57 protein-coding genes (1 of these 57 cut by a window edge) are annotated in these 57,514 nt (G+C 47.3%); 33 read left to right on the forward strand and 24 right to left on the reverse strand.

The annotated features are described in order from the left end of the window. Nucleotides 1-76: 76 nt before the first annotated feature. The 8 genes from LSG34_RS10180 to LSG34_RS10215 form a co-directional block, all read right to left on the reverse strand. Nucleotides 77-940, reverse strand: a complete 864-nt coding sequence (locus tag LSG34_RS10180; protein WP_233008990.1) for a toll/interleukin-1 receptor domain-containing protein — start codon at nt 938-940, stop codon at nt 77-79. A gap of 144 nt (nt 941-1,084) precedes the next feature. Beyond that, nucleotides 1,085-1,483: a GNAT family N-acetyltransferase gene (locus LSG34_RS10185; RefSeq protein WP_233008991.1), complete on the reverse strand. Its 399-nt coding sequence runs from the start codon at nt 1,481-1,483 to the stop codon at nt 1,085-1,087. 158 nt (nt 1,484-1,641) lie between these two features. Continuing rightward, on the reverse strand, nt 1,642-2,115 hold the full coding sequence (locus tag LSG34_RS10190; RefSeq protein WP_233008992.1) for a hypothetical protein: 474 nt from the start codon (nt 2,113-2,115) through the stop codon (nt 1,642-1,644). A 91-nt stretch (nt 2,116-2,206) separates the two neighbouring features. Next, nucleotides 2,207-3,163, reverse strand: a complete 957-nt coding sequence (locus LSG34_RS10195; protein WP_233008993.1) for a tetratricopeptide repeat protein — start codon at nt 3,161-3,163, stop codon at nt 2,207-2,209. Nucleotides 3,164-3,246: 83 nt separating this feature from the next. Further along, nucleotides 3,247-3,912 carry a hypothetical protein gene (locus LSG34_RS10200; RefSeq protein WP_233008994.1) on the reverse strand — a complete coding sequence of 222 codons (666 nt, stop codon included), beginning with the start codon at nt 3,910-3,912 and terminating at the stop codon, nt 3,247-3,249. Nucleotides 3,913-4,201: 289 nt separating this feature from the next. Continuing rightward, complete coding sequence (locus LSG34_RS10205) at nt 4,202-5,329, reverse strand: endo-1,4-beta-xylanase (protein ID WP_233008995.1); 1,128 nt, start codon at nt 5,327-5,329, stop codon at nt 4,202-4,204. Between the two features lie 44 nt (nt 5,330-5,373). Next, nucleotides 5,374-6,306 (reverse strand): aldose epimerase family protein, encoded by a 933-nt coding sequence (locus LSG34_RS10210; RefSeq protein WP_233008996.1) that lies wholly within the window; start codon nt 6,304-6,306, stop codon nt 5,374-5,376. Between the two features lie 253 nt (nt 6,307-6,559). After that, nucleotides 6,560-7,975, reverse strand: coding sequence for a sugar porter family MFS transporter (locus tag LSG34_RS10215; protein WP_233008997.1), 1,416 nt, complete (start codon nt 7,973-7,975; stop codon nt 6,560-6,562). Between the two features lie 340 nt (nt 7,976-8,315). Here LSG34_RS10215 and LSG34_RS10220 point away from each other — a divergent pair, with 340 nt between their 5' ends. The 5 genes from LSG34_RS10220 (at nt 8,316) to LSG34_RS10240 (ending at nt 17,940) form a co-directional block, all read left to right on the forward strand. Then, nucleotides 8,316-9,803, forward strand: coding sequence for an MFS transporter (locus LSG34_RS10220; protein ID WP_233008998.1), 1,488 nt, complete (start codon nt 8,316-8,318; stop codon nt 9,801-9,803). 5 nt (nt 9,804-9,808) lie between these two features. Then, nucleotides 9,809-10,810 (forward strand): glycoside hydrolase family 43 protein, encoded by a 1,002-nt coding sequence (locus LSG34_RS10225; RefSeq protein WP_233008999.1) that lies wholly within the window; start codon nt 9,809-9,811, stop codon nt 10,808-10,810. Nucleotides 10,811-10,834: 24 nt separating this feature from the next. Continuing rightward, entirely contained in the window at nt 10,835-13,291 is a 2,457-nt protein-coding gene (locus LSG34_RS10230) for a glycoside hydrolase family 3 N-terminal domain-containing protein (protein ID WP_233009000.1), read from the forward strand. A gap of 57 nt (nt 13,292-13,348) precedes the next feature. Then, the gene (locus tag LSG34_RS10235; RefSeq protein WP_233009001.1) at nt 13,349-15,949 is read left to right on the forward strand and encodes a glycoside hydrolase family 3 protein; all 2,601 of its coding nucleotides are present in this window, start codon (nt 13,349-13,351) and stop codon (nt 15,947-15,949) included. Between the two features lie 71 nt (nt 15,950-16,020). Beyond that, a complete protein-coding gene (locus tag LSG34_RS10240; RefSeq protein ID WP_233009002.1) occupies nt 16,021-17,940 on the forward strand; it encodes a sialate O-acetylesterase in 1,920 nt (639 codons plus the stop codon). Nucleotides 17,941-18,027: 87 nt separating this feature from the next. Here the strand turns inward: LSG34_RS10240 and LSG34_RS10245 are convergent, their stop codons facing one another. From LSG34_RS10245 to LSG34_RS10270, 6 genes are all read right to left on the reverse strand, one after another. Continuing rightward, a complete protein-coding gene (locus LSG34_RS10245) occupies nt 18,028-18,705 on the reverse strand; it encodes a DUF6445 family protein (RefSeq protein WP_233009003.1) in 678 nt (225 codons plus the stop codon). An 8-nt stretch (nt 18,706-18,713) separates the two neighbouring features. Next, nucleotides 18,714-20,195, reverse strand: coding sequence for a tryptophan halogenase family protein (locus LSG34_RS10250; RefSeq protein WP_233009004.1), 1,482 nt, complete (start codon nt 20,193-20,195; stop codon nt 18,714-18,716). Nucleotides 20,196-20,225: 30 nt separating this feature from the next. After that, the gene (locus LSG34_RS10255) at nt 20,226-21,272 is read right to left on the reverse strand and encodes a cupin-like domain-containing protein (protein WP_233009005.1); all 1,047 of its coding nucleotides are present in this window, start codon (nt 21,270-21,272) and stop codon (nt 20,226-20,228) included. A 13-nt stretch (nt 21,273-21,285) separates the two neighbouring features. After that, nucleotides 21,286-22,035: a SapC family protein gene (locus tag LSG34_RS10260; RefSeq protein WP_233009006.1), complete on the reverse strand. Its 750-nt coding sequence runs from the start codon at nt 22,033-22,035 to the stop codon at nt 21,286-21,288. A 161-nt stretch (nt 22,036-22,196) separates the two neighbouring features. Further along, nucleotides 22,197-25,283, reverse strand: a complete 3,087-nt coding sequence (locus LSG34_RS10265) for a TonB-dependent receptor (RefSeq protein ID WP_233009007.1) — start codon at nt 25,281-25,283, stop codon at nt 22,197-22,199. 427 nt (nt 25,284-25,710) lie between these two features. After that, a complete protein-coding gene (locus LSG34_RS10270) occupies nt 25,711-26,130 on the reverse strand; it encodes an organic hydroperoxide resistance protein (RefSeq protein ID WP_233009008.1) in 420 nt (139 codons plus the stop codon). 304 nt (nt 26,131-26,434) lie between these two features. On the opposite strand from LSG34_RS10270, the gene LSG34_RS10275 reads away from it, so the two are divergent. The 3 genes from LSG34_RS10275 (at nt 26,435) to LSG34_RS10285 (ending at nt 28,561) form a co-directional block, all read left to right on the forward strand. Then, nucleotides 26,435-26,896, forward strand: a complete 462-nt coding sequence (locus tag LSG34_RS10275) for an HvfA family oxazolone/thioamide-modified RiPP metallophore (protein ID WP_233009009.1) — start codon at nt 26,435-26,437, stop codon at nt 26,894-26,896. Between the two features lie 77 nt (nt 26,897-26,973). Beyond that, on the forward strand, nt 26,974-27,807 hold the full coding sequence (locus LSG34_RS10280; RefSeq protein ID WP_233009010.1) for an HvfB family MNIO-type RiPP peptide maturase: 834 nt from the start codon (nt 26,974-26,976) through the stop codon (nt 27,805-27,807). Further along, a complete protein-coding gene (locus LSG34_RS10285) occupies nt 27,800-28,561 on the forward strand; it encodes an HvfC family RiPP maturation protein (RefSeq protein ID WP_233009011.1) in 762 nt (253 codons plus the stop codon). The genes LSG34_RS10280 and LSG34_RS10285 overlap by 8 nt, the downstream gene beginning before the upstream one ends. A gap of 48 nt (nt 28,562-28,609) precedes the next feature. Here the strand turns inward: LSG34_RS10285 and LSG34_RS10290 are convergent, their stop codons facing one another. The 4 genes from LSG34_RS10290 to LSG34_RS10305 all read right to left on the reverse strand — a co-directional run bounded on the left by LSG34_RS10290 (nt 28,610) and on the right by LSG34_RS10305 (nt 31,912). Further along, nucleotides 28,610-29,107, reverse strand: a complete 498-nt coding sequence (locus LSG34_RS10290) for an HvfX family Cu-binding RiPP maturation protein (protein ID WP_233009012.1) — start codon at nt 29,105-29,107, stop codon at nt 28,610-28,612. Beyond that, entirely contained in the window at nt 29,107-29,739 is a 633-nt protein-coding gene (locus LSG34_RS10295; RefSeq protein WP_233009013.1) for a ferric reductase-like transmembrane domain-containing protein, read from the reverse strand. Before LSG34_RS10295 ends, LSG34_RS10290 begins: the two co-directional genes overlap by 1 nt. A gap of 134 nt (nt 29,740-29,873) precedes the next feature. Continuing rightward, nucleotides 29,874-31,169, reverse strand: coding sequence for an ATP-binding protein (locus tag LSG34_RS10300; protein WP_233009014.1), 1,296 nt, complete (start codon nt 31,167-31,169; stop codon nt 29,874-29,876). Nucleotides 31,170-31,171: 2 nt separating this feature from the next. Beyond that, on the reverse strand, nt 31,172-31,912 hold the full coding sequence (locus tag LSG34_RS10305; RefSeq protein ID WP_233009015.1) for a response regulator: 741 nt from the start codon (nt 31,910-31,912) through the stop codon (nt 31,172-31,174). Nucleotides 31,913-32,098: 186 nt separating this feature from the next. On the opposite strand from LSG34_RS10305, the gene LSG34_RS10310 reads away from it, so the two are divergent. Beyond that, on the forward strand, nt 32,099-33,100 hold the full coding sequence (locus LSG34_RS10310) for an alpha/beta fold hydrolase (RefSeq protein ID WP_233009016.1): 1,002 nt from the start codon (nt 32,099-32,101) through the stop codon (nt 33,098-33,100). Here the strand turns inward: LSG34_RS10310 and LSG34_RS10315 are convergent. Together LSG34_RS10315 and LSG34_RS10320 are read right to left on the reverse strand one after the other, a co-directional pair. After that, nucleotides 33,093-33,572: a DMT family transporter gene (locus tag LSG34_RS10315; RefSeq protein ID WP_233009017.1), complete on the reverse strand. Its 480-nt coding sequence runs from the start codon at nt 33,570-33,572 to the stop codon at nt 33,093-33,095. The genes LSG34_RS10310 and LSG34_RS10315 overlap by 8 nt on opposite strands. A 9-nt stretch (nt 33,573-33,581) precedes the next feature. Next, nucleotides 33,582-34,016 (reverse strand): DMT family transporter, encoded by a 435-nt coding sequence (locus LSG34_RS10320; protein WP_233009018.1) that lies wholly within the window; start codon nt 34,014-34,016, stop codon nt 33,582-33,584. A gap of 107 nt (nt 34,017-34,123) precedes the next feature. On the opposite strand from LSG34_RS10320, the gene LSG34_RS10325 reads away from it, so the two are divergent. Both LSG34_RS10325 and LSG34_RS10330 read left to right on the forward strand, forming a co-directional pair. Then, the gene (locus LSG34_RS10325) at nt 34,124-35,059 is read left to right on the forward strand and encodes a LysR family transcriptional regulator (protein WP_233009019.1); all 936 of its coding nucleotides are present in this window, start codon (nt 34,124-34,126) and stop codon (nt 35,057-35,059) included. 133 nt (nt 35,060-35,192) lie between these two features. After that, nucleotides 35,193-36,500, forward strand: coding sequence for a short-chain fatty acid transporter (locus tag LSG34_RS10330; protein ID WP_233009020.1), 1,308 nt, complete (start codon nt 35,193-35,195; stop codon nt 36,498-36,500). Here LSG34_RS10330 and LSG34_RS10335 read toward each other — a convergent pair. Further along, on the reverse strand, nt 36,475-37,491 hold the full coding sequence (locus LSG34_RS10335) for a LytR/AlgR family response regulator transcription factor (protein ID WP_233009021.1): 1,017 nt from the start codon (nt 37,489-37,491) through the stop codon (nt 36,475-36,477). The genes LSG34_RS10330 and LSG34_RS10335 overlap by 26 nt on opposite strands. Nucleotides 37,492-37,633: 142 nt before the next feature. On the opposite strand from LSG34_RS10335, the gene LSG34_RS10340 reads away from it, so the two are divergent. Continuing rightward, nucleotides 37,634-38,833, forward strand: a complete 1,200-nt coding sequence (locus LSG34_RS10340; protein ID WP_233009022.1) for an acyltransferase family protein — start codon at nt 37,634-37,636, stop codon at nt 38,831-38,833. Here LSG34_RS10340 and flgN read toward each other — a convergent pair. From flgN to flgA, 3 genes are all read right to left on the reverse strand, one after another. Then, nucleotides 38,830-39,264 (reverse strand): flagellar export chaperone FlgN, encoded by a 435-nt coding sequence (gene flgN, locus LSG34_RS10345; protein WP_233009023.1) that lies wholly within the window; start codon nt 39,262-39,264, stop codon nt 38,830-38,832. The two genes, LSG34_RS10340 and flgN, sit on opposite strands and share 4 nt — an antisense overlap. Then, complete coding sequence (gene flgM, locus LSG34_RS10350; RefSeq protein WP_233009024.1) at nt 39,261-39,548, reverse strand: flagellar biosynthesis anti-sigma factor FlgM; 288 nt, start codon at nt 39,546-39,548, stop codon at nt 39,261-39,263. The genes flgN and flgM overlap by 4 nt, the downstream gene beginning before the upstream one ends. Before the next feature lie 78 nt (nt 39,549-39,626). Continuing rightward, entirely contained in the window at nt 39,627-40,391 is a 765-nt protein-coding gene (gene flgA, locus LSG34_RS10355; protein WP_233009025.1) for a flagellar basal body P-ring formation chaperone FlgA, read from the reverse strand. A gap of 78 nt (nt 40,392-40,469) precedes the next feature. Between flgA and flgB the strand changes: the two genes are divergently transcribed. From flgB to LSG34_RS10460, 21 genes are all read left to right on the forward strand, one after another. Continuing rightward, nucleotides 40,470-40,844 (forward strand): flagellar basal body rod protein FlgB, encoded by a 375-nt coding sequence (flgB, locus tag LSG34_RS10360; protein WP_233009026.1) that lies wholly within the window; start codon nt 40,470-40,472, stop codon nt 40,842-40,844. 2 nt (nt 40,845-40,846) lie between these two features. Then, nucleotides 40,847-41,263: a flagellar basal body rod protein FlgC gene (gene flgC, locus LSG34_RS10365; protein ID WP_233009027.1), complete on the forward strand. Its 417-nt coding sequence runs from the start codon at nt 40,847-40,849 to the stop codon at nt 41,261-41,263. 10 nt (nt 41,264-41,273) lie between these two features. After that, entirely contained in the window at nt 41,274-41,945 is a 672-nt protein-coding gene (locus LSG34_RS10370) for a flagellar hook assembly protein FlgD (protein WP_233009028.1), read from the forward strand. Between the two features lie 11 nt (nt 41,946-41,956). Next, nucleotides 41,957-43,303 (forward strand): flagellar hook protein FlgE, encoded by a 1,347-nt coding sequence (locus tag LSG34_RS10375; protein ID WP_269822865.1) that lies wholly within the window; start codon nt 41,957-41,959, stop codon nt 43,301-43,303. Nucleotides 43,304-43,327: 24 nt separating this feature from the next. Continuing rightward, nucleotides 43,328-44,056 carry a flagellar basal body rod protein FlgF gene (locus LSG34_RS10380; RefSeq protein ID WP_233009029.1) on the forward strand — a complete coding sequence of 243 codons (729 nt, stop codon included), beginning with the start codon at nt 43,328-43,330 and terminating at the stop codon, nt 44,054-44,056. A 13-nt stretch (nt 44,057-44,069) separates the two neighbouring features. After that, complete coding sequence (gene flgG / locus LSG34_RS10385) at nt 44,070-44,855, forward strand: flagellar basal-body rod protein FlgG (protein ID WP_233009030.1); 786 nt, start codon at nt 44,070-44,072, stop codon at nt 44,853-44,855. A 10-nt stretch (nt 44,856-44,865) separates the two neighbouring features. Next, nucleotides 44,866-45,537, forward strand: a complete 672-nt coding sequence (gene flgH / locus LSG34_RS10390) for a flagellar basal body L-ring protein FlgH (RefSeq protein ID WP_233009031.1) — start codon at nt 44,866-44,868, stop codon at nt 45,535-45,537. 11 nt (nt 45,538-45,548) lie between these two features. Further along, nucleotides 45,549-46,652: a flagellar basal body P-ring protein FlgI gene (locus LSG34_RS10395; RefSeq protein WP_053422889.1), complete on the forward strand. Its 1,104-nt coding sequence runs from the start codon at nt 45,549-45,551 to the stop codon at nt 46,650-46,652. Then, complete coding sequence (locus LSG34_RS10400; protein WP_233009032.1) at nt 46,652-47,092, forward strand: rod-binding protein; 441 nt, start codon at nt 46,652-46,654, stop codon at nt 47,090-47,092. Before LSG34_RS10395 ends, LSG34_RS10400 begins: the two co-directional genes overlap by 1 nt. After that, a complete protein-coding gene (flgK, locus tag LSG34_RS10405; RefSeq protein WP_233009033.1) occupies nt 47,089-48,423 on the forward strand; it encodes a flagellar hook-associated protein FlgK in 1,335 nt (444 codons plus the stop codon). Before LSG34_RS10400 ends, flgK begins: the two co-directional genes overlap by 4 nt. A gap of 10 nt (nt 48,424-48,433) precedes the next feature. Beyond that, nucleotides 48,434-49,330, forward strand: coding sequence for a flagellar hook-associated protein FlgL (gene flgL, locus LSG34_RS10410; protein WP_233009034.1), 897 nt, complete (start codon nt 48,434-48,436; stop codon nt 49,328-49,330). A gap of 15 nt (nt 49,331-49,345) precedes the next feature. Continuing rightward, nucleotides 49,346-50,359 carry a hypothetical protein gene (locus tag LSG34_RS10415; RefSeq protein WP_233009035.1) on the forward strand — a complete coding sequence of 338 codons (1,014 nt, stop codon included), beginning with the start codon at nt 49,346-49,348 and terminating at the stop codon, nt 50,357-50,359. Between the two features lie 157 nt (nt 50,360-50,516). Then, on the forward strand, nt 50,517-51,353 hold the full coding sequence (locus tag LSG34_RS10420; RefSeq protein ID WP_233009036.1) for a flagellin N-terminal helical domain-containing protein: 837 nt from the start codon (nt 50,517-50,519) through the stop codon (nt 51,351-51,353). 92 nt (nt 51,354-51,445) lie between these two features. Further along, the gene (gene fliD, locus LSG34_RS10425; protein ID WP_233009037.1) at nt 51,446-52,741 is read left to right on the forward strand and encodes a flagellar filament capping protein FliD; all 1,296 of its coding nucleotides are present in this window, start codon (nt 51,446-51,448) and stop codon (nt 52,739-52,741) included. A gap of 11 nt (nt 52,742-52,752) precedes the next feature. Then, nucleotides 52,753-53,142 (forward strand): flagellar export chaperone FliS, encoded by a 390-nt coding sequence (gene fliS, locus LSG34_RS10430; protein ID WP_233009038.1) that lies wholly within the window; start codon nt 52,753-52,755, stop codon nt 53,140-53,142. Between the two features lie 178 nt (nt 53,143-53,320). After that, the gene (locus tag LSG34_RS10435; RefSeq protein WP_233009039.1) at nt 53,321-53,707 is read left to right on the forward strand and encodes a hypothetical protein; all 387 of its coding nucleotides are present in this window, start codon (nt 53,321-53,323) and stop codon (nt 53,705-53,707) included. Further along, the gene (locus LSG34_RS10440) at nt 53,707-54,936 is read left to right on the forward strand and encodes a flagellar hook-length control protein FliK (protein WP_233009040.1); all 1,230 of its coding nucleotides are present in this window, start codon (nt 53,707-53,709) and stop codon (nt 54,934-54,936) included. Before LSG34_RS10435 ends, LSG34_RS10440 begins: the two co-directional genes overlap by 1 nt. A gap of 24 nt (nt 54,937-54,960) precedes the next feature. Next, on the forward strand, nt 54,961-55,392 hold the full coding sequence (locus tag LSG34_RS10445) for a flagellar basal body-associated FliL family protein (RefSeq protein WP_233009041.1): 432 nt from the start codon (nt 54,961-54,963) through the stop codon (nt 55,390-55,392). An 8-nt stretch (nt 55,393-55,400) separates the two neighbouring features. Continuing rightward, nucleotides 55,401-56,120, forward strand: coding sequence for a FliA/WhiG family RNA polymerase sigma factor (locus tag LSG34_RS10450; protein WP_233009042.1), 720 nt, complete (start codon nt 55,401-55,403; stop codon nt 56,118-56,120). A gap of 18 nt (nt 56,121-56,138) precedes the next feature. Then, the gene (gene motA, locus LSG34_RS10455) at nt 56,139-56,996 is read left to right on the forward strand and encodes a flagellar motor stator protein MotA (protein ID WP_233009043.1); all 858 of its coding nucleotides are present in this window, start codon (nt 56,139-56,141) and stop codon (nt 56,994-56,996) included. Continuing rightward, nucleotides 56,996-57,514: the 5' portion of a flagellar motor protein MotB gene (locus LSG34_RS10460; RefSeq protein ID WP_233009044.1), read on the forward strand. It continues 471 nt past the right edge of the window; the window shows 519 of its 990 coding nt (coding positions 1-519); it begins with the start codon at nt 56,996-56,998; its stop codon lies beyond the right edge, outside the window. The genes motA and LSG34_RS10460 overlap by 1 nt, the downstream gene beginning before the upstream one ends.

Here is a 57,514-nt window from a genome sequence, read left to right on the forward strand (position 1 = left end):
ATAGTTGGATTGTGGGCCGCAAAGAGCAAAAAACGGAAATGACGGACACCGAAAGACCTGACACTTGAACGCCGTTTTATGCCTTACTTGGTTGCTTTAGCACGGCTCTCATGTGTTCATATGACTGCGAAATAAGTTTAGTAGTATTCACCAATATATCTCGGCCGGTATCTTCTCCCAGCCTACGTACACCAATTCTAAGACGATATTCTTCGCCTTGCTCACTCCCACGCACTAGCACCCTCGCAACCTTTTCTCTTTCGGTTACGAGTAAAGGACGAAAATCTGGGCGCTCTTTGAAATATTCGTGTATTACCTGAACAATATAAGCTCTCGCATGCTCCTCACCCAGAGCTGCTTTTTTTAATTCGTATTTGTGGGTTGCCTCCGGAGAGCATAGAACTTCTATATTCGTGAGGCAGGTGTATGGCTGGTTCTGTGCTTGTTCAACAAAGTTCAAGATTATCGCGAATAATCCATTTACATCACCCCAGTCTATAGACCAGTCTACATGATATTCAGGTTCTTTTGCTCTTGCGAGAAAAGGGCTGGTAACTTTAGCTATACCCTCAACCACTGTTTTTAACCCATCATCGAAATTGGTTCGAAAGTCAGCATATAGTTTACCCCTTGCAAAGAGAGGTATTTCGCAGTCTTCAAGTAGTACAGGCATCACAACAACACGCTTTTCTTCTAACTCTCTGAGGAAGCCCGAAGATAGCTCTCTTTTACACCACTCTGATGCTATGGAAGCCTTTGACAAAATTACAAGTAGGGCACTAGCGCCATCTACAGCATCCTGAACTTTATCAATAATCGAGTCACCAATACTCAACTCCCAGCGATCAAGCCATACGCTTACATTCCTATTGACTAATTGCATGGCAAGCTGGTCTACGAAGTCTTTGTTCTCATGTGAATAGCTTATAAAAATCGGCATGTTTTCTGGTTCTCTTGATATAGCAGGTCGGTAACTCGAGTATTTTTCGCCTGCTTTTATGACATTTAATTATACAAAAAGTATAGATCTGGTGTCAGTTCTTGCCCTTTGCCCTGACACCATATTGATTCTGGATAGGTATTTTTATGTAATTGATTTTGACATGCGCTCAGACTTATTAGAAAGTCTCACATAACCTTTATCTGAGTACCAAGAATACAACGACACCTTATCAATAGTACGATCAAATGCATGTACATCAAGTTCTAAGCGACTACAACCAAGGTTAATGGCGACCTCTTCAGCACGAGCAAGAAGTGCACTCCCTAAGTGCTCATTTCTGAACTCAGGAAGCACATATATTTCATAAATAAACCCAAGTGATTTATCACTCCAATCCTCAAATGATAAGAATGCTGCTTCTGATTCACCAGACGTCGCTATAAACTCGAGAGTTCGCCCACTTTGTGCTCTCTCAGCACGATTACGAAGTAAATTATTTTTTATTATGTTTAGATCATAAACCTGATAAATTTCTATCACCTGCTCCCCCAATTGTAATTGATATCTAATGCCGCATTCAGCGGCTTGTCCGCTGCAATGCCTTGTTAGCAGCGGCATTATTCAAGGGAAGCAACTGAAACCCCCATAAAAAATCCTTTCCGTATTTAATGCTGACACCAGATTCCTTCGCAGATTCGTTATAAGTTTCCCCGGACGAACTGCTCAACACTGAGGTGCGGCCCTTTTCTTTGATAATGTCTATCTAAGACGTAAGCCATCTTTTCCAGCGGGGCGGCATTGTATCCAAACTTTTGGATCTCGCAGATATATCGCTCTATAAAACCTCGAGGGCTAAGCTCCCGCCATTGAACTACATGAACCAATTCATGGAAGTGAATCCCCAAATGTTTGGCGGCCTCTTCTGTAATGTAATAAGTGTCGTTGTAAGTGATACCGTCAACTTTCATATCGATGAAATTTCCCAAACCCGCTTCTCGTAATTCGGGAAAATCAGGTTTGGGGATTTCGTTGGTAACAACAAAAAATGCTGTATTGAGGAAGTCGGGCGAATAGAATCCATTAAAGTGATCCTTAAAGACGGCACACGACCGACGAGCTAATTGATGTTCAGAATTTACTTGGCTTATCCATTGCTCGATTTTGTCGATCACAACTTCCCCTATTTATAATTTCTGTGGATTTAACCTGCCCAGCTGAATTCTAGGGCAAGATGCAAAACTTGACGCCAGATTCCCCGGTTTTCTATTCTTTTCCACGATCAATCATAAGTCCCTTTGGTTTTGATACATCACAAAATTCTTCTGCCGTATACCTCATGATTAGAGCAGATATACCACTTGCCAATAATGGTATTCCAATTTTGAAATCGCTCATTGTGGTAACTACGGCAGCAGAAAAATAACCCTCATTGAATAATTTTGGAACGCGGTTTTTCCAGAGCTTGTATATTGTGCTATCGGGGTTACAAAAGGTTTTCCAAGCTATTCGCTTTATTACAGCGAAAGTGGCCTTACCAACCTTTTTGGGCTCCTCGACTTTCTCTGGCGATGGAAGCAGCTTTCTGTCTGGGGCTGGGAGCTGGTTTAGGGCATAAGTTCTTACATCTCGCAAAAGATCAATGCTTGCCGTTGGCACTGAGTTTCCAATAAGTTTAAATATTTCATCATCGGAACTTCTCTGTATCAACAATATCGCTTTTGCTTGGATTTCCTCAATATCCATATTTAGGTCATTAGACCCAATTAGCTCAGTAAGTATGCACTCTTCTTCAACTCGCTCAATCAGTCGCTTTTGGAACTGATGCTTAGTTTTTTCTGAGGAAATATTATTGATTTTTTCTATAACTTCTTTAATAAGCTTTTTTGCCGAAGACGTATCTTTAGATCTTAAGTGGCAAACTGCAAGCAGACTAGATGCCTCAAGGTATAGCCGAGTGTTGCTCGCGGATAGCTTTCTTATTCCAATAAAACCTCTTTGAGCATATGAAATCCTGTTGGCATCTAAACAAGATTCAAACGCCCAAAGTTTTGCCCTTAATAATCGGTGATGTGTTCTCCACTCATTAGGAAACAGCGCTTGAATTTGTTTTGCAACTTCGATCGCTTTATCGGTATCGCCAGAAAGCACCGCATGCTTAAGTTCCACTTCTAGTGGTTGGAGCTTTTTTAACTGATCGTCAGTAAGTTTTGTTGAGCTCATGATCCCTTCTGTAACCTAACGCTTTAAACCGCGGCAAACGCGAGCGAAGTGAACGATTTTTCAATGATTGAACTTGTTAAGTGTTATGTATTAGTTCGGCTGATAAAGTCTGAAACTGCGGCAATCATAAATTTCACCTGATTCGTATCATACTGTTCGAATTCACCATGAGCTGCGTTATTGCGAATACCTAGTAAATGAGTAACATTTTTTTGATCGATCTTTGTATAAACACCTGCTTTGCAAAGATCTGCATTTACTACATCTGCTTTTTTGGGAATTCTTTTTCCATCTTTTTCAAATGTAGTATCAACATCGTTCGTCTCACACAAACTCCTTAAGTGCTGCTCTAAAGCAGTACCAGCAAGAATAGCCGCAGGATCTTTGTAACCTTCGCTTAATTGATGTTCTGCCATTTCCAGTAAGTCAGCGAATATGTCTGCTGAGATAAGTCCTCTTGTTGTTGTCAACCAGCCTTGCACAATTTCGCCCTTCACAGCGGCTAACATACCTATTCCGCGCTTCGTTGTTGAAGGCTGAGCATCGTTTACTTTCTCTGAAAAGTCGATGAAATATGGGTGTGACGAACCAAAGAGTTTGAGAATAAATGATATTGAAGCTGATCTGAATTCGTAAAATAAAACAAGATCAACTCTTATAAATTGCCCATTTTTAGTTTCCGTCTTGAGGACAGCCTCACCCATAGTGATTAGCTCCTCAACTCGCGCTATTAACGAAGTTAAATTCATACATCCTCCATGATACTTAACATTCCATTTTCAAAGGCGGTCCGCCCGCAAGTCGGACATTTTTGCTTTTTTATGATATTTACTGATACCAAACTAACGCTGATGTACCTCTATTTCAACAGATTTTTCTGAAATCACTAAAATTGTGGCCGACCTAATCTATACAGCCTGTACGCTAGTTATAGTGGCATTTTTAGCGGAATTAGTGACGAGCTCAATTTGCAATTAATGGAGTTTGAAATGCAAAAAAAGGCCGGAACAAGCCCAGCCTTTTGAGGATTGAATAGGGTTATTTACCAGCTTTTTCCGCCAGTTTGATCAGCTGCGGCACCACTTCTTTTGGCTGGTTTTTTCGGTCAAATAATAAGGGGTAGTCTGTTCTGCCTTTCATTGGCCAATTGTTGCGCCAGGTTTGGTTGTCGTTCACGCCCCATAAAGTGACCCGTTCTATGCTGTCGCTGTGGCGTAAAAATAACTCAAAAAATTGCAGGTATTTCTCTGTCAGCTGGTCGCTGACTGCTTTTGGCAACCCATCAGCATAAGGGTTAAATTCTTGTTTTAACTTCATATTTAATGAGATATCCGCGCCTACATTATCTGGATCAGGGAACGGCAGCACTGAGATATCCAGTTCGGTAATCATCACCTTCAGGCCTGTGTTTTTAAAAGCCACAATAGAGTCTTCCACTTCCTGCAGCTTAGGGTAATCCAGGCTGTAATGGCCTTGTTCACCAATGCCGTAGATAGGTGCATTTTTCGCTTTTAAAGCCGCAACCAGCTTTAACACTCCGGCGCGTTTTTCAGGTTTAAATAAATTGAAGTCGTTGTAATAAAGTTGGGCTTTAGGATCGGCCTGATGGGCCAGTTCAAAGACTGTCGCTATATAGTCTTCGCCTAAGGCTTTATACCAGTTGGATTGGCGCAGAGTGCCATCTTCATTTAAGGCTTCGTTCACCGCATCCCAGCCTTGAATACGGCCTTTGTAGCGGCCCATCACGGCATTGATATGGTTTTTCAGTCTGGATAACACCAGTTCTTTTGAGGCGGGTTGACCTTTAGCGTCCTGAAATACCCAGGCTGGTGTTTGTTCATGCCATAACAACACATGACCTATTACGTTGATATTGTTGGCTTCGGCGTATTCAATCATGGCGTCGGCGGCAGCAAAGTTGAACTGGCCTTCTACAGGTTCAATGATTTCCCATTTCATCACGTTTTCTGCGGTCACCGCATTAAACTGCTGCTTGACCAAGTCCAGTGTGCCCGGCTCTTTGCCTTCTATTTGCGTTGCACTTAATGCAGTTCCAATACTGAAGTGTTTGCTGTAGGCCTGTTTTAAAGAGGAGCTTTGATCTTGTGCATAAGCACTGCCTATCAGCAGGCTGCTTAACAAGATACAAAAGGGAATAGGTTTCATCGGGTTACTCCAAAAGTAATTAAAAATAAGTAGAACGGCCGCTGTTATCCGGCCTTGTCCAACTGATAGCGGATATGCGCCTTAAAAGGTTGGCCTGGACGGGTAAAATGAAATGGAAAACCTTTTTGGTTCGGTGAGTCGGGGAAAAACTGTGGCTCAAGGCAAATGCCCTGACGTGATTTAAAGGGGCCGGCTAAATGCTCTCCGGTATACACCTGCAAGCCCGGATAGTCGGAATACACGCTCAGGCGAACTAAGCCGTCCGGGCTTATCAGTTCTGCAGCCGCCTGATGCAGATCGCCATTGACCACAAAGTTATAATCCATACGGATGCCGGTCAGCGTTTTGGCCGTGCTGAAATCCAGCGGGCTACCCTGCACCTTAGGCAACTCACCTGTAGGAATATTCTGCTCATCGGTCAGGGTGTAATGTGCCGCATGCAGGCAAAGTTTATGCTGATCAATCGGAGCCTGATCAGGCGCCAGATTAAAATACGGATGCAAAGTTGGACCCACTAGCGTAGTGACGCTGCTGCTGGCTTCAAGTTCAACATCCAAGGCACTTTGTTCAGACAACTGATAGGTGACACGAAAGGACACTGGGCCAGGATAGCCCCCCTGACCATCAGCCATTTCGCAGCCCAAAACCAGCCTGGATTCCTGCTGTTCCAGCACTTGCCAGTTCATTTGGTGTAAACCTGCAGCGCCACCATGCAGCTGATTTTGTCCTTCATTTTGTTCCAGTTGATAAAACTGCTGACCAATCAGCAAGCGGCCTTTACCAATACGGTTGGCGTAAGGTCCAACTAAAGCGCCGAGGTAAAAAGGATCTTGTGCATAAGCATCCGGCTCGGCATAACTTAAGATCAGTTCACGTTTGCTATTACCCACGGCCGTAGTCCAGCGCTGCATAGCCGCACCACGTTCCAGTATGGACAACTGGTCGCCTGCTTTATTGGTCAAATGAAAGACGTTCATACATTTGCTCTCTTTTCTAATACTGTAGGGGCGGGGTTTATCCCCGTCTGTTTTACGTTCAAATCGAATGCCGAGAGGTCTTGAACACACCCGATAAAACAACACCGCGGTATAGATGGAAGGGCTGGGGCAAGCCCAGCCCCTACACCCGCCTGTCCGGGGCTGTAACATCAATACTTTGGATATATACCATCCTGTAGGGGCGGGGTTTATCCCCGCCAGTCTCACATTCAAATCAAATGCCGGAAAGGGTTTAACCTTGCATATCTTCTAATTCTGTCCCCTTGGTCTCATGCACCATAATGATCACAAAGAGGATAGAGAAAGCGGCGCCCAGGGTATAAAGACCATAAGTTCCGGCCAGGCCAATACCGGCCAGCAGCAAAGGGAATGTCATAGTGATCAGGAAGTTACAGCTCCATTGTGCTAAGCCACTGACCGCAAGGCCTAAACCACGAATTTGATTCGGGAACATTTCGCCTAACATCACCCACATTACAGGGCCCCAGGACAGGTTAAAAAAGAACACATAAGCGTTAGCGCTGATCAGAGCTACTGTGCCCCAGTCGCCAAGCAGCAGATTGCCACTTTCGTCCTGGCCAGCATTGGCAAAACAAAGCACCATCAAACCCAAAGTCAAAGCCATGCCCACTGAACCCCATTTCAGCAGAGGTTTACGGCCCACTTTGTCGATAATCAGCAGCGTAATAACACAAGCCGCAATACTTAAACCGCCGCTAATGACGTTAATCAGCAAGGCGTCGGATTCAGAAAAGCCAACGGCTTGCCAGAGTACAGCACCGTAATAAAACACCACGTTAATGCCGACCAATTGCTGGAAGCTGGCGAGGCCAATACCTACCCAAACAATTTTGCGCACTTTGCCGGTTTGGCTGCTTAATAAATCAGTTAATCGGGGTTGATGGTCAGCCGTCAGTGATTGCTGAATTTCAGCGAGTTTGCGGGTCGCTGCATCGCTGCCATACAAGCGGGTCAGTACTGCAGCTGCTGCATCGTTGCTGCCTTTTAACACCAGAAAACGTGGGCTTTCAGGAATAAAAAATAACATCAGCAGGAAAAGCAGGGCCGGGAAGAGTTCCATCCAGAACATCCAGCGCCAGGCCGCAAATTCAAACCAAAGCGCCGCAGTAGAAGCGCCTGCATATTCGGCTAACAGGTAATTGCTGACAAAAGCCATAAACAAACCAAAGATGATGGCGATTTGCTGCAAAGTGGTCAGCATGCCGCGGTAGCGGGCTGGAGCCACTTCACAAATATAAGCTGGCGTAATGACAGAGGCTGCACCTACAGCTAAGCCACCTAAAATGCGGTAAATAACAAACTCAAAGGAGCCATCGGCAACACCTGAACCCCAGGCACTGACAATAAAAAATACGGCTGAGATCAGTAAGATTGTTTTACGGCCACTGATATCAGCCAGTCGCCCGGCAAAAAAAGCACCTACTGCGCAGCCCAGCAGCATGCTGGCGACATTAAAGCCAGTACCAACACTCTCTGAATTAAAGGCTTGTTGCAGGCCGTCGACAGTGCCGTTGATCACACCACTGTCAAAACCAAATAAAAAGCCGCCTATGGTGGCGACTAAGCTGATAAACAAAATAAAGACTTTATTGTCCTCTGAAACGGCTGGCTCGTTGCTGTGCTGCAAAATAATAACTCCTGTCGGTTCGCGCAAAGACTTAGCGCATAGCCTGAGCATAAGTTCTGTTTGACGGAAATACAGCCAGCTTGTTAAAAATCATAATTCTTTCAGTACATTCCGTTAGTCCACTTTAGCAACTGTCGATGTATGTTAAGGTCAGAAAATACCTGTCGTACTTAAAGCTGCAGCTTTGTTGACTACGCCATTTCGCCCCAGTCACATAGGTTTACTATGCTCCTGGGGTCTCACTGGCTTGTCGCCTCGCCGCAACTTCAAGATACTTGGGTATAAAGCTAAAAAAACAGCCGGCTTGCAGCGGGCGTAAAACAGCAACAGGCGAATTGATATGCAAACAGAAGTACAAAAATTATCGGTCACCGAAAAAATCGGTTATAGCCTCGGGGATTTGGCGGCCAATTTGATTTTCCAAACCCTGATGACCTTTTTGGCTTTTTTCTACACAGATGTTTACCAGATCCCACCGGGCGCCGCGGCTACTATTATTTTTACCGGCGGCTTAATTGGCGCCTGTTTTAACCCCATTATGGGCATTATCGCCGACCGGACTCAGACCCGTTGGGGCAAGTTCAGACCCTGGATTCTCTGGACCTCAATTCCTTTTGGCATCATTGCGCTATTAGCTTTCAGCACACCGGATTTCAGCCCTGAAGGCAAAATTGCTTACGCTTTTATTACTTATGTGGTGCTGGTGCTGGTGTATTCAGCCAATAACCTGCCGTATTCAGCCTTAAGTGGTGTGCTGACTGGCAATATGGCCGACCGTAACAGCTTGTCGGCCTACCGTTTTGTTGCTGTGATGGTGGCGCAATTTATTATTCAGGCTTTGTTGTTACCGCTGGTACTGATTCTGGGCGATGGCGATAAAGCTGTAGGTTTTGAAAACACCATGACGCTGTTTGCTTGCGTCGGCATTGTGTTTTTCCTTATTACTTTTATCACCACCAAAGAGCGGGTTTTGACCTGCAGCGCACAAAGCTCAACTATTCGTCAGGACATCGGCGACCTGCTGAAAAACCGGCCCTGGGTCATTATGCTGGTGCTGACTGTGCTGGTGTTTATTACCCTGGCGCTGAAAGGTGGCATGTATATTTTTTACTTCGAAAACTATCTGAATGAACAAGAAGTTGCTGTATTTCTGGAAGATATTGGCTTTAACGCTTTTATTGTTGGTTTAAATTCTATGTTGACTGGCATGGGGCTGACCGAATTCCTTTGGCCTAAAGATGCGGCCACTTCAGGTTTTAGTTTGTTTAATGCAGGCGGCATTATCTGCATGATTATCGGCATAGGTTTTTCTAAACCTCTGGCCGATCGTTTTGGTAAAAGGGATGTGTTTGCTGTAGCGCTTTTTATCTCTACTTTGTTTGTGATGGTGTTTTATCTGTTCCCTGCTGATGCCATAGGTCTGGTGTTTTCCTCTCAGCTGTTGCATGGCTTTTTCTACGGCATCACTATTCCGTTGCTGTGGGCGATGATTGCTGATGTGGCTGATTATTCCGAGTGGAAAAACCATCGTCGTGCGACCGCTATTATTTTCTCTGCGATGATTTTTGGTCTGAAACTGGGCCTGAGCATAGGTGGTGCTTTGGTGGCAGGTATTCTGGCTCACTTTGGTTACGACGCTCAGTTGGCAGCTCAGGCACCTGACACTATTAACGGCATTAAATTATCGGTCAGCCTGTTTGCGTCAATACCTTTCCTGTTAGGTGTGGCTATTGTCTGCCTCTATGAAATTAACAAACACAAAGAAAGCCAGATTGAGCAGGAGCTGAACGAACGTCGCGCTGCTGCTGGTTTAGCACAAGCGGAGTAACAGTTATGTCAGACGATTTAAAAGTGCTGAAAGCCAAAGCTATTTCTCAGCCCTTAGTGGAGCACATTTATACAGCCGACCCTTCGGCCCATGTGTTTGATGGTCGAATTTATATTTATCCGTCACACGATATCGAGGCTGGTATCCCCTTTAACGACAATGGCGATCACTTTGGTATGCAGGATTACCATGTATTGTCGCTGGATGGCCCCGACAGCCCTACTGTGGATCATGGTGTAGCTTTGCATATTAAAGATGTGCCATGGGCTGAACGTCAGATGTGGGCGCCGGATGCGGCCAGAAAAGATGGCAAGTACTACTTTTATTTTCCTGCCAAAAAGCCAGACGGCATCTTTCAGATTGGTGTGGCTGTGGCCGACTCGCCTGTTGGGCCTTTTAAAGCTCAGCCAAAAGCTATGGAAGGTAGTTATTCAATAGACCCGGCCGTATTTGAAGACGATGACGGCAGTTTTTACATGTATTTTGGCGGTATTTGGGGCGGTCAGTTACAAAACTACCGCAACAACCAATACAAGGCTGATAATGCAGAACCCACAGCAGCTGAGCCGGCTTTAGGGCCCAAAGTGGCGAAACTACGCGACGATATGCTGGAATTTGCAGAAGCGCCACGTGAAGTGCTGATCCTGGATGAACAAGGCCAGGTGTTATTGGCGGGCGACACAGACAGACGCTTTTTTGAAGCCTCCTGGCTGCACAAATATCAGGGCAAATACTACTTCTCTTATTCCACAGGCGATACGCACTTTTTATGTTATGCCACAGGCGATAACCCGTACGGACCTTTTACTTATCAGGGCCGGATTTTAGAACCTGTAGTCGGCTGGACCACTCACCACTCCATCTGTGAATTTGAAGGTAAATGGTATCTGTTTTACCACGACTCCATATTGTCCGAAGGCGTCACTCATTTACGTTCAGTCAAAATGGCGGAAATTCAGTATGACGCCGATGGCAAAATCCAAACCTTAAAGCCCTACCGGGATTAATCAGGTATTTCACAGGAGGCTCTAGTGGGCAAACAACTTCTCTCTGCGGTGCTGGGTTTAGGAGTCGCTTTTGCGGCTTCAGCTCAGCAGCCTTATCAAAATGCCAGTTTGCCAACAGAGCAGCGTGTGGATGATTTATTGTCCCGCATGACGCTGGAAGAAAAAGTGGCTCAGCTACAAACCGTCTGGCAAAAACGTCGCACTCTGGAAGATAAAGAGCTGCAGTTTTTACCGGAAAAAGCCAAAGAATTAATACCACTGGGTATTGGTCATATAGGCCGCCCCAGCGAGTTTAAAACCCCGCAGCAAACGGCAGAGTTTAATAATGCGCTGCAGCGCTGGTTAAAGGAAAACACCCGATTGGGTATTCCGGCCATGATGCACGAAGAAGCCTTGCATGGTTATGCTGCTTTTGATGCCACCAGTTTTCCACAGGCGATAGCTCTTGCCAGCAGTTGGTCGCCACAAGATATGCATGATGTCTATGCGCTTTCAGCTCGTGAAATGCGCGCTACAGGTTCGCACTGGGCCTTAACTCCTATTCTGGATATAGCCCGTGACCCACGTTGGGGCCGGATAGAAGAAACAATGGGCGAAGACCCTTACCTGATGTCGGCCATGGGTGTGGCCGCAGTGGAAGGTTTTCAGGGAAAAACAGGGAAAGCAGGCCCTTTTGCCGCAGATAAAGTAGTAGCCACCTTAAAGCATCTGACGGGCCATGGTCAGCCAGCAGCAGGGGTGAATATAGCGCCGGCTTTTATTGGCGAGCGTGAACTCCATGAAGTGTTTTTACCGCCTTTTGAAGCTGCAGTAAAACTGGCGCATGCCAGCAGTATTATGGCGTCCTACAACGAAATCGACGGTATTCCGTCTCACGTTAATAAGCCTTTGCTCGAAGATATAGTGCGCCAGCAATGGGGTTTTAACGGCGTGATTGTCAGTGACTATTTCGCCATTGAAGAGCTCAGCAGCAGACATGGTTTATACGGCAGCGAAGCCGCAGCTGGCAAAGCAGCTTTGTTAGCTGGCGTGGATATGGAAACTCCTGATCCAAAAACCTTCCCCCATTTAACGGCCTTAGTGAAATCAGGCCAGTTGGATGAAGCGGCAATCGACAAAGCAGTACGGCGGGTATTAGCGCTGAAATTCCGCTTAGGTTTGTTTGAACAGCCTTATGTGGATGCAACAAAAGCCAATGGAATTGTTGGTGCTGATTCAGACCGTGTGTTTGCCCGTCAGGTCGCTGAAAAGTCGATGGTACTGCTGAAAAATGACGGTACTTTGCCGCTAAAAGCAGACAAGATCAAACAATTGGCCGTTATTGGCCCTCATGCCGATGAAGTCTTATTAGGTGGCTACAGCAGTATTCCGCGCCAGACTGTCAGTATTGTCGATGGCTTACGGCAAAAGCTGCAAGGCAAAGCCAAAGTGGAATTTGCTCCTGGTACATTGCTCACTAAAGCTTTAACCCAAACGCCAGCTAAACAAGCTGCTTTTGTTACCAGTGATGTGGCTGAGCGCAGTAAAGCAGCCGGTACTTATTCGATGCAGCGCTGGAATTATGACGATATAGCTTTAACCGACGACAATGATCGCAAAGGTTTATTGGATCAAGCTGTGGCTTTGGCGAAAAAATCTGATGCTGTGGTGTTAGTGTTGGGCGAAAACGAAGGCTTGTCGCGTGAAGCCTGGGCCGATACCCATTTAGGTGATCGCAGCAGTTTAGATTTAGTCGGTAATCAGCTGGAGTTGGCTAAAGCTATTTTGGCGACAGGTAAACCGCTAGTGCTGGTGCTGACTAATGGCCGGCCTTTGGCTTTGGGCGAACTGGCGGTGTCTATGCCTGCTATTGTCGAAGCCTGGTATCTGGGGCAGGAAACCGGCTCAGCTTTAGCTAATGTGTTGTTTGGCGATGTAAGCCCTTCCGGCAAATTACCTCTGACTTTTCCTCGTAGTGCCGGTCATATTCCGAGTTATTACAACCATAAAATTTCCGCCAAACGGGGTTATCTGTTTGACGATATCAGCCCTTTATATCCTTTTGGTCATGGCCTGAGTTACAGCAGCTTTGATTACAGCGCCTTGAAGATTGATGAAAGCCAGGCCAAAGCCAATGGCGAAGTGACTGTCCGTATGACGATTCGCAACAGCGGTCAATTTGATGCGACTGAAGTGGTGCAGCTGTATATTCAGGACCCTGCGGCCAGCGTAACCCGTCCTGTAAAACAGTTAAAAGGCTTTTTACGTGTACCACTCAAAGCAGGCCAACAGGCAAAGGTTGAATTTAACTTGCCGGTGAACCTGTTGGCATTTTTTGATCAACAGATGAACTGGGTGGTTGAACCCGGTGAAATCAAACTGATGCTTGGCAGCTCTTCAGCAGATATCCGCCTGAATGGCAGTTTTAACATCAAAGGTGACATCACAGAGGTCGGTGCCAATAAGGCTTATTTAAGCCAGGCACGGATCATCCCAGAGTAGCAGCCGTAGGGCTGACTTCGAGTAAAAGGTTTGGAGGGCGTTTGAATGGCGAAGGCAATGGCAAAAGCGGTGGCAAAGAAAAGTAAGCGTAAAGAGTTGAGTAAGGGGCTGTTAGTTCTGGCTGGTGGTCTGGTGTTAACGGGTTGTGGTCAGCCCGCAGTTCAGGTGCCTGAACCTATTCCGGAGCAAGCGGCCAGCCAAAGCGTTGCTGAAACTCCTGTGATCACGCCAACCAACTGGCCTTTGCAACAGCCTCCTATAGCGCGCACTCAAGCGATAGAAGACAAAATCAAAGCTTTGCTCGCACAGATGAGCCCTGAACAAAAAGTAGGGCAAATTATTCAGGCTGATATTGCCGCAGTCACACCAAAACAGGTGCGGGATTATTATCTGGGCTCTGTACTGAATGGCGGTAATTCAGCACCTGGCCGTGACAACAGAGCGGGCGCTGCAGCCTGGCTGGAACTGGCAGATGCGTTTTGGCAAGCCAGTACTGATACCAGTGATGGCCGGCCTTATATCCCTGTGATGTGGGGCACAGACGCTGTGCATGGTCACAGCAATGTCAAAGGAGCCACTATTTTCCCGCATAACATAGGTTTGGGCGCTATGCGTGAACCAGAGCTGATGCGTGAAATTGGCCGTGTTACTGCAGCTGAAATGCAGGTGACAGGCCTGGACTGGACCTTTGCTCCCACTATTGCCGTAGTGCGGGACGACCGCTGGGGCCGCACTTATGAATCTTATGGCGAAGACCCACAACTGGTGGCTTCTTATGCGCCACATATTCTGCAAGGTATTCAGGGTGTTCCTGGCACTGCAGACTTCTTAAAAGGCCAGCATATGCTGGCAACGGTGAAACACTTTTTAGGCGATGGTGGCACTGTTGATGGAAAAGATCAGGGTGACAACCAACATACCGAAGCAGAGTTGCGCGATATCCACGGTACGCCTTATTACAGTGCTATAGCAGCGGGCGCCCGGGTGGTGATGGCGTCTTACAACAGTTGGTTTGGCGAAAAGATGCACGGCTACCGTCCTATGCTGAACGATGTGCTGGTGAACCGTATGGGCTTTGACGGTTTTGTCGTAGGTGACTGGAATGGTCATGGTCAGGTGAAGGGATGTACACCTACAGATTGCGCTAATTCATTGTTGGGTGGCCTGGATATGTTTATGGCACCGGACAGCTGGGAAAAGTTGTATCAAAATACGTTGGCTCAGGTGAAAGACGGCCGTATTTCTACAGAACGACTGGATGAAGCCGTTGCCCGGGTGCTGCGGATTAAAGCCGAAATGGGTTTGTTTGAGCAGGTGAAACCTTCAGAGCGGCCTTTGGCTGGGCGTTATGAATTGCTGGGCAGTACTGAACACAAAGCTATTGCCCGTCAGGCGGCTCGTAAGTCATTGGTATTACTGAAAAACAACCAGCAACTGCTGCCACTCAAAACCAGCAGCAAGGTGTTAGTGGCCGGTGATGGTGCCGACCACATCGGCAAACAAAGCGGTGGTTGGACTTTAAGCTGGCAGGGTTCTGGCAATAAAAACACCGATTTCCCGAATGGTGAATCCATTTATGCAGGTATTAAACAGGCGGTAGAAACTGGTGGTGGCAAAGTAGAGCTGAGCGAAAACGGCCGCTTTACTGACAAACCTGATGTCGCCGTTGTGGTTTTTGGTGAAGAACCTTATGCCGAATTTGTCGGTGATCGCAGTCATCTGGCCTTTGATGATGGTCGTGCTTTGCAAATTCTGACCGAATTAAAAGCGCTGGGTATTCCAACGGTTTCGGTGTTTTTGTCAGGTCGGCCTTTGTGGGTCAATCCTGAGCTGAATCAATCCGATGCTTTTGTTGCCGCCTTTTTACCTGGCAGTGAAGGTGGTGCAGTGGCTGATCTACTGATCCGTTCGCCTGAAGGTGAAATCCGTCATGATTTCCAAGGCAAGTTATCTTTCTCCTGGCCAGCCAAAGCGACAGGTGAGCTGCTGAATCTGGGCGACAAAAATTATCAGCCGCAGTTTGCTTATGGTTATGGCCTGACGTATAGCGACAAAACGGAACTGGCGAAGCTCAGCGAAGAGTCTGGCATCAGTGCCGATCAGGTGCTGAACTTCAGCCGTTATCTGCATGCCGGCAAAGCGGTTAATCCATGGCAGTTGCAATTGTTGGATAAGGGTCAGGTGACAGTGGTGACTGAACCGCTGCAAAAATCTGCTGGCGGTGCTTTGGAAGCTGCGGCTACAGACAGATTACAACAGGAAGACTCAGTGCTCTTGAGCTTCCACAAAGACGCAGCTGTGGCTTTAAATCATGCTCAGGGTGTGGCTTTGGATCTAAGCCGTCAGGCCAATGGCGATATGACGCTGGAGCTGGAATATCAGGTGGTTGCTATGACGCAGGGTAAAGTCAGTGTGGCGATGCAATGTGGTGATAACTGCAAATCCACTCTGGATTTCAGTGGTTATTTTGCCAGTATGAGTGATAAAGGCTGGAACAGTGTGAAGATACCACTTCGCTGTTTCACTGAAGCCAACAGCGCTTTTGATCTGACTAAAATCAGCCAGCCTTTGGTGTTGGAAGCAACAGCAGGCTTAAAGCTGCAATTGGCTAAAGTACGTCTGGCAGAAAATGAAGGCCAGGGCCAATGCGGTAACTAACTAAAATTGGGGTCAGATCACATTGTTAACCGTTAACAATGTGATCTGACCCCATTTTCAAGGATGTTTTTATGTTCAGAATTTTACTGACAGCAGCTTTGTTGCTGAGCCCTTTGGCCCATGCCGATATTCGCCTGCCTAAATTGATTGGCGATGGCATGGTGTTACAGCGCGATACTACTATTCCGCTGTGGGGTTGGGCCGATGCGGATGAAGCTGTTGAAGTGCGTTTTAATGGCCAGTTAGTAGGGCAGGTCAAAACAAAAGATGGTCGCTGGATGCTGCAATTGCCTGCTCAGCAGGCCGGTGGGCCACATCAATTAAGTTTTAAAAGCCGAAATCTAATTGAGCTGAAAGATATTTATTTTGGTGATGTTTGGGTGGCGTCTGGCCAGTCCAATATGGAACTGGAAATGATACGGGTGGCTGAGGCTTATCCAGAGGATTTAACCAGCGCCAACTACCCGTTAATCCGTCAGTTTAAGGTGCCACAAGAGTACAATTTTAAAGCACCACAGCAGGATTTCAGCGGCGGTGAATGGGTTTCGGCCAACCCAAAAAGTATCGACAACTTCTCTGCTTTGGCCTTTTATTTTGGCCGTGAATTGTTTCAGCATAACGCTGTGCCGATCGGCATTTTAAATAATGCTCTGGGTGGCTCGCCTGTCGAAGCCTGGATGAGTGAAGAGGCATTGCAGCCTTTTCCTGAAGCTTTAGCCGAAGGCATTAAATTTCGTGATGACCAGTTAATTCAATCCATCACAGCGGCCGATAAAAGCAAAAACGATCAATGGTATGGTGATTTGCAACGCCGTGATCCGGGTTTAACCAGTAAAACGCCCTGGTATAGCGAAACTTTAGATGACAGCAACTGGCAAAAATTTAGCGTGCCCGGCTTCCGACCAAAGCCTTTTACCGGTGTCTGGTGGCTACGTAAAACAATAGATCTGACAGCAGCACAAGCACAAGAGGCCAAGATTTTACGTTTGGGCTCGATAGTGGATGCCGACGAGGTCTATATCAATGGCAAACAAGTGGGCAATACCACTTATATGTATCCGCCACGCCGTTACGAATTACCTGCCGGAGCGCTGAAAGCCGGCACTAACCTGATTGCAGTACGTGTCACCTCGGCCAATGGTAAAACCGGTCTGATACCGGATAAGCCTTATTGGATAGGCACTGACGCCAACCCGCTACCACTCACTGGCCAATGGAAAATGCAAACCGCAGCTGCGGCTCAAAATTTGCCGGGCGATACTTTTATCCGCTGGAAACCTTTGGGTTTATACAATGGTTTATTGGCCCCTTTAACCTCCTTGCCTATTAAAGGTGTGATTTGGTATCAAGGCGAATCTAATGTCGGTGCTTATAAGGACTATCAGCCACGTTTTACTGCCATGATCCGTGACTGGCGAGCCAAGTGGGCGCAAGGCACTGGCCAGCAAAATCAGTTCCCGTTTTTATTTGTGCAGTTGGCGAATTATCTGGAAAAAACTAAAGATCCTGTAGAAAGTTCCTGGGCAGGTTTACGCGAAGCGCAGCGTCAAAGCTTATCTGAAGCCAATACAGCTATGGTAGTGGCCATCGATAAAGGCGAATGGAATGATATTCACCCTGTCGATAAAAAGACCTTAGGTCAGCGGCTGGCATTAGCAGCCCGTGCCGTGGCTTTGGGTGAAAAGGTCGGGTATCAGGGGCCTGAATTGGAGTCTGTGATGGCTGAAGGCTCGCAGCTCAAACTCAACTTTAATCACAGCGGCGAAAGTTTAGTGTTGAAAGGCACAGGCAACAGCTTTGCTATAGCTGGCGCAGATGGCCAGTATCGTTGGGCCAAAGTGCAGCTCAAAGAGCAGCAACTGTTGTTATCGCACCCTGATATCAAAACTCCGGTCAAAGTGCGTTATGCCTGGGCTGATAATCCAGAGGCGGTACTTTTTAATAGCGAGGGTTTACCTGCAGGACCTTTTGAGGCAAAAATAATGAAATGAATCCGTAGGGGCGGGTCTTGTACCCGTCCGTCTAATGATACCGCGGTACGGATGGAAAGGGCCGGGACAAGCCACGGCCCCTACAAGTTACGACGGGTCAATAAAACTACTGATGGTTAGCCGACCTAGTCTCGGGTCGGCTGATAGGCTGGTGTCTTTAGTAATCACGCCGCTGTGCAGCAAATGACGGCGATACACAATAAGCCGGTTAAATACGCCGGGTTGCTGTGTTATTTGTTCAAACAAGGGTGTATCACCCTGAATATAACCATCAGTCGTTTTAGGCAGATGGGGGCCGTTATTTTCGCTTTCCAGTGAGCGGTAATACTCCAGAGTGCGGCTTTCATCTATGCATTCAAAACCTGTTTTTCGATGCCGATAAAAGGCCGTCCCGCCCTGATCACCCTGATATAAATAATGCACAGCCGCCAGTGCGTGTTTTTCCGTGGTATCAAAATGTGGGATACGTTGCAGCAGTTTTAATTGCTCTGGCGGCGTAGTCACCATTGAAAAATGACAGACTGAAAAACCAAGTTTTGTCGCTGGCAGTTCAAAACAATCAATCAAAGTTTGTTGCAGGCTTTGCAGCATAAATTGCCGATAGGCAGCAGGTGCCGCAGCACGAACACCTGGGTAATAGGGCGAATTGGCCAGAAATGTCTGACTCGCTGCATAATCCACCAGGCTTTCAGGCTGTGGAATAAAGTTATCCACCACTAAAAGTGGGGATTGTTCATTGCCTACCGTAAGCCTGGTGATCTGCATTGATTGTGTCAGTTCAGAGTAGAAGGGCAATACTGACGCAAGAAATCACGGTGCGATGGCAATCTGTCGACCGCAGCGTTAATGGTCTCGCGGATACTTTGCAGATGACGGCTTAATTCGCCCTGACCTAAACCAGCGACCAACTGGTGATAACTTTGCGGCTGCAGCCGTTGCCCCAACATCACATGGCTCCAGGATTCCAACCTGAACATTTCATCGCCGGTCTGGAAGGCATGAGCACTTTCTTTAAATAATTCCATCCGATGCGCGAGCGTGTCTGGTATGGACATGGTGCGGCAATAATCCCAGAATGGGCTGTCGTTACGTTCTGTCTGGTGGTAATGCAGAATAATAAAGTCGCGGATTTTTTCCACTTCGGTAATGGACTGCTGATTGTATTCTTCAGTTAAAGCCGGAGTGACGCCATTAAAGGGGAATAGTCTTAATAAACGGATAATGCCACTCATAAAGAGGAAAATACTGGTCGATTCCAAGGGTTCGATAAAACCACTGGATAAGCCAATAGCGACACAGTTTTTATTCCAGAGCTTTTTGCGACGTCCAGTCTGATAACTCAGTACCCTGGGCTCAAACAAGGCAGGAGCCTCCAGCCCATCCAGCAAACGTTGCTTCGCCTTTTCGTCCGATAAATAATCGCTGGCATACACCAGACCATTGCCGACTCTGTGCTGCAATGGAATTTTCCATTGCCAGCCGCTGTCATGTGCTATAGCTCTGGTGTAAGGATGCATAGTTGGGCCGGGTTCTGTCTGTACTACGACGGCTTTATTGCAAGGCAACCAATGGTCCCAGCGGTCATAGCCAGTTTTTAAGGTCTGTTCGATCAACAATGCTCTAAAGCCAGTGCAGTCGATAAACAAATCACCTGTTATTTCCTGACCTGATTCCAGCACTAAGGAGCGGATATCACCGTTGACATGCTGCTGTACCTGAGCAATTTTACCTTCTATACGCACCGCGCCTAAATCTTCGCTGAACTTGCGGAGAAAACGGGCGTAACGGCCGGCATCCAGATGGTAGGCATAGTTGATCACTGACTTTTCGGTTTTGCCAAACTTATGTAATTTAGCGGCCTGTAATTCGTAGCAATAGTCGCCAAAGGGCGCATCGACGCCTTGTTTTAAGCCGTGTAAATAATAGTGCTGGAAGTCAGTTAAAAAACTGCCTTTGCCTGTGACACCAAAAGGGTGGAAATACTGATCGCCTGTCTGGCCCCAGTTTTCAAAAGAGATAGCCAGTTTAAAAGTAGCGTCCGTGGCTTTCATAAAGTCCTGTTCGTCTATGCCAAGTAAGTTATGAAACAGTTGCACCGGCGGTACTGTAGACTCGCCAACACCCACAGTGCCAATTTCTTCTGACTCAATCAGCACTACCTCAATCAGACCTTTCAGACGTTTGGACAAAGCTGCAGCTGCAACCCAGCCTGCTGTACCGCCGCCTGCTATCACTACTTTTTTTACTTGTTGCATCGTCTATCCCCTTTGATTTTTATAATTTTTCTAGCGATTTAGTCTGTTTAACAGCATGGCCCGTAGTTGTCTGGCTTGCATCTCGTCCAGCTCACCGAGCACACCACGGGCCTGTTCTGGTAAGTGTTGTCCGGCTTTTTTCGGATCGTCAAAAATGTAATGATTCAGCACGGCTTGCCAGGCTTTGCGTTCGTGTTCTGGTTTGTCACGCAGGCATAACAGCGCGTGATACAGCAAATTAGTGCCTGAACCTGTGTAGCGTGGTGCTGTGCTCCACCAGTAGTTGATCAGAATATTAAATGACATTAACCCTTCCACCTGATGCCACCACATGCTTGGCAGGTACAGTGCATCTCCTGGTTCCAGTTCTGCAATTTGTCCTGCTGCTATAGCTTTTGGAAAATCAGGGAAACGCTCTAAGTCTGGATTGTCGAAATCCACCATGCTAATGACCTGACCGCCTGGTGTCGGCTCTAATGGACCCGGGTATAAATGACTGATCTGATCCGGTGGAAACAAGCTAAAACGTCTTTTACCGAGCACACAGCAGGCCAGGTTTTCTGATGAATCATAGTGGCAAGCGGCAAGGGATTTATTGCCTAGCCAAATACTGACTCTGTCGGGTTCGGTGTCATAACTCACAGCCGGTTTGGGCAACTGAATATCGTTGTGTTGCCGCAAAGTTGGAAAATGAGTACTCAGCAAATTGGAGGCTATGTAAACAGAAGGCGGTTGCTCCAGTTCTTGCCACTGTAATATTTGCTGCAGTACCTGATCAACCTGACCCAGCCGGGTTTCATAATTGAGTTTTTTGCAGCTTTCGTCGTAAAAATAACGGCCATTCAGAGTCGGGTCGCCATAAAAAACCTGAGTGGCTTTGCCGTTGTAATGACTGCACAAATAATCTGCCACAGCAGCAGAACCTTGTTGGCCCAGTTGCACTAAAGGCCAGTGACTGACCAGACCTTTGAGGATCACAGGTTCAGCACCCGACAGAACTTCAGCCGGGATTACACCACTTTGGCATTGGATTTCTCTGGTTTTGCGGCTAATAGCCAGGCTGGCGTTTTCTGTCACACGCAGGCCCCCGTCACAGCTTCTGTTGCTGGCGCAAACTATTGTTTTTGCGCTCAATTAAATGACGAATATTACCCATCGAAAACACCATGGCGTAAATCAGCGCTAAAAAGCCGGACTGTTGCAGCCTGGCAAGGGCCTCTGCAGGTAAAGTCGCCAGCCGTTGTTCATTAATACAATAGTTACCCAGCAAGCGGATTTTCTCACTATTGTGCAAAGCAAATTCAATGGTGACAGGCTCTACCAGCTCAAGTTGCTCCAGCGCTTTGTAAAACACCGGCGCTACAGCTGTGCCTTGATGGATAGTTTCTAAACGTGCCGAAATATGTTCCAGATAAGGGCTGTTGCCGCCCTGAGATAAAAACAATTGCTGGCCTTGTTCTGTGTTTACTTTGGGGTGATCCATATCCATATGCACCACAGCGTTTGGCATTTCGTCCTGCATACCCATAGAGCGCTGGAAGCCAATCAGAAAAGGGCCTTTTTCAATGCTGGCCGGAATATAACGCGCATCCCAACCTGTCGCATGCTGGTCATTCAGATACAAATTTTCTGCCGCGGCAAAACCTAATAAAGCGACAGCCTGATAGGAGCCTTGTGGGTCGTCTTTTCGCAGCAGGATCGGATATTCTTTTTGTAATTCAGTAAATTCAGTGGGGAACACCAGAGCGCTATGCAGATTGTCGCCAAACTCCGGCCCAAAGTAATGGATAACGCGGGTATTCTGATGGTCGATATTATTCAGTAACACATGCCTGGTCATATTAATGTCCCTGTTTACCCTTCGTACTTGAAGCTGCAGCTTTGTTGACTACGCGCTTTCGCCCCAGTCACATAGGCTACTATGCTCCTGGGGACTCAATCACTTGTCGTCGCGCTGCAACTCCAATTACTTTGGGTAAAAAACTGCTTATATTCTTACGTTTAGAACTGGTAACGCATACCTACCTGATAACGTGCATCCAGGTCTGTCAGATACCACAACATGGATTCGTTACGGGCATGAGACCGGCTGTCTTCGCCTGTCAGGTTCAGCGCTTCGATAAATACCGTCAGTTGATCGTTTACATCGTAGCCGAGGTTCATGTCCAACTGCCAGTAGGCTTCTTCAAAGCGTGGGTTGTTTGAACCCCCTTTGTTAACCTCTGCCAGATATTCATCACGCCAGTTCCATGCTACCCGTGCTGTCCAGCCTTCTTTCTCATAAATACCGATTAAGTTGGCTGTATCACTCAGACCCAGTAACGCAAACTGAGACTCACCCGGGTTGGCATTCACATCAAAGCCAATATCACCCCGAACTATGGTGTAGTTCGCCTGCACACCAAAACCTGTTTCACCAAAGAAATGCTGAATAGCAAACTCGGCACCATGAATTTTGGCTGCTCTGTTGTTATCCGGTGTACTGGTACGGAATTCCAATTCCGGATCATCAGCGTTGGCTATTAAGTCAAAACCCGGGTTGCTCGCCAGGAAGTCAATTTGCTCCGGAGTACCGGTAAACTGAGGGTTAGCACCAAATTCAGCAATCATATCCGGATGGTTACGGTATTCAGTAAATACCATCATCGCATACAGATAAGTATCATCCAGCGGGAAACCTGCATCCTGTACCGCTTGTGCAGCAGCTATAGCACGAGGGCCACCTGTGACATCCTGAATACCTAACAATGGCTGATCCACCTGACGACTACCGATAAAGTTCACTACGTCTTTTTGGAATAAACCAGCTGACATATAGCTGCCATTATCGTAGTACCATTCTAAAGATAAATCGTAGTTGGATGATTCCAGTGGCAGCAGTGCAGGGTTTGATGCGTTGGCTGTTGGCTGAGCACCTAACAGGGTAGAACCACCGCCGCCACCAAAGTTAGAAGCCGATACACCTAAACTACCTAAACCTGCACGGGCTATTGTTTTGCTAAAGGAGAAACGGCTGATTAAGTCGTCACTCAGGTGTAGCGTAAAGTCTAAGCTTGGTAACAGGTAGTCGTACTTGTTTTCTGCATTAAATGGTTGTGCAGGCACAGTACTGTCCACATAAGCGACGATGTCGTTATTATCTTCCCAGCGGAAATAGTTTCTGCTGACCAGCGAGCTGGATTCAGATTCAGTTTCTTCGTAACGTAAGCCAGTTAATACATCAAATGGCATTTTGCCGATTTCACCACCCAAAGAGATCTGGAAGTAAGCCGCCATGGTGTCTTCTTTGACTATATTGTCAGAAGACAGCGATGTTTCAGACGCTGTAGGAATACCTGGATACAGATCTAAAGCTGCGGTGTATAAAGCGCGTGGATCAGCAATAAAACCGTAACCACCAGGTAAAGCTGTGAAGTCATCGAACTCGCCAGGTAAATCAAATGGCTGGATCAGATCACCAAACTCGCCTGGATTACCTACGTTCCAGTTACCAAGGGCAATGTTATTACCCGCAGTTTGAATGGTACGGGATTCCATATTGCGTATTTCGACACCAAAGTCGAAACGACCGTTGTCTACTAAATAAATGGCATCCAGTTTAAATTGCTGAATATCACTTTCCTGGCCAGCGTTACGAATACGGGCTATAGAGGAACCTACATCACCAGCATCCACCATACCGTTGCCATTGGCACCTTTACCTGGAGCTGAATCGTTGTAAACGTTCAGATAAGTTGGTAAATCTGCACCCCAGAACCATTCACGGGACTCAACTATAGGAGCACCTAAACCTACAGCTAATTCACCTGAATTACGTGGGCCAGTGCCACGGCTGTGCATCTTGGAATCGTGAGCATCAAAGACAAACGTCAGATCATCGCTGTAGTCATATTCTAAGTTTAAGCCCAAAGACTTCAGCGTATTGGTTTGTTCACGCCATTGCTGCTCGTAGCCTTCATCTACAGTGCTTGCATACTCTTCTTTAATGTAAGTAGGCGTTTTTACTAAGTTATTATCAAAATCAACTTGCTTGGTGTTGTTACCGGTTTGAACCCAGTTCGTGACTTCACCTCTGTGCTCAACAATATTGTTTTCAGCGTAGGTGTAATCACCTGTCGCAGTGAATTTTTCAGACGGTTTAAATTGCAAGGTCAACTGCGCGTTGTCGCGTTCACGTTGTGAGTCTGAAAAAGCATAACGAATATCGTTAGGGCGTGCGTACAACTGACCCTGGTCTGGGGCGTTATTGACAACAGTGTCAGCATTGTTCCATAAGCGATCTGCATCAGCCAGGTCGTCCCAGTAGCCCACTTGCCAGTCATTGACTGTAGCGCCAGTATAACCTGAGTCGCGTTGCTGATGACTTGCAGACACACTGACACCAAATTTATCGTCTTCACTGGCATGACTGAAAATACCTGAAATTTCAGGGGTAATATCATCACCAGCTCTGTTGGTAGTGTCATGCGCTGCTTTTACACCTATGCTGGCTATATCTTCAGAGTTTTCCAGCGGACGGTTTGTTTTGATATTTAAAGTAGCGCCTATACCACCAGTGGCCACATTGGCTTTGCTGGTTTTATAAACTTCAACGCCGCTGATACTTTCAGAAGCCAGATTAGAGAAGTCAAAAGCACGGGCACTACCACCACGGCTTGAACCATCTGCACCTGAACCCGCCGCGTAAGTGTTAGCAGCAGGCATAGTACGGCCGTTTAGTGTGACCATGTTATTGTCACCACCAAAACCCCGAACTGTTACTTCAGTACCTTCACCGTTAGTACGACTGATGGACACACCTGAGATACGTTGCAGAGACTCTGCCAGGTTGGTATCCGGGAACTTACCAATATCTTCAGCAGAGATGGCGTCTACCACCCCCATCGAATTACGTTTAATTTCAGCTGCTTGTTGCAAGCTGGAGCGCACACCATAAACTGCGATAATTTCAACTGGTGCTTCTGCTGCTTTAGTTTCTTGTGCTTGTTGTGTTTCCTGCGCATAAAGTGGCAACACTGCTGTGCCACTCAGTAGCAGGGTGACAGCCCTTGCTACTGCTGTTCTGGTAAATATCTTATTATTTTTCATTCTATCCATACCCTCTTGATTTGTATTAGTCACCTGAATCAAACAGATAACCAGCGAAGTGCAATGCACCCACTGAATGCCGTTATGCTGTTTGTTTTTTTAAGGTGCTGAACTTACCGGCTTCCTCCACTTACACGCCGAATTGCCAACTCCCCAAAATTCATTGTAGTGATACTGCCAGAACCTTGAAGTTGCCAAAATGCGTTACCCTCTTGCTTTTTTTTACATTTTTAACTGGCGAAGAACTGAACAAGGGGTTTAACAGCTAAAAGCATCAGCTAATTTAGGGAATTGCTAAAACGATGCTGGTGTTTGGAGTTTAAAAAGGGAACGACAGTAAAAGATGTAAAGTCTCAGCGATTAAAATACGGCGCAGGGGGTGGAGAGGGAAATCAAAGGCCCGCTATAAAAGCGGGCCTTTTTAGAATTAAATTAATTGAATAGTCACAGCTATATTGCCGCGGGTTGCTTTAGAGTAAGGACAGATTTGATGTGCCTTTTCCGTGAGCTGTTTTGCAACTTGTGGATCCAGACCCGGCAAACTGACATTCAGCCGTGCCTGCAAAAAATAGGCATTGTCAGTCAATCCCAAATCAATTTCTGCGTCTACAGCTGTCTCTTTAGGCAGCGTCAGATTGAGCTCTGCTGCAGCTTTGCCCATAGCCCCAATAAAGCAGGCGGACCAGCCAGCACCCAGCAATTGTTCTGGGTTAGTGCCTGGACCTGATGAACCTGGGGCTGACAGTTTAATCTCTAAACGACCATCAGAGCTATGAGATTCACCATTGCGACCGCCAGTGGTGTGGGTTTTACCTGTGTAAACAACTTTATCTATTGTAGTGATCATCATTCTTTCCTTTCAGTGGTGGGTGGCTTGCGTATTAAAGGCGCTGCCCGGTTGTGACAGCCCAATGTGAATTAGTTTTTCACTTTAATGTGCACCGGATATGTCCTGATCAGGCTCCGGTGTAATGTTTTGTAACTACCAGCCTTATAGATACAGAGTGATACAAATTCAGTTGCTCCCCGATACGTTGCGGATACAAGGCTAGGGCTTAATAGCTCTACCCGAACAAACAGACTTTGTTCGGCAATACGCCATCATGGCATCAGCACGCGGACATGCCGCGTTACATATCTGGAGAAACAACATGTCTCGTAATCAATCGTTAAAAACAACTCGTTTAGGATTTATAGCCGTTGCCTTAGTCGGTGCTGTGAATCTGAGCTCAGCTGCCTTTGCTATGGACTCTTTACCTCAAGGTTATCAACTGGCGACTTTGGTAAAAGTAGGTGAAGGTAAATGTGGCGAAGGCAAATGTGGTGCAGCAGAAAGCAGCGCCAAAGTAGCAGCGACTGAAGGCAAGTGTGGTGAAGGTAAATGTGGTGATGCCTCTTTTGCCACTACGGATACAGACGATGACAATCTGGTTTCGCGCAAAGAGTTTCTGGCTGTGGCGCCAACCCGGGCTGAAGTCTTTAACGAAATTGATACAAACCGCGATGGTTTTTTGTCTGAAGCAGAGACCTATAAATACATGAAAAGTGTTTATGAATCCAATGGCAAAGACTTACCACAAGAGCTGTTTACCCGCCTGAGTCAGGCGAAGTAATTTAGTTGGTGTTCTAACTAAGCTAACCCCCGCCATGCTTTTGCTGTCGGGGGCTTTTTTATTTGAGGAGAGAACGAATGACTGCACGTCCTGCTTTACAAGGCGCAGGCCTGGGTTTACGCCGTGCTTTATTGCCTGAATTACTGAGCATGGATACCCATGCAGTTGATTTTCTTGAATGTGCGCCGGAGAACTGGATAGATGTCGGTGGTGCTTATGGCCAGCAGCTGATGAGCCTTGCGGAGCGTTTTCCACTGAGCTGTCATGGCTTGTCCTTGTCTTTAGGAGGCCCTGCGCCACTGGACATGGAGTTGCTGCAGCGTACCCGTGCTTTTCTCGAACGCTATCAGGTGCCTCTGTTCAGTGAGCATCTGAGCTATTGCTCCGATGAAGGCCACTTATACGATTTATTGCCTCTGCCTTTTACGGACGAAGCGGTATTGCATGTGGCGGCGCGTATCCGTCAGGTACAGGAGGTGCTTGGGCGGCGTATTGCGGTGGAGAATATCTCTTATTATGGCGCGCCTTTTCAGGCCCTGGCTGAAATTGATTTCTTAAAGGCTGTCATCAGCGAAGCCGATTGTGACTTGCTGCTGGATATCAATAATTTATATGTGAACTCCATCAACCATAGTTACGACGCAGCGGCCTATCTGGCGGCTCTTCCGGCTGAGCGGGTGGTCTATATGCATGTGGCAGGTCACTATGACGAAGCGGCGGATTTGAAGATCGACACTCATGGTGCACCTGTAAAAAACGATGTCTGGAGTTTGCTGCGTCAGGCTTATCAGCGTTTTGGCGCTGTGCCTTCATTGCTGGAGCGGGACTTTAACTTTCCGCCTTTGTCGGAGTTATTGGCTGAGGTGTCACAGATACGCCAGTTGCAACAGCAAGGAGTCCGCCATGGATAAGACCTTAGAGCAGCAATTACTTTGTCTGGCGCATTATGTGCGCGACCCTGCAGGTTGTGCACCTCCACCTGGGATGGAAGCCCGGCGTCTGGCGATTTACCGCCGCTTGTTTTATGGCAACATCGAAGCCATGTTGACCTCTGGTTTTCCTGTGCTTTCCGCCAGCCTTGGCCCTGCCGACTGGCACCGGCTGGTGCAGGATTTTTATGCCCATTACCGCTGCCAAACGCCTTTATTCACAGAACTTGCCTCTGAGTTTGCGCTTTATCTGGAGCAAGGAGTAGCGGAGCGTTTAAAGCTGCCGCTATGGCTTGCCGAGCTTGCGCATTATGAGCAGGTTGAAACTGTGTTGCTGCTCAGTAATGCTCAACCACCTGTTGTTCATCCATCGGCTGACCTGCTGGATACTGTGCTTGCCCTCTCTGACTTGGCCTGGCCTTTAGCCTATCAGTGGCCGGTCTGCGATATTGGTCCTGCTTATTTGTTGGAGCAGCCTTTGTCAGAACCAACCTTATTGCTGGCGCAGCGCAAAGCCGACCATAAAGTGCACTTCTCCCGTCTTGCTCCTCTGGCGTATAGCTTGCTGATCTCTATACAGCAACAGCAGTGGACAGGGCGACAGCATCTTGCCGCACTGGCAGATAGCATGGGTGTCACACTGGAAACGGTTTTACCTGCAGGCAAAGCGCTGCTGGAAAAGCTGCATCAGCAGGCAGTTATTTCGGGCCAGGCACTGAAGCATAAAAAGGGCTGAAGATAATTTCAGCCCTTTTACCACCTGCAGTACAGCATTAATTCAGTATCAACTGCGCTTACGCAGCAACGCATCCACACTTAACTGGCCTGAGCCTTTGAGTAGCAGGAAATACAACCCCACCATATAAATCAAAGGTAACTTGTAGTTGCCATAGCCTTTATCACTGATGGAATAGCCCATAGCCAGTTCTGATAAAGTGGACCACTCCGCTGGCCAATGTACTGCAGCAGTGGCCACTATCGTCAATACGATAAGCACGAGGCTTGCCAGGCGTGTGCCAAAGCCAAGCAGTATCAAAACCGGTGCTATTAACTCCGCCCACATCGACAACTGCCAGTTCAGGTTGGCCGGTAACAGATTAAACGGCAGAGGAAAATTCGACTGGATTTGAGCAAACCAGTTCTCGCCGTTCCATTTCTCCAGGCCTGCTTCAAAAAACTCCCAGGCCAGAAACAACCGCAGTGGAATATCAGCCAGCCATAAACCGGTTGTATTCAGATGTGCAGATATAGTTTGGATCAGGACCTTCACTGAGTTCTTCACTATACCACTCCAGCTTTTGACTGTTTACGGGCACGGACTACCAGTTTTGCCGTTAGTTTCAGCGCTATAGCCGACACCATGATGCTGAACGCAATCAGATACCAGGGGTGCATCGGAATACGTTTATAAAAGGACAGGCAGAAAATAGCGGCTATCACCCAGGTGCCGGTCGAGTGCAGTAGTTTCCACAGGGTGCTACCCAGCAGTCGGATCATCACAGGGAAGGAAGTGATCGTCAGCAACAGAATAAACAGATAACCAACAGAACCTGGAATATTGGCTGTGGCGGTACGACCATTCCAGAAGGTTTCAGGAAACATCTGAGCGTACATCAGGATCAGAATACCGTGCACCAGATGCGAAAACGCAAAGGACAAGCCAAGAAAGCGTCTTTCCCGAAGTAAGGCTTTGGTGCTCTGGTTTGGCAGCAGAATAACCAGCGAAGAGGCTAAAAAGGTTAGCAGGAACAATACAAAAGAAGTTCGTGCTGTCACACGAATAGCGCTGCGTAATGCATCCACTAATTCGGTATGCCACAGCATGGTACTGGTCGCAAACAGCAGTACAGCTAAAGACAGCAGCGCAAACAAAGTCCAGCCACGCAGGCCGGACCCGGAGTTGGGATAAGTCATGGACAGGATCCTTCAGATTAAGCGCGCCTTGCGGGATGCAGTCGCTGCTTCGCTGTCCATTCTCTGTGAGTGCTGTATCCCCAATATGTCGGCGATCAGGCCTTTTGTATCTCTATGTATCCGGGCTTGTTACATCAGCGAGGGAATTCGACAGTGACACATAAGCCACCTTCAATGCGGTTATTCAACGTCAGTTTGCCGCCCAGCGCCTGACTAAGTTGTTGTGCTATAGCCAGCCCCAGTCCTGTGCCACCAGTCTCGCGGTTGCGAGAACTTTCGACCCGATAAAAAGGCTGCAGTACTTGTTCCAGTTCTGCTTCAGGTATACCAGGCCCGTGATCCAGTACCTGCAGTTGGATGCCGGATTCTGTGTTTTGCACTGTTAATTCGGCACTGCCGCCAAATTTCAGCGCGTTATCTGTCAGATTGGTCAGGATTCGGCGCAGTGCATGAGGTCTGGTGTTGATCACTGCTGCCGTGCTGCCATTAAGACTGACGGCCTGACCGCTGTCCTGATAATCACAAACTAAACTATCGAGAAAGGCATCCAGGTCGATACGGCATTCTGGCTCTGCGGCACTGTCCATACTGCGGGCGTAGGCCACACCTTCCCTGACCAGATGCTGCATTTCGCTTAAGTCACTCCACAACTTGTCCTTTTCCTGCGAGCCATTCATTTGCTCGACCCGCAGTTTCATCCGGGTGATAGGGGTTTGCAAATCATGAGAAATAGCGGCCAGCAGTTGCATCCGCTCTTTCAGAAAAGTAGCAATACGGCTTTGCAGCGTATTAAAAGCACGGGCTGCGTATACGACTTCGCTGGGGCCTTTTTCATCCAATGACGGGCTAGGTGCATCCGGGTCTAGTTGGTCTACAGCTTGCGCCAGGCGGGTCAGTGGGCGAATGGCCATATGCACCGCCAGCCAGGTGCAACCCAGCAAGACCAGTAACTGCAGAATAAGCACTAGTGGCAACCATTGAGCTACAGGTATAGCGCCAGGAGTGACATCCAAGGTTAGTGATTTGCCGTCACTTAAGGTCATATGTACCTGAAAATGTGGCCGTGATCCTGGCATGGTCTGAAATACAGGTTCGAATCTTTTGGCAACGGTCTGCGCAATAGTCAGAGCAGCCGCAGGGGGCTGTTTCATGTCCATAGGTTCGCCAAGGATGGGTTGGTCCAGCAGATAACGATAGTTGCGCCTTTCCACTAAAGGCAACCAGCCCGCTCTTTCTTCAGCAGGTAACCTGTCCAGCAGTGCTACAGCAGTACTGACATCTGTGGATAAATTATTCAGCATCACATTACGGCCTGTCTGGTAGCGCTCGTAAAACTGTGAGCTGAACGACAGACCATAAGCCAGCACCAGGCCAACTAATAAAATCAGGGCCAGACGGGCGGCCAGACTTTGGGGCAAACGCAGCTTCATGATCAAGAGCCTGGCTCAAGCAGTTGCAGCGGCAAGGTAAATACATAACCTTCGTTGCGCACTGTTTTTATGCAAGCCGCTTCGCGGGCATCATCACGCAGGCGCTGGCGCAAACGGCTGACCAGCAAATCTATTGAACGGTCAAAAATATCAGCTTCACGGCCTTGGGTCAGGTTCAGTAATTGCTCACGGCTCAGCACCCGTTGTGGATGATCCAGAAAGACCCGAAGCAATCGGTATTCGGCACCACTTAAAGAAACCACTGTGCCTGTCTCATCCAGCAAATGCCGGGCACTGGTGTCCAGTCTCCAGTCACCAAAGCCTATTAAACGGCTGCTTTCAGTGATCTGCAGATTAGGTGGCAACATTCGGGTGCGTCGCAGTACTGCATTAATACGTGCAAGTAACTCACGGGCAGAAAAAGGTTTAGTCAGGTAATCATCAGCACCCATTTCTAAACCAATAATGCGGTCGGTTTCGTCACTGCGTGCAGTGAGCAGCACTATAGGAATGGCTTTGTGTTTGCTGACCCGCAATTCACGGCATAAGCGCAGGCCATCGTCACCCGGCATCATAATATCCAGCACAATCAAATCGACCGTATTGGCTTCGAGGAAAGAGCGCATTTGCCGGCCATCGGCGGCCAGACTGACCCTCATGCCGTTTTTTGTCAGATAGTTGCCTACCAGCTCACGGATTTCTCTGTCGTCGTCGACAACCAGAATATGTTCAACCTGTTCCATGACTACCCTTAGTGTCCAAGATAAGCTGAGTTTATCTGAACAGTTTCGAGTTCTCTAGCTGCACATAGGCCAGTTCTGATGTTCTATTGTGTAAACGGCGTTCAGCAGCCGAATTTATAAGTTCGGTGGCATGAACTATTGCTGATATTAAGTCTCTGTATAAAGACAGTTTTTTGAGGAACTACCGTGAAATTAACCAGCTTGTTTACGTTAGGCATTTTATGTAGCACCGTACCAGCTTTGGCAGCGGCAGCGCCTGTGTATGGCCCACAACTGCAAGGTTTTGACTATCCTTACCCTGTGCAGCATCTTAGTTTGAACAGCCAGCAACAGCAGCTGGAAATGGCTTATCTGGATGTTCCCGCCGCAAAACCTAACGGCAAAGTGGCGTTATTGCTGCACGGTAAAAACTTTTGCGCCGCCACCTGGCAAGGCAGTATTGAAGCTTTAACTGCTGCGGGCTACAGGGTGATAGCGCCAGACCAGATTGGTTTTTGTAAATCCAGCAAACCAAAGCAGTACCAGTTTAGTTTTCAGCAACTGGCGGTTAATACCAAAGCTTTACTGGATAAGCTCAGTATCAAACAAGTGACAGTGATGGGCCATTCGATGGGTGGCATGCTGGCGACTCGTTTTGCGTTGTTATACCCAAACGAAACAGAGCAGCTGGTGCTGGTGAATCCTATAGGGCTGGAAGACTGGAAAGCTTTAGGTGTGCCTTATCGCACTGTGGATCAGTGGTATCAGCGTGAGTTAAACACCTCTGCCGCTGGTATCAAACACTATCAGTTGAGCACTTATTATGCTGGCAAATGGCGGCCAGAGTTCGACCGCTGGGTAGAGATGCAGGCCGGTATGTACAAGGGGGAGGGCAAAGAGCAGGTGGCCTGGAATTCAGCTTTAACGGCAGAGATGATTTTCACTCAGCCGGTGTTGTACGAATTTGGCCAATTGAAGATGCCTGTGCTGCTGATGATTGGTGAGCTGGATAATACCGCTATCGCCAAAGATATAGCACCGGCTGAACTTAAGCCCAAGCTCGGTAATTACGCCAAACTTGGTCCTGCTGCAGTAAAAGCTATACCCAATGCGTCTTTGATCACTTTTGCAGATTTAGGCCATTCGCCGCATATTCAGGACCCGGAGCGTTTTCATCAGCAGTTGATTAAGCAGCTACAAACTAAGTAGCTGCTGGTGTTTCTATTGGCTTAGCTTCTGTGCTTTTGCCACTGCTATAAATAAAATACAGCGCTATACCCAAACATAAAATAGCGCCCAGCCGCTGCTCTGAAAGTGGCATGGCGCTGTTGCCCAGCCAGCCAAAATGATCAATTAACATACTCATGCTTAACTGACCAAAAATCACCGCAACTGTGGCTATAGCTGTGCCTATACGTTGCACCGCCAACACCATAATCACTATGTAAGGCACACCCAACAGCGCTCCGAGTAATTGCCATTTAGGCACATCCAGTAAAGTGACACTGTATTTAGGTTCAAAGAAAAAAATCAATAAAGCTGTGATTAAAGCCCCTAACGCAAACGTCAGAAAAGCACAGCGGAACACTCCTACCTGAGCGCCCAAACGGCCATTAATAGCAGCCTGAATACTTAAGACTGCACCTGCAATCACCGCCAGAATAATCATTAAAATCGTCATGGTTTTTCCTTAACTGTTGGCCATTAATATCAATGCAATCAGAATAAAACCCAAAGCGGTCAGACGTTTAGCATCCATTCTGCGGTGCGGCACACCAAACCAGCCATAGTGATCAATGATCAGGCTTTTAAACACCTGACCGGCCAAAATGCCGACCATGGTTATAGCTATGCCAATAATGGGCGCAGCAAGAGTCAAAATAACCACATAAACAGGCCCTAATACGCCGCCGAGCAGTTGCCATGACGGCTGGCTGAAAAAAGACGGGCTGTTGCGTGGGCTAAAAAACAGCATCAGCATAAAAGTGATGGCAGCACCCACAGCAAAAATACTGAAAGTAGCCCATAACTTACCCACTTCAAGCCCCAGCGGGCCAAGTAAACCTGCTTCCACCGACAATCCCATTCCACCTGCAACCACCAGTAGCAATAACAACATCTGCATAACTTTTCTCCACAGCTCCAGTGCTAATCCAGGCGGCGCAGCATATAGCAGTGCGTGATTGCGAAAAACGCTATAATCAAGAAATCACCTTTGCAGGATTTGCACAAATGAATGACTTAGACGCAATTAGTATCAGAAATCTGCTGTTTTTTATCAGCGTGTTTGATGCACAGAGTTTTTCAATAGTGGCGCGACGGGAAGGAGTGTCAGCTTCAATGGTGTCGCGTTCTGTGCAGCAATTAGAAGACGCATTGGGCCAACAATTGTTTTATCGCAATACAAGGGCAGTGATCCCAACTGAAGCGGGCCGGATTTTTGCGGACTATGCGCGCACCATGGCTGAGCAGTTAAGTGCAGCGCAAAAAGAGTTACAAGACAAAACACTGCAGCCAGCCGGTGTGGTTCGGGTCAATGCACCGGTATTTTTTGGCCAGAAGCATATAGCCCCTTGGTTAGCAGAATTAAACAACAGATACCCCAAGTTGCAGATAGAGCTTACGTTGACCGACGATTTTATTGACCCTCACCGTGAAGCGGCCGACCTGATTTTCCGTATTGGTGCTTTGGCGGATTCTTCTTTTCATGCGCGGGTTATCGGAAAGCAAACTTATTATCTGGCGGCTTCTCCTGACTATATCAACAAACACGGCGAGCCAAAAACACCAGCCGATCTTTCTCAGCATCAGGCTTTGGTGTATCGCGGATCTTCAGGGCCGAATCGATGGCTATTCAGAGAAAAACAAGCTAACTGGGTTCACTCGCCAGTGAAGGCTATTTTAACCTCCAACAATGCCGACAGCTTATTTACAGCAGCGCTGACAGGTATGGGTTTGGTGCTGTTTCCCGACTGGCTGATTGGCGATAGCCTGAAACAAGGCAAGCTGATCCGAGTATTACCCGACTATGAAGCTGCTATTAAAACCGAGCCGCAGTGTATAGCTGCTATTTACCCTCATGTTCGGCATCCGCCTCTTAATGTGCGTGTGCTGATTGATTATTTTATTGAAGTTTATGGCTCGCCGCTTTATTGGCAACTGGAATAAATGGGCAACTGGAAGAGCATGGGCAGTTGCAGTCATAAAGGCAGAGCATAAAGATACAACAATCCATAGATTGCCCGAATAAACTCAGTGATTTATGGTAATAGCAGAAGCAGATAAAAATAATGGATAAAAGATGCTGAATGCCGTTGCTAAACCCCTGGTTAAACTGGTGGAACGTTACCTGCCTGACCCTTATATTTTTGTGTTGTTATTGAGTTTGCTGGTGTTTGTTGCCGCCATAGTCTTTGAACAACAAAGCCCTTTGACTGTGGCGCAGCAATGGGGCGATGGTTTTTGGGGTTTGCTGAGTTTTTCGATGCAAATGTTGTTGGTGCTGGTGACAGGTTTTATGCTGGCCAGTACTCCGCTAGTCAGCAAGCTGCTGGACAGGCTGGCGATGCTAGCCTCCACTGCAGGTCAGGCCATAGTGCTGGTGACCTTGGTGTCTTTAGCTGCTAGTTGGCTGAACTGGGGTTTTGGTTTAGTAGTGGGGGCTTTATTTGCTAAAGCTTTAGCGCGACGAATACAAGTCGATTACCCCTTGCTGATCGCCAGTGCTTATTCAGGTTTTGTCATTTGGCATGGCGGTCTGTCGGGTTCTGTGCCTTTAACTATTGCTACGTCTGGCCATTTTGCTGAAGCTCAAATCGGCATTATTTCAACATCCGACACTATTTTTTCGTTATTTAATCTGATGCTGGTGGCGGCTTTATTTGTATCTGTGCCGCTGCTGAATTACCTGATGCGGCCTAAAGCTGAAGATTCAGTCTATATAGACCCTGCTAAGTTAGCGCCTGAAAGCCTGCCTGATTTAACCACAGAGCGCCCTGCCGATAAGCTGGAAAACAGCTTTGTCATCACAGCTTTAATTGCGTTGGCCGCCGGGGCTTATTTGCTGCAGTACTTCGCTAAAGCTGGTGGGCTGAATCTGAATATAGTGAATTTCCTGTTTTTATTTCTGGCGATTTTGCTGCATGGCACACCAAGGCGTTTATTGCATAGTTTGCAGCAGGCCATTCAGGGCGGAGCTGGCATTATTATTCAGTTTCCGTTTTACGCCGGTATTATGGCGGTGATGATGCAGTCGGGTTTAGCTCAGTCTTTATCGCAGTGGTTTGTTAGCTTTGCAACTGCAGAAAGCCTGGCGTTCTGGACTTTTATCAGCGCTGGTTTAGTGAATATTTTTATTCCATCCGGTGGTGGCCAGTGGGCGGTGCAAGCTCCTGTGATGTTGCCAGCCGCTTTGGAGTTAGGAGCTGAAGTCAATCGTATTGCCATGGCTGTGGCCTGGGGCGATGCCTGGACAAACTTAATTCAGCCGTTTTGGGCCTTGCCTGTTTTGGCGATCGCTGGCCTTAAAGCTAAAGATATTATGGGCTATTGCCTGCTGCAGTTGCTGGTAACAGGGGGGATCATCAGTCTGGTGCTGAGTTTTGTTTAAACAAACCGGCCTGAAAACGAGCTCTGAATTCGTCTTTAAAACGCCGGGATAAATTCAGTCGTTCGCCGCTGTTGAGTAAAATTTCGCCATCACCGCTGGGATCGTAACTGATGCTGTCAATGGCATGGTGATTGACGGCTAAACTACGGTGAATACGACTGAAACCCTTGTGTTGCAGCAGATCTACTGTATTCGCAAGGGTAGCGCGCAGCGGGTAAATCCGCCCTTTGCTATGTAAATTGACATAGTTACCGGACGATTCCAGCCAATCGATATCGCCCACTTTCACCAGAAATTCTTTATCCAGTTTACGCACCAAAAAATGTTCAGGTGTGGTGCTGTTTTGGGTCACGGCTGGTGTGTCTTCGTTTTGCTCAGCACCTATCAGCATGGCGTCGCCCTTTAAGCGCCGATAGACAAACTGCGCGAGATGAAACAGAGCAAATAAAAATAAATAACCCCAAACATCTTTGCGGTATTCATAGAAAAATTCACGGGCTAAAGGGCCAAAATCATAACCTCTGCCCAGCAGGCCATAAACCAGTTTACGTAGGGCAACCATCAGGCTGATATGACCAATACAAAACAATAAACTGGCAACAAAATGCAGTGATAACTGCCAGCGCACTGCATTAAAGCGGGGTGGCACTTTGTTAAAAAACCAGACTAAAAATGGCGTCAGCATCAAAGTACCTATGGCGCTGCTGTATTCCCAGAGTAAAGGTTCCCACCATTGCAAAGTAGAAAAGGGATCCCGGTTGTGCTCCATCCAGACCGAACTGGCGTTAATGCTGTTGTTGATCAGCAAATACAATGCAAAAAGCAGATAGCTATACAGCACCTTGTGTTGATCAAATTTTTCAAACCAGTTTTTAGCCACAGCGTTCGTCCCCACCAGCCACCTCTTATCCCTTAATTCCACCACCAACCTATTCAGCTCTGTGCGCCGTTGTTCACAGCAGACAGAATCAAGTCCAACATTACACCACATAAATACACCCTAAGTAATTGATGTTGCAGTGAGGCGACAAGTGTTTGAGACCCCGGGAGCATAGTTCACTTATGTGACCGGGGCGAGAGCACGTAGTCAACAAAGCTGTATCTTCAAGTACGACGGGTGAAGGATTAGTAGGATGACACGAACTGATACTGGCCGTCGATATGAACTCGATTGGCTCCGCAGCATTGCTTTTGCACTGCTGATTTTGTACCACATTGGTATGTATTATGTTGCCGACTGGGGCTGGCATATTAAAAGTGAGCAGACCTTTACTGGCCTGCAGGATTTAATGATTTTGACCAACCCATGGCGCATGTCTTTATTATTTTTACTGGCAGGTATGGCGCTGAGTTTAGTCTTGCCGCGGATGAGCAGGTTGAAACTGTTAGGGTTACGTTCCAAACGTTTATTGATTCCCTTGTTATTCACTATGTTTGTTGTGGTCGTGCCGCAAGTCTATTACGAGGCGCTAAGCCAGCAACTGATCCAGCCGGGTTATTTGCAGTTCTGGTGGCAGTATATCAATCCTGTTACCGACTTATTGCCGGATCATCATAGTCCTATTGGGTTACTGACCTGGAACCATGCCTGGTTTATTCCGTATTTATGGTGTTACAGCCTGCTGGTGCTGTTGTTTTACCCGCTGCTGAAGTCGATTTCACAAGCGCGCTGGTTGCAGCAGTTACAGGGGCGTTATGCCTTGGCGCTGGTTTTTGGTTTGATGTTTTGGGCCTGGTGGACTTTACGGGCTGAGTTTCCCAGTACTCATGCCTTAGTGGATGACTGGTATAACCATGCCAAATATTTCCTGGTATTTATTGCTGGTTTTTTATTGGCGCGACAGGATTTGTGGTGGCAACAACTGGTGGCAAATAGAAGGTTATGGCTGGTGATGGCATTGTGCTGTTATAGCCTGATTATTGCGGAACGCCATGACATCTTTGCGGTGTCGGCACAGTTTGATACTTCGGTCTGGGTGAAAACTTTATTTGGAGTGGTGCTGATAGCGAATCACTGGGTGTGGTTACTGCTGGTGTTAGGTTATGCCGGAGCATATCTGGCAAAAACAAATAGCCCACTGTTGAGGTACTGCAATGACGCCGTATTGCCCTGGTATATTTTGCATCAGACCTTAATTATTTTGTTTGCCAGCTGGCTAAAACCTTTGGCTATACCAGCCATTACAGAGTTTCCATTGTTGTTGATACTGACTGTTGCCGGATGCTGGCTTGGTTATGAAGTGATACGTCGCTCTGCGCTACTGAGCTGGTGTTTTGGACTCAAACCACCAGTTCGCAGTGCTGGGGTGCAAAGGCAAGCTGAAGCAGTTTAGCCTAGTGGCATATCCGGATAGCTGGTTTTGTTTTCCATTCCCAGCAGGTTTTGCATCAGTTGGCGTTGATGAGCCAGGAGTTCGCCGTTTTTCTGATTCAATTGCTGGCAAAGTTCAGTATGCCGCTGCACTTTGTTCAGCAATTGTTGGCTGGCCTCGCGGATTTTTTCCGGCAAAGAAGACAACAAACGCTCGAAACCTTGTTGTGTAGGTTGCAACTGCAATACGCTCATCGCCTGATACCGTTCTGTTGCATTGCGGTTTAACTGTTCCAGCAGCATGGCCGCTTTTTGATTGAGCAGCTCCAGTTCGCTGCTCTGGCGCATACTCATCAGCACATACTGTTTTTGCAGCATAGGGCTAAGCTGTTGCAGCAAATCAGCATCATGTTGCAGTCCGGCAATAATATGCTTCAGAGCGGTCTGATTCATTTTTTATGAAAATCCAGCATAGACTGAACTAATACATCATCGTCCAGTTGCAAAGAGCCTTCGGACAATGCCAGTTTAATTTTGGCTACTTTGTCCAAATCCACTTCGCTTTGTTGCTGCAACTGCTCAAATGCTTGTTGCACAGCTTGGGTGGTGCTGCTGATCGCGGCCTGAGCTTCAGGAGCCGCTGTCACCGTGACACTGGTTTTGCTTTGGCTGGTCTGGCTTTGCTGATCAGTTTTAATCAGCGGCTGGACCTGACTGTAATGGTCAATTTTTACCATGATAGATACCTGGTTACCCGGATAATGATCCGAAATTCTGCTGCTATCTTTGTTAAGCGACAGCTTAGTGCAGAAACTTTAATGAGATTTAAAAATACTTTGCACTGTCGCTTCAGCCACTACATCGGCTTCGAGCACAGTGCCAGAGCTTATATTCTGCACTTTAATCCGCTGGCCTAACTGACCATCCTCTAAAGCGACTCCTTTGGTACTGGCTTCAAAACCTTGTGTTTGCACCCGAATCAGTACATGGCTGCCTTTTTCCACCAGCAGTTTGTGTTCCAGCAGATGGCGGCTGATCACTTGCCCGGCCTGGATCCGGCGTTTGGTTTGCATGCCGACTAAAGCTTGAGGTTTTAATTCGATACTGAGTTTGGACTGGGTCAATTCGGTCAGGCGGGTACCCAACATAGCTTCCGTTAAGAGTTCGTCTTTTTGAATAGCCTGATTCGCAACTACCACAGGCAGCCAGACCCGGACTTTTGCTGTGGCCCTGCTTTGCCAGCTGGTTTTGTCTTTGCAATTTAAACTGTAACTAACCCGCCCCCATGGTGCTTTCTGGCTATTGCTGCGACTGATGTCCAGTTTGCTGCAGCGACCTTGTTTGTCTAATCCACCGGGTAAAGTGAGCTCCAGTTCCTGCTTAATTGGGCCTTTTGCGCCAAGCTGGCGGGCAAAATTTTGTACTTCGGCACTGATATGAGATCGGATCTGCTGTTCCAGCTGCGCATTGGCAAAAGTAGCAACCGGAAAACACAACAGGAGGAAAATTAACCACTTCCGTAGCGGAAGCAGGACTTCCGCCCTGAAGGCTGGATTTGCGTTGCTTTTAGTGTAAGTCATTAAATTATATGGCCTTTTAATGATGGCATAAAGCTTGTACCTCCATCACCACTACTGCTGCATTCACAGAGTACTCAGATGGAATTTTTTAACAAAGCTTTAGGTGTACATCCGTTTTCACTGCAACTTCGCCTCGACAGAGCCGAGATTATCTCAGGCAATCTGGCCAATGTCGACACGCCGGGTTTTAAAGCACGGGATCTGGATTATCAAAGCATTCTGCAAAATATTGAGTCGGATTTAACCAGCTCTTATGGCGCCAGCATGAATGCATCTGATGTGCGTGACGAACTGAAATACCGTATGCCTTTTCAACCGTCAGCCGATGGCAACACAGCTGAACTCAGCGTAGAGCAGGCCAATTTCGCCGCCAACAGTATGGATTTTCAAACCAGCCTGACCTTTCTGAATATGAAAATTAACGGCTTGCATAAAGCCATTAAGGGAGAATAAGCATGTCTTTTTCCGCTATTTATGACATAGGCGGCAGTGCGATGCGCGCTCAGGTGATGCGGCTGGACACAGTAGCTTCTAATTTAGCCAATGCAGACACCGCAGCCTCCAGTGAGGCTGAAGCCTACCGCGCCACCAAGCCGGTTTTTTCTGCTTTGTACACTCAGGACTTTGATAACAGATCCATGTCTGCTCAGGTACAAACCCTAGGTGTGGTGAAATCAGACCGTACTGTAGAGCAGCGGTATGAACCGAATAGTCCTATCGCCAATGCAGATGGCATGGTGTTTTATTCCAACGTGAATCCTGTGGCTGAAATGGCTGACATGATGTCTGCTTCCCGCGCTTTCCAGACCTCTGTGGAAGTGATGAACCGAGTCTCCAGCATGCAGCAAAGTTTGCTGAAGCTGGGCCAATAAGGAGTTGACCATGTCAGCTGTGGATAACAATTCACCGGTACGTAACACCACATCCAGTGATCAAATTGCCAGCAATGGCAAAACCGATGCGGCTGGTTTATCCAGCATGTTTCTGGAATTGCTGGTGGCACAAATCAGTAATCAAAACCCGCTGAATCCTATGGATGGCACAGAGTATGTCAGCCAGCTTGCGGAATTTAGCAGCGTGGAAAGTTTAGAAAACCTCAATATCCAGTCCGGCCAGCAAATCAAATACATGCAAAGCATGCAAGCGATGGAAGCGACCAGCCTGGTCGGTCAGAAAGTCGATGTAAAAGCCGATACGGTGTCGCTGGAACAAGCAGATAAAGTCGAAGGCGCTCTTAACCTAGGGGCCAAAGTCGACAGAGTAGTCGTGCGTTTATATGACAGTAAAGGCACTTTGGCTGACGAAATTACGCTGGAAAACCCGGCCATAGGCACAGTGCGTTTTGCTTTCCCTGAACAAGAGGCTGGTGCTTACAGCATACAGGCTGAAGTGCAGCTCAATACCACCAAACAACAAGTACCGACCTACCTGACCAATGAAGTAGAACGGGTGTCTGTCGGCACTGGCCCGGATGACATCATTCTGCAGGTTAACGGCTTAGGTAATCATTACCTTTTTGATATCAACCAGTTGTCTAAAACAACTCAGAGTTAAGGAACCGCATAATGTCGATGTTTAGTATTGGCCTGAGTGGCTTAAGTTCGACCCAAAAAGCACTGGAAGTGACATCAAATAATATCGCTAACGCCGGTACTGCAGGCTACAAAACCACCAGTACTGAGTTTTCTGCTTTATACAGTGGTGGCCAGCGCAGCGGCGTCAATGTATCTGCAACCAGCGAAAACTTTGAAAAAGCCGGCAATTTGGTGGGTACTGGCCAAAGCCTGGATTTAGCCATTACCGGCAAAGGTTTTTTTATTATCTCTGAAAATGGTCGTCTGGCGTACACCCAGGCAGGTCAGTTTAAAATGGATGGCAGTGACCGCAGCATCATCACCAACAATGGCGATAAATTGCAGGGTTATGGTATTGATGAACAAGGCAATTTAGTTCCGGGTTTGTTAACTGATCTGAAAATTGAAGCAGGTAATATTCCGGCTAAAGCATCAACAAACATTAATTTCTCACTGAACCTGAATTCGGGTAGTGATGTAATTCCATTGCCTGCTCAGGTCGCTCCACCTGCAGTAATTACTCCGTTTGACCCAAAAGATGGTACTGCTTTTAGCTACTCACAGTCCAGCGAAGTGTTTGACTCTTTAGGTAACAGCCATACTTTGACCCAGTATTTTAACCATGCCGGCGCGAATCAATGGGATGTAACCTACTACATGGATGGGAAACCACTGGACGCTACGGCTTTTGGTCTTGCTGCTGGTACCAATGAAATTGTAGCCAAAGACAGCGAAGGTAATCTGGATACAGCCTATGTCGCCCGGATGACTTTTGATGGCAAAGGACAATTAATGCCTTTGGACGGATCGACTCCGCCTTTAGATAACAACGTGACCGACCCTGCTAATAAACGTGAACTGAATTTTTCTTTCGCACCAGCTAACGGCGCAGAGGCGATGAATATCAAGCTGGACCTAGTCAAAAGTACCCAGTTTGGTTCTGCTTTTGGTTTGTATGAAAACAAAGCAGACGGTTATACCTCAGGTGAATTCAGTGGTGTCGCTGTGGCTGAAGATGGTGGCGTTTACGCAACCTTCTCTAACGGTGAAGTGAAACTACAAGGCCAGATTGCTTTGGCAAACTTTGCAAATCCACAAGGTTTAGAAACCGCCAATAACACCACCTGGTATGCCAGCCAAAAGTCTGGCGAAGCTTTGATTGGAACTCCTTCTGAAGGCAGTTTTGGCGCCATTTTAGCGGGTTCTTATATGGGCTCGAACGTCGATATCAGCAAGCAGCTGGTTGATTTGATGTCGTTCCAGCAAAGTTACCAAGCTAACGCCAAAACTATCAGTACTGCAGATGAAATGATGCAAGTGCTGTTTAACGCTGTGTAAGAACTGACTTTTAAGGATTAGGTTATGGAACGTTTGATCCACACCGCAGTATCTGGAGCTGAGCTTGCTCAAACCGCGCTTCGTATCACGGCGAACAACCTGGCGAACGTCAATACCGTTGGTTTTAAAGCCGACATGGAGCAAGCCAAATCGCTGCAAATCACAGGCGAAGGTTACCGCACCCGTTTTCAGGCGCAGTTAATGCCTGTGGCTACCGATCTGCAAGCCGGTGCCATGATGGAAACCGGCCGCGATCTGGATGTAGCAGTCAGCGACAAAGGTTTTATTGCAGTGCAGGATGCTAATGGTAACGAAGCTTACACCCGCTCTGGTGAGTTGCAGGTCGGCGCCAATGGTGAGCTGACTGTTAATGGTTTTGCTGTGATGGGTGGCGCTGCCGCTATTCAATTGCCAGAGTTTGGCGACATTGATATCAGCCCTGACGGTACCTTAAACCTGCTGCCTGTAGGCGGTGGTGTGATTGAACAACAAGAACGCATCAAGCTGGTGGACTCCGACAATACAGTGATGGTGAAAGGCGCTGATGGCTTATTCCGCGCTGTAGACGGTGAGCCTTTGGATCAGGCCGAAAACATCAGTTTACGTTCAGGCGTATTGGAAGGTTCCAACGTTAATGCCGTCGAAGAGATGGTCAACACCATGAATATCAGCCGTCAGTTTGAGCTGAACATCAAAATGATGAAAACAGCAGATGAACTGGCCGTATCCGGCAACAAACTGATTAGCGGTTAACAGGACAATTATCATGAATTCAGCTTTATGGGTCAGTAAAACAGGTTTAGCAGCGCAGGATATGCGCATGACCACCATTTCCAACAACCTGGCCAACGTTAATACAGTCGGCTTTAAAAAAGACCGTGTGGTGTTCGAAGACTTGTTTTATCAGGTGCAGCGTCAGCCAGGGACACAAGCAGATGAATTAAACCAGGTGCCGTCCGGTATTCAGGTCGGTACTGGTGTGCGGGTTAATGGCACTCAGAAGATTTTTACCGATGGCAGTGCTGAAACCACAGGCAACCAGATGGATGTGGCCATTGATGGTCAGGGCTTTTTTCAGATTGAAAACACAGACGGCGAATTGCTGTATTCACGCAATGGCCAGTTTCATCTGAACTCAGATGGTTTAATTACCAATGGCAATGGTTTGCCACTGGCACAAAATATCGTGATCCCACCTGATGCGACCAAAGTCACTATAGGAACAGACGGCACTATCACGGCAAAAGTTGCAGGTCAGGACGAGTTAGTGGATCTGGGACAGATTTTAACAGTCAACTTTGTGAATCCGGCTGGCCTGGAAGTGCTGGGCGGTAATTTATATCGCGCCACTGCCGCTTCAGGTGAAGCGGTGGAAGGTATACCAGGTGAAGAAGCCTTAGGTAAGTTGCAGCAATACACGCTGGAAGGTTCTAACGTCAGCGTTGTAGATGAAATGGTCAATATGATTGCAGTACAGCGCGCTTACGAAATGAATGCCAAAGTGGTGACTGCTGCTGACGATATGCTGAACTTTATCAGCCAAAGCATGTAAGGGGTTGACTATGCTACGTTTTCTTCTGGTGTTTGTGTTGTTTAGCCTGGCGGCCTGCAGCTCTAAACCTGACAGTCCTCTGGCAGACGATGCCGATTGGGAGCGTGGCGCTGCGAATCCTTTGGTCAGTCAGCAGGCAGAGCCCGCCAGTGATGGCAGCTTGTATGCTGACTCTTATATGTTCACTTTATTTGAAGACAAAAGAGCTTACAGAGTAGGTGATATTCTGACGGTAGAGCTGAACGAGCGGACTCAATCCAGTAAAAGCGCCGACAGCGCCGTGGATCGCAGCACCAATATCAACATGGGAGTGCCTCTGCTTGGCAACGCCAATGTATCGGATTTAGCCATGCAGCTGCGTAATAGTCAGGATTTTGAAGGTGAAAGCAGTGCCAGTCAGCAGAACTTTTTACGTGGCGCTATCACAGTGCGGGTCACTGAAGTCTTACCAAACGGCTCCTTAACCATTCGTGGCGAGAAGTGGATCAAACTGAATCAGGGTGATGAGTATATTCGTCTGCAAGGCATAGTCAGGCCAGATGACATTGACGTCACCAACCGTATTTCTTCCCAGCGTATTGCAGATGCTCGTATTACCTATGCCGGTAAAGGCAGTATGGCCGATGCGGCTGAACCTGGCTGGATCACCAAGCTGTTTTCTTCTTACCTGAATTTATTTTAACGGGTGACTTTATGCGTTTGTTTTGTTTGATCTTACCTGTGGTTTTATTGTTACTGAGTCAACAGACTCAGGCAGCTACACGCCCATTATTGGATATAGTGGATATTCAGGGCGTGCGGGATAACCAACTGGTGGGTTACGGTTTAGTGGTAGGTTTACCCGGTTCAGGCGATAAAGCCCAGATCAAATTTGCCGCCCAGTCGCTGAACAATATGTTGAAGCAATTTGGTGTGCAACTGGATGAAGCTTCTTTGCCTAAATCTAAAAACGTCGCTGCTGTGGCCGTTCAAGCCACTCTGCCGCCTATGGCAAGTCCAGGCCAGGCCATAGATGTGACCATTATGTCTTTGGGCGATGCCAAAAGTTTGCATGGCGGCAGTTTGATGTTAACGCCTTTACGGGGTGTGGATGGCAAAGTTTATGCGCTGGCGCAAGGTAATCTGGTGGTTGGTGGTATCAAAGCTGAAGGCTTAAACGGCTCTTCGGTGACAGTCAACGTACCTACAGCCGGCATTATTCCTGGCGGTGCCATTATTGAACGCAGTATCGAAAATCTGCAGCAGGACGGCGACTTAGTGCTGAACCTGAAAAAACCAAATTACAAAACAGCCCGCAACGTGGTGACTGCGATCAACGAGATGTTTGGTCCTAAAGTGGCGCGGGCAGAAAACTGGTCAAAATTAGTGATCAGCGCGCCACGGGACGCCGACAACCGTACTACTTTTATGGCGATGCTGCAGGATTTAACAGTAGAAGAAGGCTCGCAGCGGCCGCGTGTGGTGTTTAACAGCAGAACAGGCACAGTGGTGATTAGCGACGAAGTGCGGGTGAAACGTGCAGCAGTCAGTCATGGTAATTTAACTATTACTATCAGTGAACAAGAAGGGGCTAGTCAGCCTTTGCCATTTAGTCAGGGCGAAACTGTACCGTTGCAAAATAGCAGTGTGGACGTGACTCAGCAAAACGCCAATATGATGGTCTGGCCTGAAGGCACCTCGCTCGACACCATAGTGCAAGCGGTGAACAGCCTTGGAGCAACTCCGACAGAGCTGATGTCTATTTTATTAGCGCTGGATAAAGCCGGTGCTCTGGATGCAGATGTGGTGGTGATCTGATGATGAAAATAGATGCAATGAGCCAGAAACTGGCTTTTGACCCACAGTTTGGCCAACAGATCAGTAAAAACCAGTCGGAGAGCGAGTCTTTGCAGCAGGTAGCAGAACAGTTTGAGACCTTATTTTTGCAAATGGTGCTGAAAAATATGCGTTCTGCCAGCGATGCGCTGACTGGTGATGAAGGCATGTTCAGCAGCGATCAGCAAGTGATGTTCCGTGATATGTACGACAGTCAGATGGCGCAATCTATGGCCAGTAACAGCAAAACCGGTTTGGCTGAGCAAATAGTGCAGCAATTTTCGCCTGCTACGGAAAATTCTGAAAATAAATTTAAGCCAGAGGCCAAAACTGTCGCTGAATCTCTATATCAGGATTATGGTGCCGCGGCTTTAACTCAGCCGCTTCAGGTACCAGTACGTCAGAGTGAGTCTACTGAATGAGTATGTTATCGAATGGAGTCTCAGGACTTAACGCAGCCAATGCCGGATTACATGCCGTCAGCCAGAACGTATCGAACGCTACGGTAAAAGGTTATAGCCGCCAGACTGTGGTACTGCAAACCAATGATGGTCAGCTTAACGGTGTGAAAGTCACCAAGTTTGAACGAGTGGTGGATAACTTTCTGAATGCCGATATCTGGCGTACTCAGTCCGATTTAAATTATTACGAAAGTTATCAGGATTATCTGGGTTATTTAGAAGAAGTGTTAGGCACTGATTCGCTGAACCTGAATGACGCTGTGGCTGAGTTAAACGCCGCTTTTAACGCTGCTTTATCAGCACCTGAATCACCGGCTTATCGTCAGCAGGTGATTTCTTCTGCCAATGCGATGGTGCAGGATTTACAGCAACTGGACGGTGCTTTAACAGGTCAGGTACGCAAACTTGAATTTGAGCTGGACGCTGTAACCGAAAACGTCAATTCAGTGCTGCAGGAATTAGCGGATTTAAATCAGAGTATTAGCAAAGAAGTGGCCTTGGGCCGGGATGCGTCCACTTTGTTGGATACACGCGAACAGGCGATTAACAGGTTATCTGCTTATATGCAGGTTGAGGTGATGCAGGAAGACAATGGTGCTATGACTATTTCTGCACTCAATGGTGCACCGCTGGTGATGTCTGGCAAGGCAGCCGTTTTGTCTGTGGCTGGCACTGAAGTGACCTCAACTTTTAATACTCAGCAGTTTTCGATTTCAGGGTCGGCCGGGGGTAGTTTGGGTGGCTTGTTGCGGGTTAAATCTGAAGTACTGGACCCGGCCCGCACTGAATTAAATAACTTAGTCACCAATATTGCGACTCAGGTCAATGATGCTCTGGCCGAAGGTTTTGATTTAAATGGCAATGTGGGTGAGCCGTTATTCACTTTTAATCCGGCGGATCCATTAGGTTCTATTTTGGTGAATCCGGATCTGACCCAGGACGAACTTGCTTTCCGTGGCCGGGTAGATGATGGCATGGGGGGCTGGATCCCAGCTGGTGGTAAAGGGGATAACAGCAATCTGGTCAATGTCATCGACTCGATGAAAGGTGTAGCTACAGGTTATGACGGCCTGATCGGTAAGCTGGCTATTCAAAGTAAACAGGTGCAGGCCAGTGTGAAAACTTCACAAGTGTTGAATGATAAAGCGCTAGCCTCTCGTGAAAGTATCAGTGGTGTGAATAGGGATGAAGAAGCGGCCAATTTGCTGTATTACCAGCAGTTATACGATGCCAACGCCAAGGTGATTAGTACAGCCGGGCAAATGTTTGACACCCTGATGATGATGTTCTGAGGATAATAAAATGCGTATAAGCAGCAGCCAGTACCATGATACAGCGATACGGAACATTCAGACCAGCAGCCAAAAATACAGTCAGCTGTCGGTGCAGATGGCAACCAACCAGCGTATCACCAAACCTTCGGACGACCCGCTGGGCAGCGTATTGGTGTTACGGCTGGATTCTGAGCTGACCTCGCTGGAGCAATACGGCAAAAATATGGAACTGGTGACTTACACCTTAAGTCAGCAGGAAACTCAGTTAAGCAGCATTAATAACTTACTATTGTCCGTTCAGTCTTTATTCACAGCAGCAGCTGATGCGTCTTATGGTGAAGACGAGCTCAAAGCTATGGCCAACGAACTGGCGGTTTTAATGCCGGGTATCGCAGATTTATTAAATGCCAAAGACGGCGATGGCAACTATCTTTTTGCGGGCAGTGAAATTGATCAGCAGCCTTTCGTGAAAGATGGCACTGGCCAATACATTTATCAGGGCGACGCCTTGGTGCGTAAAGTTGCGGTGTCATCCAATACCCTGGTCGACGCCAATATAGTCGGCAGTGATTTAGTGCCAGGTGCGACTTTCCTGAATGACTTACAGGATTATGTGGCTCTGCTGCAGGCTCCTCCAGCCGGTGGTGCTGGCACTGAATCACGGGCTATGTTGGACAAGTTGAGTACTGTACTGGGCGATACCACCTCTGCTATCACTAAAATAGGTGGCATTGTCAGTTCACTGGAATCCTTGGAATTTACCAATACCGACATCGCTTTGTTTACTGAAAATCTGCGGGACGACTTAACTGCTGTGCATTATCCTTCTGCTTATATTGAGATGAACAACGCGCTGGCGTCTTATGAATCTACTTTAAAAGTTTACAGTTCAGTGTCACAGCTGAGCTTGTTTAGTCAAATTTAAGTAGGGATTTAAGCCATGCTAATCGATAGCCTGAAGCAACTGACCAGTAGTACTGCATCGCTGAATTCAGCGAGCAAAGCTGCTAAAAGTCAGGCTGTCGAATCAGAACCGGCAAAGGCTAACACAAGTCGCAACGGCTCTTTGCAACAACAGCTGGAAACCTTAAGCCGCTGGAGTATCAGCGCTGATGTCTCGCGCCAGTTAGCAAAAAATCAGCAGGCCGAACAACAAATTCGCCAGTTGTATCAGCAATTGGAGCAGCTAAAAAAGCAGCTGGAATTACCGCAATCTGCTGGTCAGAAACAGCAAATCAGCCAGCAATTGCAGCAACTGGAAACCCAGTTAAAGCATAAAAATACTGCGCTGACTCCAGCTTTACAGTTAAGCAGTCAGCCTTCAGGCCCTAGCCAGTGGCAACTGAATAGTAAAATTGATTTATTAAGCCCACGAAAACAACCTGAGTTAGTGACTATTGGCTTGTCCGATGGGCAAAAAATTCAATTGAGTTTCCCCGCAGGGCAGTCTGCTGATGCCACTCTTGCGATGATGCAACAAGAGTTCGCCAAACATCAGATTGATGTAAAACAACAAGGTCCTGCGCTGGTTTTTAGTGCAGCTGCAGGTCAGAGTCATTTATTGAGTCAACCCTGGCAGATGCAGGGCGAAGGTATTCGTATAGCAGCTGGCAATCCGGTGCAGTTGCGGTTACAAAAGCCTGAAGGGCAGTTGAGTGTGCTAGCCCAACAAGCACAGCAGATGGAAAATCAGCAGGCTTATCAGGCAGAACTGAATCAGGTGCAGCAAAAGCTGCAGCAAATGTTACGACAAGTGCAGTCAGAACGTCAGGTGCTGGTGGCCAAACTGAACGCATTGCGTATGGCTGATACTCAGCAAACTGATCAGCAGGTTTCTGTTGTTAGTCAGGAGCTGAAAGTACAAATGCAGCAAGGTGCTGCTTCGTCTTTATCCGCCATTATGGCGCAAGGTAATGTCACCCACAGCTTAGTGGAATTCGCATTATCTGATTGATAGTTAAGTTCTTTCCTGTAGTTGGGCGCTGCACTGGTGACGGTTCAGCGCCATTTTTTTATCTGAGCTGTTTAAAAATTATTTTAAAAAAAATTTCAGTTCCTGCTTTGAGGTGTCGCTTTATAGTTTTGAGCAACATGCATAGGAGCAAACTCAAATGGCTTTATCAATTCAATCAAACGCAGCTGCAACCACAATCCGTAACCAGTTAAACCGCACTAACGATGGTTTGTCTGTAGCTTTAGAACGTTTAGGTACAGGTTTCCGTATCAACTCAGCAAAAGATGACGCTGCTGGTTTACAAATTGCCAGCCGCCTGAGTGCTCAGTTGGTAGGTCAGGAAACTGCCATTAGCAACGCCAACAACGCTAACTCTATGCTGCAAACAGCTGAAGGCGCTTTTGATGAGATGACCAACATTGTCTTTCGTATGAAAGAATTGGCGACTCAGGGCGCCAACGGTACTAACTCTGCAACTGAATATACTGCATTAGGTGGTGAATACACTGCTCTGGCTGCTGAATTAACTAACATTCTGGGCAACACATCTTTCGGTTCAGGTACTAACCTGTTAGGTGCTGGTGGCAAGTTCTCTGCTGCTGTTACGTTCCAGATTGGCGCATCAACTGCAGAAACTTTAGCTGTAGACATTACTGCAGAACTGACTGCTTTAACTACTGCTGTTGGTACTCCAGGCGCTTTAACTGACCAGGCAACTTCTTCTGCGGCTATCACTACATTAGATGGTTTACTGACTAACGTTGGTGCTGCCCGTTCTAAGCTGGGTGCCAGCATGAACCGTCTGGATCACACCATCAACAACTTGTCTAACATGACTGAAAACACTGGCACTGCCCGTGACCAGCTGATGGATGCAGATTTCGCTAAAGAAACGTCTAACATGACTAAACAGCAACTGTTATTGAACTCAGGTATTTCTGTACTGAGCACAGCTAACAGCACCACTCAGATGGTAAGCCAGCTGTTACGTTAATCGAGCCCGGAGCTAAGGATAGCTCTAACCGCGCCCCACTCAGTTTCGGCTTAGTGGGGTTTTTCCCGAATTGAATTTAGCAGGAAAGCGTCATGGCATTCTCCAGTATAGATCCCGCCTATCTGGCTCAGCAGTACACTCAAATTGAACGCTCTGGCAAAGATAACGTGTTAAAAGCGCAGCAGAACCGGTTCTCCACTTTGCTTTCTTCTTACAAAAAGCTGGAAACATCGCTGAGCAGTATGCAGGACCTGCTAAAAAGCTTTACCAAAGACAAAGAATTATTAGCAAACACGGCCACAACCAATCTGGATTCAGTGTTAGGTGTGTCAGTCGGTGGTGACGCTGTTGCAGGCGATTATGAAATTTTTGTGCAGCAGATAGCCCAAAGTCATCAGATGTCGATGGCTTTTAACAGCACTGATACATTACCTGCCGATGGCCAGTTTCAATTGACAGTGGCAGGCGAGTCTTTTTCCATCGATTTATCCGATTTATCCGATTTAAACCCCGGTGCCGGCTTAACTGAACTCGCAAATGCGATTAACAAATCTGAAGATAACAGTGGTGTCCAGGCGACTGTAGTGCGCAGCGGTGCTCAATCTTACCTGGTATTAACTAGTAAAGATTCAGGTGCGGCCAATGCCATCAGCATGAATTTTGTACCTGGCGCTGACACTTCAGGTGCTGATATTGGTGCCGCTATTACAGGTGCGACTCAGCTAAAAGCAGCGCAGGACGCCATAGTGAAAGTGGGCGCTGAAAATGCCATTACAGTGACTTCGGCCAGCAACAAGCTGGAAGATGTCATAGCCGGCGTCACTATTGATTTGAAAAAAGCTCAATTGGGCACAGATCAGCCGGTACAAATTAAAGTGGAACAAGATCCAAAAGCCGTGGAAGAAAAACTGAAAAAGTTTGTCGACGGTTACAATGCTCTGATTAAACAAATCAGTTCAGATTCCAGTTTAAACTCAGACACTATGGCGCGCAGTATCAGCAATCAGATGCGTCAGTCTTTTCAAAAACTCTATGAAGGCACTACGTTAAGTAGCGTTGGCATTGAGTTTGACCGTAATGGCGTTTTATCAGTCGACAGCAAAAAGCTGGAAAAAGCTTTAGCGGATAGCCCAGCCAAAATCGAAGCTATGTTAGTCGGGGACTCAGGTTTGTTCAGCGGCTTGCAGGCCTCTATAGAGCCTTTTACCAAACGTACAGGCTTGATGAAGGATAAACAACAAACCTTACAAGCCAGCCTGGATATGGTGACTGAAAAACAAAAACGGCATGATTATTCCATGGATCAGGTGTACAAACGTTATCTGTCTCAGTTCACCCAAATGCAGGTGACTATGGCGCAGCTGGAAAGCTCAATGTCGCAGTTTTAAGAGGTTAGCTTATGTTAGATTTTGCTCAGGGTTATCAGGCCTACCAGAATACCAGTGTTAATGTAAAAGCCTCAGGGGCTGATATTCATAGCCTGGTACTGATGTTATTTGATGGTTTTTTGGATGAGCTGGCCCGGGTTGAAGGTCATATTCAGGCCAAAAGATTTGATAAAAAAGCTGCTGGTGTGGAGAAGTTATTAAAAATCCTAGGTGGTCTGGATGCCTCATTGGATCAGGATAAAGGCGGCGAAGTGGCAGCCAATATGCACAATTTATATCAGCATTGTGGCCACAGTATTTTACGCGCCAGTATGAGGAACAATGTGGCTGAACTTGAGCATGTACGGGAAGTGATGACCAATCTGCAGGAAGGCTGGCAAGGTTTACTGAACAAGGCCTAGTCGCTTTTTATCTGGTTCGGGTTAGAGGCAAGTTAAACTGCGGTTTAATTTGCCTCTAACCCGAATTTGCATTTCTAAAGAGGAACTATTTTTTAATCCGGTTCCGCCCTGCGGAAGTTTTACTTCCTCCTCCTGAGTTGAACTCTTATTAATTCCTTATAAATCATATAGATATTTTGTGGCGTGCTTTTTGCTGAATCAGTTGGTGATTCGTAAATTGGTGAACCTGATGTCTGTGTATGTAGCGAAGTCCAACCCTGCCCTGATGCAGATCCAGCAACTGTTGTTGCAGATGCAACAAGCTATGGTTGCGGGTAAATGGCTGCAGGTACAGGACTGTGATCGTCAAATCAGCGCTTTGGTGCAACAGATCAAACAAGGTGCGGAACATCACGAGTTAAAAGTGGAATTACAGCTGGTAAAACAACGTTATCAGGCTCTGCTGCAACTGGCTAAACGTCAGCAACAGATGTTGGAGCAAAAGATGCAACGTTTTCAGGACAATAAAACTGCTGTGGTGGCCTACCAGCTGACGACTGAAGCACTGATGGAGATGAAAAGCTGATGACAATGCCAGTATTTGCTTTGTTAACTCCGGTTGCTTTGCCTCAGGGCGGCATTGGTGGGCAGTCTGCACTGACAGATTATTCTGAAGGTCAGCAGCAATCCTATTCCGAGGATTTAGCAGCTTTGCTGGCCGGTATGGAAACTGCGCTGAGTCAACTGGACAGCGAAATGCAGCAGTTATCTGATGGTGTAGCGGAAGAGCTGATTGATCAGGGACAAGTGCAGAGTCTGAGCCAAAGCTTGACCCAAACTATGGCACCACTCGCTTTATTCGTTAGTTCTGAGCCTGTTTTTGTCAATGCAACAACATCGCCTTTGCACACTGAAGTGTGGACAAGTACAGAAGCAGAAACGCCGGCAGAAGGGGCTCTGCTCTCTGTATCGGCTTTATCTTCATCTGGCAACGCTCTGTCCGGCCTGAACCCTCTATCCGCAGCTGTGCTAAACCAGCAAAACCAGTCTTCGGCTCTGGCGGCACCTTTGATAGCGTCAGGCACCTTGTCACAACACTTTGCCTCTGATGCAGCTTCAGTTCAGAACATGTTGCCGCAGGATCAGGCTGAATTGCAGGATCTCTGGTCTGCACTGAAACCGTTACAACAGAACTCTCAAAATACAGCAGCCAGTGCCGGGTTATTTAACCTGAGCCAAAACAGCCTGTTGAATACCAACCTGAACAATACCGCTGCTTTGCATCAGACAACAAACATCACTGACATGCTTGTTCCGACAGCTGCTGTAGCTTCGGCTGCTGGTGCTGCAGCCTCTACTTTACCTGTTTGGCAAGCCGACCCATTACCTGTTCAAAGCCAGCATTGGGGCCAACGACTGGTGCAAATGCTGTCTGACAAAATTGATTTGCAACTGGGCCTAAACGTCAACAAAGCCATGATCCGCCTCGACCCGCCTTCTTTAGGCAGCATTGAATTGTCAGTGCAACTGGATGGTGATCGTCTGACTGTGCAGATGCACAGTAGCAATGCGCAGTTGCGGGATGCTATGGGGCAAGGACTGGAACAACTAAGAGCCAGTTTGCAGCAAAAATTAGGTGCAGATGTACAGATTGAATTGCGAATGGGCTCAGACAGTTCGTCGCAACAACAACAGCAAAAAACCTCACAACAACAGGCTCAGCAGCTTGAATCAAATTTCCATTCAGAAGCTGAAATGACGGCGACTGAATCAAGCCAAAGCAACAGACTGAATTTAGTAAATCAACTGGTATAACAAGGACAAAAGGAAAAAGAGCCAATGAATAAGATGGTGGTGTTACTTGGAGTTTTATTGGTTGGGGCTTTGGGCACCGCTGGCTTTTTTTGGTTTCAGGCCGACAAGGCAAAAACTGAAGTACAGGAAGTCAGTGTAAAACCGCTATTTTTCCCGATGGAAAAGTTTGTGATGAGTGTCAACAGCGACCCGAATTCGCGTTATCTGGTGTTGGAGCTGACTTTAGTGACTCATAAACCAGACACAGTCGCCGCCTTAAAAGAAGCGACGCCTTTATTACGCAACGCTATGGTAGAGCATTTTGCCAAAAGCAGTCACCTGGAAGTGAAGCTGGCGATGCAACAAATAGAAGAAGTGCAAAAGTTGTTGCTTGGCCGCTTTAACCAGACTCTTGCAGACAATAAGTTCGAAGATCAGCTGGATAACGTGCTGATCACTAACATTTTTATTCAGTAGGTACCACCATGCTGGCAGAAAATCTCTGGTCAGATACTGAAACTTCGGCTTCATCCTCTGCGGCTGTTAGCAATGAAAATACTTTGCTGAGTCAATATAGTTTTCTGGTGAAAAGAGCCGCTGGCCACTTGCGCTCATTATTAGGGTCGGTGGTGGATTCAGACGATTTACAGCAAATAGGTTTATTAGGTTTATTGTCGGCAGTACGACGTTACGGCAGAGCGCCGGACGAATTTTTTGAAGCTTATGCCTTTAAACGTATTCGTGGCGCCATGTTAGACGAGTTTCGCCGTGCCGACTGGCGGCCGCGCCAACTGCGTCAGCAAGCACACCAGTTTAGAGATGCCGGCCGCGAGTTAACCAAAACCTTAGGCCGGGTACCGAGTCATGACGAATTAGGTAAACATCTGAATATTGATGCAGCTCAGTTATCTGAATTGATGTATCTGACTCAGGCCGAGTCAATGGAAAGTCTGGATCAGTTATTAGAGCAGCAACAACACGAGCAGTTAGGTGAAACCAGTCTGTCGGGTCTTGAGCTGAAGCTGTCATTAAAAAAAGCCATGGCATCTTTGCCTGAGCGCTGCAGATTACTGCTGCATCTGTATTACAGCCATGAGCTGAATATGAAAGAAATTGCGCTGGTGCTGGAGCTGACTGAATCCAGAGTCTGCCAGTTACATAAGCATGCTATTGATTTACTGAATAAAAAACTGGCTCAGTGGTAAAAGGACGGAACAAATACAATGCAAAGACTAATAGGTTTTCTGGTTGTGCTGGCTGCTGTAGTAGGTGGCTTTATGATGGCTGGTGGTAATGTCGCTATGCTGTGGCAACCTGCTGAGTTTGTTATTATTTTAGGCGCAGGTGTAGGCGCGCTGATCATAGGTAATAGCAGTTATGTACTGAAAGATATGCTAGGCCAGATTAAAGCGCAGTTTGTTAAACAGCAAGATCAAAGCCAGCTGTACAAAGAATTGCTGATGTTGATGTACCAGTTGCTGGAAACCATTCGCAGTAAAGGTTTTCGTGAGCTGGAAGATCACGTCGAAAATCCGCATGTCAGCTCTATTTTCATTTCGTACCCTGCAGTGCTGGAAAACGCTGAATTGCTGATTTTTGTTTGCGATAACGTGCGTTTACTCAGTATGGGTAAAATCAGCGCTTATGATTTGGACGCCCTGTTGGAGCAGGAAATCCAGACTATAGAGCAGCAAAAGCTGAAACCTTCTACCGCTTTGCACGGTATAGCCGAAGCCATGCCTGGTTTTGGTATTTTGGCTGCAGTGGGCGGCATTATTATCACCATGCAGCATTTGGACGGCCCTTTAAGTGAAATTGGTTACCACGTGGCCGCCGCTCTGGTGGGTACTTTTATCGGTATTTTTGCCTGTTATTGCTTGTTTGAACCTTTAAGTTCGGCAATGGAAGCCTACGTTAAAAAACAAATTGGCTTATTTGAATGTGTGCGTGCCGTACTGGTGGCTCATGCCAAAGGCCATGTGGCAGTGGTTGCCACAGATTCTGGCAGAAAGCTTATCACTGAAGATTTGAAACCGTCTTTCACAGAAATGGAAGACTGGATCAATAGCAAGGCGGCCTGATGAACGATTCAGTTCCTGTAATCATCAGGCGTGTCAGCCGCGCCAAAACAAGTCGTAAAAGCAACGGTGCCTGGAAAGTTGCTTTTGCCGACTTTACGCTGGCGATGATGGCGTTTTTTATGGTGCTGTGGATCCTGGAAGTCTCCACAGTCAAAGAGCGCACAAAAGTGGCTTCTTATATGCGCACTCAGTCGATTTTAGGCGGCAACAGCCATCCTTTTGATGCGATGAACAGCCCTTATCCGGTCGATTTAGGCGGCACACCTTCGCCTATTGAGATGGCGGTTTCTGTGCATGAGCCCCAGCAAAGTTTTGTCGCTGGTATGTCGGCGCATTTGCAAATCCCCGAAGGCAAACGTGAGCCTTCAGCTGGTGTGGGTGAGAAACTCAATTCGCTGATCAGTGGTCAATACGACTCGCCGCCGGATTTAAGTTTGTTAGCTCAGGCCTTTCAGAATTTTGCAGAGGTGAATCAAGCCGAAGCCAACCTGGTGATCGAAGCTATGCCGGCAGGCTTA

This window comes from Rheinheimera faecalis (genome assembly GCF_021290965.1).
In the GTDB taxonomy this organism is placed as follows: Bacteria; Pseudomonadota; Gammaproteobacteria; order Enterobacterales; family Alteromonadaceae; genus Pararheinheimera; species Pararheinheimera faecalis.

Excerpts from the sequence above, each read along its gene's own strand:
- flgC (WP_233009027.1), top strand. The coding sequence starts at position 40,847 with ATGTCTTTTTCCGCTATTTATGACATAGGCGGCAGTGCGATGCGCGCT.
- LSG34_RS10400 (WP_233009032.1), top strand. The coding sequence starts at position 46,652 with ATGATGAAAATAGATGCAATGAGCCAGAAACTGGCTTTTGACCCACAG.
- LSG34_RS10280 (WP_233009010.1), top strand. The coding sequence starts at position 26,974 with ATGACTGCACGTCCTGCTTTACAAGGCGCAGGCCTGGGTTTACGCCGT.
- LSG34_RS10270 (WP_233009008.1), bottom strand. The coding sequence starts at position 26,130 with ATGATCACTACAATAGATAAAGTTGTTTACACAGGTAAAACCCACACC.
- flgB (WP_233009026.1), top strand. The coding sequence starts at position 40,470 with ATGGAATTTTTTAACAAAGCTTTAGGTGTACATCCGTTTTCACTGCAA.
- LSG34_RS10245 (WP_233009003.1), bottom strand. The coding sequence starts at position 18,705 with ATGCAGATCACCAGGCTTACGGTAGGCAATGAACAATCCCCACTTTTA.
- LSG34_RS10295 (WP_233009013.1), bottom strand. The coding sequence starts at position 29,739 with ATGACTTATCCCAACTCCGGGTCCGGCCTGCGTGGCTGGACTTTGTTT.
- flgG (WP_233009030.1), top strand. The coding sequence starts at position 44,070 with ATGAATTCAGCTTTATGGGTCAGTAAAACAGGTTTAGCAGCGCAGGAT.
- LSG34_RS10240 (WP_233009002.1), top strand. The coding sequence starts at position 16,021 with ATGTTCAGAATTTTACTGACAGCAGCTTTGTTGCTGAGCCCTTTGGCC.
- LSG34_RS10330 (WP_233009020.1), top strand. The coding sequence starts at position 35,193 with ATGCTGAATGCCGTTGCTAAACCCCTGGTTAAACTGGTGGAACGTTAC.
- fliS (WP_233009038.1), top strand. The coding sequence starts at position 52,753 with ATGTTAGATTTTGCTCAGGGTTATCAGGCCTACCAGAATACCAGTGTT.
- flgN (WP_233009023.1), bottom strand. The coding sequence starts at position 39,264 with ATGAATCAGACCGCTCTGAAGCATATTATTGCCGGACTGCAACATGAT.
- LSG34_RS10300 (WP_233009014.1), bottom strand. The coding sequence starts at position 31,169 with ATGAAGCTGCGTTTGCCCCAAAGTCTGGCCGCCCGTCTGGCCCTGATT.
- LSG34_RS10450 (WP_233009042.1), top strand. The coding sequence starts at position 55,401 with ATGCTGGCAGAAAATCTCTGGTCAGATACTGAAACTTCGGCTTCATCC.
- LSG34_RS10235 (WP_233009001.1), top strand. The coding sequence starts at position 13,349 with ATGGCAAAAGCGGTGGCAAAGAAAAGTAAGCGTAAAGAGTTGAGTAAG.
- LSG34_RS10265 (WP_233009007.1), bottom strand. The coding sequence starts at position 25,283 with ATGAAAAATAATAAGATATTTACCAGAACAGCAGTAGCAAGGGCTGTC.
- flgA (WP_233009025.1), bottom strand. The coding sequence starts at position 40,391 with ATGACTTACACTAAAAGCAACGCAAATCCAGCCTTCAGGGCGGAAGTC.
- flgK (WP_233009033.1), top strand. The coding sequence starts at position 47,089 with ATGAGTATGTTATCGAATGGAGTCTCAGGACTTAACGCAGCCAATGCC.
- flgM (WP_233009024.1), bottom strand. The coding sequence starts at position 39,548 with ATGGTAAAAATTGACCATTACAGTCAGGTCCAGCCGCTGATTAAAACT.
- LSG34_RS10250 (WP_233009004.1), bottom strand. The coding sequence starts at position 20,195 with ATGCAACAAGTAAAAAAAGTAGTGATAGCAGGCGGCGGTACAGCAGGC.
- LSG34_RS10335 (WP_233009021.1), bottom strand. The coding sequence starts at position 37,491 with ATGTGGTGTAATGTTGGACTTGATTCTGTCTGCTGTGAACAACGGCGC.
- LSG34_RS10210 (WP_233008996.1), bottom strand. The coding sequence starts at position 6,306 with ATGAACGTCTTTCATTTGACCAATAAAGCAGGCGACCAGTTGTCCATA.
- LSG34_RS10440 (WP_233009040.1), top strand. The coding sequence starts at position 53,707 with ATGACAATGCCAGTATTTGCTTTGTTAACTCCGGTTGCTTTGCCTCAG.
- LSG34_RS10260 (WP_233009006.1), bottom strand. The coding sequence starts at position 22,035 with ATGACCAGGCATGTGTTACTGAATAATATCGACCATCAGAATACCCGC.
- LSG34_RS10415 (WP_233009035.1), top strand. The coding sequence starts at position 49,346 with ATGCTAATCGATAGCCTGAAGCAACTGACCAGTAGTACTGCATCGCTG.
- LSG34_RS10200 (WP_233008994.1), bottom strand. The coding sequence starts at position 3,912 with ATGAATTTAACTTCGTTAATAGCGCGAGTTGAGGAGCTAATCACTATG.
- fliD (WP_233009037.1), top strand. The coding sequence starts at position 51,446 with ATGGCATTCTCCAGTATAGATCCCGCCTATCTGGCTCAGCAGTACACT.
- motA (WP_233009043.1), top strand. The coding sequence starts at position 56,139 with ATGCAAAGACTAATAGGTTTTCTGGTTGTGCTGGCTGCTGTAGTAGGT.
- flgH (WP_233009031.1), top strand. The coding sequence starts at position 44,866 with ATGCTACGTTTTCTTCTGGTGTTTGTGTTGTTTAGCCTGGCGGCCTGC.
- LSG34_RS10315 (WP_233009017.1), bottom strand. The coding sequence starts at position 33,572 with ATGACGATTTTAATGATTATTCTGGCGGTGATTGCAGGTGCAGTCTTA.
- LSG34_RS10420 (WP_233009036.1), top strand. The coding sequence starts at position 50,517 with ATGGCTTTATCAATTCAATCAAACGCAGCTGCAACCACAATCCGTAAC.
- LSG34_RS10380 (WP_233009029.1), top strand. The coding sequence starts at position 43,328 with ATGGAACGTTTGATCCACACCGCAGTATCTGGAGCTGAGCTTGCTCAA.
- LSG34_RS10195 (WP_233008993.1), bottom strand. The coding sequence starts at position 3,163 with ATGAGCTCAACAAAACTTACTGACGATCAGTTAAAAAAGCTCCAACCA.
- LSG34_RS10285 (WP_233009011.1), top strand. The coding sequence starts at position 27,800 with ATGGATAAGACCTTAGAGCAGCAATTACTTTGTCTGGCGCATTATGTG.
- LSG34_RS10205 (WP_233008995.1), bottom strand. The coding sequence starts at position 5,329 with ATGAAACCTATTCCCTTTTGTATCTTGTTAAGCAGCCTGCTGATAGGC.
- LSG34_RS10325 (WP_233009019.1), top strand. The coding sequence starts at position 34,124 with ATGAATGACTTAGACGCAATTAGTATCAGAAATCTGCTGTTTTTTATC.
- LSG34_RS10340 (WP_233009022.1), top strand. The coding sequence starts at position 37,634 with ATGACACGAACTGATACTGGCCGTCGATATGAACTCGATTGGCTCCGC.
- LSG34_RS10395 (WP_053422889.1), top strand. The coding sequence starts at position 45,549 with ATGCGTTTGTTTTGTTTGATCTTACCTGTGGTTTTATTGTTACTGAGT.
- LSG34_RS10445 (WP_233009041.1), top strand. The coding sequence starts at position 54,961 with ATGAATAAGATGGTGGTGTTACTTGGAGTTTTATTGGTTGGGGCTTTG.
- LSG34_RS10370 (WP_233009028.1), top strand. The coding sequence starts at position 41,274 with ATGTCAGCTGTGGATAACAATTCACCGGTACGTAACACCACATCCAGT.
- LSG34_RS10375 (WP_269822865.1), top strand. The coding sequence starts at position 41,957 with ATGTCGATGTTTAGTATTGGCCTGAGTGGCTTAAGTTCGACCCAAAAA.
- LSG34_RS10305 (WP_233009015.1), bottom strand. The coding sequence starts at position 31,912 with ATGGAACAGGTTGAACATATTCTGGTTGTCGACGACGACAGAGAAATC.
- LSG34_RS10320 (WP_233009018.1), bottom strand. The coding sequence starts at position 34,016 with ATGCAGATGTTGTTATTGCTACTGGTGGTTGCAGGTGGAATGGGATTG.
- LSG34_RS10225 (WP_233008999.1), top strand. The coding sequence starts at position 9,809 with ATGTCAGACGATTTAAAAGTGCTGAAAGCCAAAGCTATTTCTCAGCCC.
- LSG34_RS10180 (WP_233008990.1), bottom strand. The coding sequence starts at position 940 with ATGCCGATTTTTATAAGCTATTCACATGAGAACAAAGACTTCGTAGAC.
- LSG34_RS10220 (WP_233008998.1), top strand. The coding sequence starts at position 8,316 with ATGCAAACAGAAGTACAAAAATTATCGGTCACCGAAAAAATCGGTTAT.
- flgL (WP_233009034.1), top strand. The coding sequence starts at position 48,434 with ATGCGTATAAGCAGCAGCCAGTACCATGATACAGCGATACGGAACATT.
- LSG34_RS10275 (WP_233009009.1), top strand. The coding sequence starts at position 26,435 with ATGTCTCGTAATCAATCGTTAAAAACAACTCGTTTAGGATTTATAGCC.